Annotated in this window: 52 protein-coding genes, 3 tRNA genes and 1 pseudogene; 36 read left to right on the top strand and 20 right to left on the bottom strand. The window is 40.1% G+C overall.

Features of this window, described 5'->3' with window-relative positions:
• The first annotated feature begins 387 nt into the window (after positions 1 to 387).
• On the top strand, positions 388 to 705 hold the full coding sequence (locus AACV00_RS01635; protein ID WP_012368704.1) for a hypothetical protein: 318 nt from the start codon (positions 388 to 390) through the stop codon (positions 703 to 705).
• A 62-nt stretch (positions 706 to 767) separates the two neighbouring features.
• Here the strand turns inward: AACV00_RS01635 and hemY are convergent, their stop codons facing one another.
• The 4 genes from hemY to hemC are packed head-to-tail and all read right to left on the bottom strand — an operon-like array spanning position 768 to position 4,948.
• Complete coding sequence (hemY, locus tag AACV00_RS01630) at positions 768 to 1,997, bottom strand: protoheme IX biogenesis protein HemY (RefSeq protein WP_041701510.1); 1,230 nt, start codon at positions 1,995 to 1,997, stop codon at positions 768 to 770.
• 4 nt (positions 1,998 to 2,001) lie between these two features.
• Positions 2,002 to 3,252, bottom strand: coding sequence for a uroporphyrinogen-III C-methyltransferase (hemX, locus tag AACV00_RS01625; protein ID WP_004246333.1), 1,251 nt, complete (start codon positions 3,250 to 3,252; stop codon positions 2,002 to 2,004).
• Positions 3,253 to 3,272: 20 nt separating this feature from the next.
• Positions 3,273 to 4,010, bottom strand: coding sequence for a uroporphyrinogen-III synthase (hemD, locus tag AACV00_RS01620; RefSeq protein WP_104459341.1), 738 nt, complete (start codon positions 4,008 to 4,010; stop codon positions 3,273 to 3,275).
• Positions 4,007 to 4,948, bottom strand: coding sequence for a hydroxymethylbilane synthase (hemC, locus tag AACV00_RS01615; protein ID WP_161680027.1), 942 nt, complete (start codon positions 4,946 to 4,948; stop codon positions 4,007 to 4,009). Before hemC ends, hemD begins: the two co-directional genes overlap by 4 nt.
• Before the next feature lie 987 nt (positions 4,949 to 5,935).
• Here hemC and AACV00_RS01610 point away from each other — a divergent pair.
• The gene (locus tag AACV00_RS01610) at positions 5,936 to 8,533 is read left to right on the top strand and encodes a class I adenylate cyclase (protein ID WP_004246330.1); all 2,598 of its coding nucleotides are present in this window, start codon (positions 5,936 to 5,938) and stop codon (positions 8,531 to 8,533) included.
• A gap of 69 nt (positions 8,534 to 8,602) precedes the next feature.
• Here the strand turns inward: AACV00_RS01610 and cyaY are convergent, their stop codons facing one another.
• The gene (gene cyaY, locus AACV00_RS01605; protein ID WP_004249659.1) at positions 8,603 to 8,920 is read right to left on the bottom strand and encodes an iron donor protein CyaY; all 318 of its coding nucleotides are present in this window, start codon (positions 8,918 to 8,920) and stop codon (positions 8,603 to 8,605) included.
• Between the two features lie 80 nt (positions 8,921 to 9,000).
• On the opposite strand from cyaY, the gene lptM reads away from it, so the two are divergent.
• From lptM to AACV00_RS01570, 7 genes are all read left to right on the top strand, one after another.
• Positions 9,001 to 9,168, top strand: a complete 168-nt coding sequence (gene lptM, locus AACV00_RS01600) for an LPS translocon maturation chaperone LptM (protein ID WP_004246328.1) — start codon at positions 9,001 to 9,003, stop codon at positions 9,166 to 9,168.
• Positions 9,169 to 9,209: 41 nt separating this feature from the next.
• Complete coding sequence (gene dapF, locus AACV00_RS01595; RefSeq protein ID WP_004246327.1) at positions 9,210 to 10,034, top strand: diaminopimelate epimerase; 825 nt, start codon at positions 9,210 to 9,212, stop codon at positions 10,032 to 10,034.
• A gap of 24 nt (positions 10,035 to 10,058) precedes the next feature.
• Positions 10,059 to 10,769: a DUF484 domain-containing protein gene (locus tag AACV00_RS01590; protein ID WP_017628771.1), complete on the top strand. Its 711-nt coding sequence runs from the start codon at positions 10,059 to 10,061 to the stop codon at positions 10,767 to 10,769.
• On the top strand, positions 10,766 to 11,689 hold the full coding sequence (xerC, locus tag AACV00_RS01585) for a tyrosine recombinase XerC (protein ID WP_060555811.1): 924 nt from the start codon (positions 10,766 to 10,768) through the stop codon (positions 11,687 to 11,689). The genes AACV00_RS01590 and xerC overlap by 4 nt, the downstream gene beginning before the upstream one ends.
• The gene (yigB, locus tag AACV00_RS01580; RefSeq protein WP_049203124.1) at positions 11,689 to 12,405 is read left to right on the top strand and encodes a 5-amino-6-(5-phospho-D-ribitylamino)uracil phosphatase YigB; all 717 of its coding nucleotides are present in this window, start codon (positions 11,689 to 11,691) and stop codon (positions 12,403 to 12,405) included. The genes xerC and yigB overlap by 1 nt, the downstream gene beginning before the upstream one ends.
• 145 nt (positions 12,406 to 12,550) lie before the next feature.
• Positions 12,551 to 14,707, top strand: coding sequence for a DNA helicase II (uvrD, locus tag AACV00_RS01575; protein ID WP_004246323.1), 2,157 nt, complete (start codon positions 12,551 to 12,553; stop codon positions 14,705 to 14,707).
• A 155-nt stretch (positions 14,708 to 14,862) separates the two neighbouring features.
• Positions 14,863 to 15,267: a hypothetical protein gene (locus tag AACV00_RS01570; protein WP_161680029.1), complete on the top strand. Its 405-nt coding sequence runs from the start codon at positions 14,863 to 14,865 to the stop codon at positions 15,265 to 15,267.
• 10 nt (positions 15,268 to 15,277) lie between these two features.
• On the opposite strand, the gene rarD is transcribed toward AACV00_RS01570, so the two are convergent.
• Both rarD and AACV00_RS01560 read right to left on the bottom strand, forming a co-directional pair.
• The gene (gene rarD / locus AACV00_RS01565; protein WP_004249653.1) at positions 15,278 to 16,171 is read right to left on the bottom strand and encodes an EamA family transporter RarD; all 894 of its coding nucleotides are present in this window, start codon (positions 16,169 to 16,171) and stop codon (positions 15,278 to 15,280) included.
• A 134-nt stretch (positions 16,172 to 16,305) separates the two neighbouring features.
• Positions 16,306 to 16,773 (bottom strand): thioesterase family protein, encoded by a 468-nt coding sequence (locus AACV00_RS01560; protein ID WP_161680031.1) that lies wholly within the window; start codon positions 16,771 to 16,773, stop codon positions 16,306 to 16,308.
• 234 nt (positions 16,774 to 17,007) lie between these two features.
• Between AACV00_RS01560 and pldA the strand changes: the two genes are divergently transcribed.
• The 4 genes from pldA to yigL all read left to right on the top strand — a co-directional run bounded on the left by pldA (position 17,008) and on the right by yigL (position 21,662).
• On the top strand, positions 17,008 to 17,883 hold the full coding sequence (gene pldA, locus AACV00_RS01555; RefSeq protein ID WP_004246319.1) for a phospholipase A: 876 nt from the start codon (positions 17,008 to 17,010) through the stop codon (positions 17,881 to 17,883).
• A gap of 111 nt (positions 17,884 to 17,994) precedes the next feature.
• Complete coding sequence (recQ, locus tag AACV00_RS01550) at positions 17,995 to 19,824, top strand: ATP-dependent DNA helicase RecQ (protein WP_004246318.1); 1,830 nt, start codon at positions 17,995 to 17,997, stop codon at positions 19,822 to 19,824.
• 20 nt (positions 19,825 to 19,844) lie between these two features.
• Positions 19,845 to 20,849 carry a lysophospholipase L2 gene (gene pldB, locus AACV00_RS01545; RefSeq protein WP_004249650.1) on the top strand — a complete coding sequence of 335 codons (1,005 nt, stop codon included), beginning with the start codon at positions 19,845 to 19,847 and terminating at the stop codon, positions 20,847 to 20,849.
• A gap of 12 nt (positions 20,850 to 20,861) precedes the next feature.
• On the top strand, positions 20,862 to 21,662 hold the full coding sequence (gene yigL, locus AACV00_RS01540) for a sugar/pyridoxal phosphate phosphatase YigL (protein ID WP_004246316.1): 801 nt from the start codon (positions 20,862 to 20,864) through the stop codon (positions 21,660 to 21,662).
• Positions 21,663 to 21,730: 68 nt separating this feature from the next.
• Here the strand turns inward: yigL and AACV00_RS01535 are convergent, their stop codons facing one another.
• The 8 genes from AACV00_RS01535 to rsgA form a co-directional block, all read right to left on the bottom strand.
• Positions 21,731 to 22,750 (bottom strand): fimbrial protein, encoded by a 1,020-nt coding sequence (locus AACV00_RS01535; RefSeq protein ID WP_004249648.1) that lies wholly within the window; start codon positions 22,748 to 22,750, stop codon positions 21,731 to 21,733.
• Positions 22,751 to 22,759: 9 nt separating this feature from the next.
• The gene (locus AACV00_RS01530) at positions 22,760 to 25,285 is read right to left on the bottom strand and encodes a fimbria/pilus outer membrane usher protein (protein WP_074561889.1); all 2,526 of its coding nucleotides are present in this window, start codon (positions 25,283 to 25,285) and stop codon (positions 22,760 to 22,762) included.
• Positions 25,286 to 25,297: 12 nt separating this feature from the next.
• A complete protein-coding gene (locus AACV00_RS01525) occupies positions 25,298 to 25,957 on the bottom strand; it encodes a fimbrial biogenesis chaperone (RefSeq protein WP_004246313.1) in 660 nt (219 codons plus the stop codon).
• 64 nt (positions 25,958 to 26,021) lie between these two features.
• On the bottom strand, positions 26,022 to 26,543 hold the full coding sequence (locus AACV00_RS01520) for a fimbrial protein (protein WP_004246312.1): 522 nt from the start codon (positions 26,541 to 26,543) through the stop codon (positions 26,022 to 26,024).
• A 211-nt stretch (positions 26,544 to 26,754) separates the two neighbouring features.
• Positions 26,755 to 27,618, bottom strand: coding sequence for a LysR family transcriptional regulator (locus AACV00_RS01515; RefSeq protein ID WP_060555816.1), 864 nt, complete (start codon positions 27,616 to 27,618; stop codon positions 26,755 to 26,757).
• Positions 27,619 to 28,921: 1,303 nt separating this feature from the next.
• On the bottom strand, positions 28,922 to 32,257 hold the full coding sequence (gene mscM / locus AACV00_RS01510; protein ID WP_004249643.1) for a miniconductance mechanosensitive channel MscM: 3,336 nt from the start codon (positions 32,255 to 32,257) through the stop codon (positions 28,922 to 28,924).
• A gap of 22 nt (positions 32,258 to 32,279) precedes the next feature.
• The gene (asd, locus tag AACV00_RS01505) at positions 32,280 to 33,191 is read right to left on the bottom strand and encodes an archaetidylserine decarboxylase (protein ID WP_004246309.1); all 912 of its coding nucleotides are present in this window, start codon (positions 33,189 to 33,191) and stop codon (positions 32,280 to 32,282) included.
• A gap of 88 nt (positions 33,192 to 33,279) precedes the next feature.
• Positions 33,280 to 34,338, bottom strand: coding sequence for a small ribosomal subunit biogenesis GTPase RsgA (gene rsgA, locus AACV00_RS01500; RefSeq protein WP_004246308.1), 1,059 nt, complete (start codon positions 34,336 to 34,338; stop codon positions 33,280 to 33,282).
• Between the two features lie 115 nt (positions 34,339 to 34,453).
• Here rsgA and orn point away from each other — a divergent pair, with 115 nt between their 5' ends.
• The 4 genes from orn to AACV00_RS01480 all read left to right on the top strand — a co-directional run bounded on the left by orn (position 34,454) and on the right by AACV00_RS01480 (position 35,466).
• Entirely contained in the window at positions 34,454 to 34,999 is a 546-nt protein-coding gene (gene orn / locus AACV00_RS01495; protein ID WP_004253041.1) for an oligoribonuclease, read from the top strand.
• 167 nt (positions 35,000 to 35,166) lie between these two features.
• Positions 35,167 to 35,242: transfer RNA gene (locus tag AACV00_RS01490), tRNA-Gly, on the top strand.
• 32 nt (positions 35,243 to 35,274) lie between these two features.
• Positions 35,275 to 35,350 (top strand) — tRNA-Gly (locus tag AACV00_RS01485).
• 40 nt (positions 35,351 to 35,390) lie between these two features.
• Positions 35,391 to 35,466: transfer RNA gene (locus AACV00_RS01480), tRNA-Gly, on the top strand.
• Positions 35,467 to 35,598: 132 nt separating this feature from the next.
• On the opposite strand, the gene AACV00_RS01475 is transcribed toward AACV00_RS01480, so the two are convergent.
• The 3 genes from AACV00_RS01475 to queG form a co-directional block, all read right to left on the bottom strand.
• Complete coding sequence (locus AACV00_RS01475; protein WP_161680033.1) at positions 35,599 to 35,925, bottom strand: type II toxin-antitoxin system RelE/ParE family toxin; 327 nt, start codon at positions 35,923 to 35,925, stop codon at positions 35,599 to 35,601.
• A gap of 5 nt (positions 35,926 to 35,930) precedes the next feature.
• Positions 35,931 to 36,200 carry a type II toxin-antitoxin system Phd/YefM family antitoxin gene (locus tag AACV00_RS01470; RefSeq protein ID WP_020946610.1) on the bottom strand — a complete coding sequence of 90 codons (270 nt, stop codon included), beginning with the start codon at positions 36,198 to 36,200 and terminating at the stop codon, positions 35,931 to 35,933.
• Positions 36,201 to 37,146: 946 nt separating this feature from the next.
• Positions 37,147 to 38,301, bottom strand: a complete 1,155-nt coding sequence (gene queG / locus AACV00_RS01465) for a tRNA epoxyqueuosine(34) reductase QueG (protein WP_161680035.1) — start codon at positions 38,299 to 38,301, stop codon at positions 37,147 to 37,149.
• Between the two features lie 221 nt (positions 38,302 to 38,522).
• Between queG and tsaE the strand changes: the two genes are divergently transcribed.
• From tsaE to rplI, 16 genes are all read left to right on the top strand, one after another.
• Positions 38,523 to 38,990: a tRNA (adenosine(37)-N6)-threonylcarbamoyltransferase complex ATPase subunit type 1 TsaE gene (tsaE, locus tag AACV00_RS01460; protein WP_004249636.1), complete on the top strand. Its 468-nt coding sequence runs from the start codon at positions 38,523 to 38,525 to the stop codon at positions 38,988 to 38,990.
• 13 nt (positions 38,991 to 39,003) lie between these two features.
• On the top strand, positions 39,004 to 40,320 hold the full coding sequence (locus tag AACV00_RS01455; RefSeq protein ID WP_004253037.1) for an N-acetylmuramoyl-L-alanine amidase: 1,317 nt from the start codon (positions 39,004 to 39,006) through the stop codon (positions 40,318 to 40,320).
• Between the two features lie 21 nt (positions 40,321 to 40,341).
• Positions 40,342 to 42,351, top strand: a complete 2,010-nt coding sequence (gene mutL / locus AACV00_RS01450) for a DNA mismatch repair endonuclease MutL (RefSeq protein WP_004253034.1) — start codon at positions 40,342 to 40,344, stop codon at positions 42,349 to 42,351.
• A complete protein-coding gene (gene miaA / locus AACV00_RS01445; protein WP_004246293.1) occupies positions 42,320 to 43,261 on the top strand; it encodes a tRNA (adenosine(37)-N6)-dimethylallyltransferase MiaA in 942 nt (313 codons plus the stop codon). Before mutL ends, miaA begins: the two co-directional genes overlap by 32 nt.
• Positions 43,262 to 43,370: 109 nt before the next feature.
• Positions 43,371 to 43,661 carry an RNA chaperone Hfq gene (gene hfq / locus AACV00_RS01440; RefSeq protein ID WP_004246291.1) on the top strand — a complete coding sequence of 97 codons (291 nt, stop codon included), beginning with the start codon at positions 43,371 to 43,373 and terminating at the stop codon, positions 43,659 to 43,661.
• Between the two features lie 93 nt (positions 43,662 to 43,754).
• Complete coding sequence (gene hflX / locus AACV00_RS01435) at positions 43,755 to 45,038, top strand: ribosome rescue GTPase HflX (RefSeq protein ID WP_004246290.1); 1,284 nt, start codon at positions 43,755 to 43,757, stop codon at positions 45,036 to 45,038.
• Between the two features lie 92 nt (positions 45,039 to 45,130).
• Complete coding sequence (gene hflK / locus AACV00_RS01430; protein ID WP_004246289.1) at positions 45,131 to 46,405, top strand: FtsH protease activity modulator HflK; 1,275 nt, start codon at positions 45,131 to 45,133, stop codon at positions 46,403 to 46,405.
• Between the two features lie 2 nt (positions 46,406 to 46,407).
• Positions 46,408 to 47,412 (top strand): protease modulator HflC, encoded by a 1,005-nt coding sequence (gene hflC / locus AACV00_RS01425; RefSeq protein ID WP_004246288.1) that lies wholly within the window; start codon positions 46,408 to 46,410, stop codon positions 47,410 to 47,412.
• 451 nt (positions 47,413 to 47,863) lie between these two features.
• Positions 47,864 to 49,162: an adenylosuccinate synthase gene (locus tag AACV00_RS01420; protein WP_004249629.1), complete on the top strand. Its 1,299-nt coding sequence runs from the start codon at positions 47,864 to 47,866 to the stop codon at positions 49,160 to 49,162.
• A 425-nt stretch (positions 49,163 to 49,587) separates the two neighbouring features.
• A complete protein-coding gene (gene nsrR / locus AACV00_RS01415; protein ID WP_004249627.1) occupies positions 49,588 to 50,016 on the top strand; it encodes a nitric oxide-sensing transcriptional repressor NsrR in 429 nt (142 codons plus the stop codon).
• A gap of 38 nt (positions 50,017 to 50,054) precedes the next feature.
• Positions 50,055 to 52,544, top strand: a complete 2,490-nt coding sequence (rnr, locus tag AACV00_RS01410) for a ribonuclease R (protein ID WP_161680037.1) — start codon at positions 50,055 to 50,057, stop codon at positions 52,542 to 52,544.
• Between the two features lie 115 nt (positions 52,545 to 52,659).
• Positions 52,660 to 53,391: a 23S rRNA (guanosine(2251)-2'-O)-methyltransferase RlmB gene (gene rlmB, locus AACV00_RS01405; RefSeq protein ID WP_175437872.1), complete on the top strand. Its 732-nt coding sequence runs from the start codon at positions 52,660 to 52,662 to the stop codon at positions 53,389 to 53,391.
• Positions 53,392 to 53,551: 160 nt separating this feature from the next.
• Positions 53,552 to 53,947, top strand: coding sequence for a 30S ribosomal protein S6 (gene rpsF / locus AACV00_RS01400; RefSeq protein ID WP_004246283.1), 396 nt, complete (start codon positions 53,552 to 53,554; stop codon positions 53,945 to 53,947).
• Between the two features lie 8 nt (positions 53,948 to 53,955).
• A complete protein-coding gene (priB, locus tag AACV00_RS01395; protein WP_004246282.1) occupies positions 53,956 to 54,273 on the top strand; it encodes a primosomal replication protein N in 318 nt (105 codons plus the stop codon).
• Between the two features lie 4 nt (positions 54,274 to 54,277).
• On the top strand, positions 54,278 to 54,505 hold the full coding sequence (gene rpsR / locus AACV00_RS01390; protein WP_000135199.1) for a 30S ribosomal protein S18: 228 nt from the start codon (positions 54,278 to 54,280) through the stop codon (positions 54,503 to 54,505).
• A 43-nt stretch (positions 54,506 to 54,548) separates the two neighbouring features.
• Entirely contained in the window at positions 54,549 to 54,998 is a 450-nt protein-coding gene (gene rplI, locus AACV00_RS01385; RefSeq protein WP_004246281.1) for a 50S ribosomal protein L9, read from the top strand.
• A 98-nt stretch (positions 54,999 to 55,096) separates the two neighbouring features.
• Here the strand turns inward: rplI and AACV00_RS01380 are convergent, their stop codons facing one another.
• Positions 55,097 to 55,756 (bottom strand): LysM-like peptidoglycan-binding domain-containing protein, encoded by a 660-nt coding sequence (locus AACV00_RS01380; protein ID WP_161680039.1) that lies wholly within the window; start codon positions 55,754 to 55,756, stop codon positions 55,097 to 55,099.
• A gap of 370 nt (positions 55,757 to 56,126) precedes the next feature.
• Here AACV00_RS01380 and AACV00_RS01375 point away from each other — a divergent pair, with 370 nt between their 5' ends.
• The 3 genes from AACV00_RS01375 to zinT are packed head-to-tail and all read left to right on the top strand — an operon-like array spanning position 56,127 to position 57,163.
• A complete protein-coding gene (locus tag AACV00_RS01375) occupies positions 56,127 to 56,375 on the top strand; it encodes a type B 50S ribosomal protein L31 (protein ID WP_004246279.1) in 249 nt (82 codons plus the stop codon).
• A gap of 11 nt (positions 56,376 to 56,386) precedes the next feature.
• Positions 56,387 to 56,512, top strand: coding sequence for a type B 50S ribosomal protein L36 (gene ykgO, locus AACV00_RS01370; RefSeq protein WP_004246277.1), 126 nt, complete (start codon positions 56,387 to 56,389; stop codon positions 56,510 to 56,512).
• A 3-nt stretch (positions 56,513 to 56,515) separates the two neighbouring features.
• Positions 56,516 to 57,163, top strand: a complete 648-nt coding sequence (gene zinT, locus AACV00_RS01365; protein WP_004246276.1) for a metal-binding protein ZinT — start codon at positions 56,516 to 56,518, stop codon at positions 57,161 to 57,163.
• A gap of 125 nt (positions 57,164 to 57,288) precedes the next feature.
• On the opposite strand, the pseudogene tnpA reads toward zinT, so the two are convergent.
• A pseudogene (gene tnpA, locus AACV00_RS01360) lies at positions 57,289 to 57,671 on the bottom strand (IS200/IS605 family transposase); the annotation flags it as partial.

Raw genomic sequence — 57,671 nt, 5'->3', positions numbered from 1 at the left:
GCCTAAAAAATTCAATTAGTTAGTTTTATACTGTTTGAGAATTAATTTTTTATTGGCGGAAAATAAAAGTTGGCACGCTAAATGCATTACTTATCCTGTAGATGCTCATTCCACTCCTTATGACAGCATATGTCTTCATAAACCTAGGAATGATGCAGAGCCGATTATCGGTGCCTACGTCCACGTTATCGATGAAACACCATTCATCACCAACAGGACGAAACGTTGAGTGAGGCACCATCCGTCTGTAGACCTGATTGTATATTTTATGCACCTGTATTTTTTAATACGGGTGTTTTTTTGTCTGTTTTTTATCTCATCCCTTTTGAATTGATAACACTATCACGCTATTATCCAGCGCAAGGGTAAATAGGGGGTAGCATCACGATGATAAATAACCAAAAAGCGTATCTTGCGCAAGAAAGGCTCTTTTTGATAGATAAGTTTGGCCCATTATTGTTTTTTTTGATCCCGCTGATCATGCTGATTATCGGTGGAAAATCATGGGCGAAGTATGTCGCTTTTCTGTGTCAGGGGATCGCACTGATTTATATCGTGGTGTTTTACCAAGCAAGAAAATATTATTTGTCATTTCAACACGAAAATAACAAAGGGATACCTTATCGTTTTTATCGTATCGCTTGGGTCTATTTATTTTTAATTTTGTGTCTTGAAGTAGTACTACTGGTTCAACACGCTTTTTAAAAGTAATAAAAAACCCTCAATTTTGTGTTTGAGGGTTTTGGTCAATAAATGAAATGATGTATTTATTGCAGTGCTTTATTTGTTTTAGGCTCGTCAAAAATAACAGAGTCTTTTTTTAACGTCATTAATAGCGCATCTTTGCGTACTTTGGCTGACTCAACTGATTTATTCTGTTTATCTAGCACATCAGCCAACCACGCAAAATCATGAACATCTGGACGCTGTTTTAATGCATTGCGAAATGCTGTTTCTGCTTGTGACCATTGCCCTTGTTGCATGGCAATTTGACCGACGGTGCTATTGAGTAATGGTGTCGGACCATGTTGTTTAATTAGTGAGTTAAGCACTTTTAATATTGAGTCTGGATCGCTGTTTTTTAAGCGCGGTAATAATAAGATCAGGCGTTCATCATAGTGACGTTTGATCCCATCTAAAATGATCGTCTGCGCAGTTTGCGGATCGTTGCACTCAATAAGGTGTTCTGCTAATACAAATCGTAGTCCATTATCATGTTGGATCTTACGAGGCTGTGCCTTCCACCAATTTTTCAGCCCATCACAACCATTTTCGGACATCTTCTGTCCCATCAGCCCAATATAGGCTTGTTGACGTAATTGCTCTAATTCATCATCTGTATGTAGGGCTATTTTCTGCATTGAAGGGATGATATCAAGTAGTGCTTGCCAAGCTTCTGTACGTATATACGCAGTTTCTGCTAAGCGTAATACTTCCGGATGACGAGGCACTTGATTGAGTAATTCATCAACCCCAGTACGAGCAGCATGGTTTTCATTTTGTGCCAGTAAAATGCGTACTCGGGTAATATCAACGGGTAACTGATTGGTATCAGCAAGCTCAGAAGCACGCTCCAGATGTTGCTGTACTCTAAACTCATCACCCCGTTGTTGTGCTGCTTCTGCTGCTAGTAAATAGTTTACTACAGGTTGTTCCGCATAATCGGCATTGCGGCTCATCAGCTTTTCTACTTGTTTGAAATCACCTTCCGCAAGTTTCATTAATGCTAACCGTGTTTGTTTACGTGCTCGGCTGCGTTTGCGCAAAGAGAACCAACTATAGGCTTTAGAGCCTGTACCAATAAAACGACGATAACACCAGCCAAGCAAGAGCAATATCAGTTGCAGTAAGACAAACATGATCACAAGACTGGTAACGCTAGTTTCAATATCCCAATTATCGGTTTGTATAAAGACATAACCTTGATGACCCGCTAATACAGGGCCGAAGATTATCCCTGCAATCAATACCACAAATAGGAGTAAGATCTTGAACATAAATTTATTCTCCTTGTGGTGCTACGGTTGTTGATGTCGTTGTTCCTGATGTTGCACTATCTTGTGCTGCATCAACCGCATAAGGGGCTTGTGTAGCTTCGGCATCTTTGGCTTCAACCGCTTCTGGCTGTGATGTCTCGTTTTGGGTCAGCAAATTACGGATCTGCTTTTCTACTCGTTTTTCTAACAGAGAGAGGCTTTTTAATTCTGTTGGCATTGCAAGAGTAATAGGCTGCTTTTCAAGCTCATTAATACTGTCTAAGAAAGCCGTTGTATTCGGATCGGTGGTATCAAAATAGGCGCGTACCCAAGTAGATACCGCTTCTAATGATTGTTGATAAATCTCTGTTTGATGGCGAGGCACCGCTTGAGATGCAATTAATAAACGAGAGCGGATATTTTCTCGCAGATAAATATCTTGGTTTGGAGCTAATAGTGGAATAGCGGTACTGTCTCGACGACGGATAGTAATAAAGTCATCCATAAAGCTTTTCCAGCTTTTACTGAGGTTTTGCTTCCAGTCAGAAAGCGAGCCTGAAATGGCTTCATCATTTTTATCCATCGGTGAGCCATCACGCTCAAATCCAGATAAGCGTAGGTTATCAACCTGATTAGCTAACTGATTTAATTGTAAAATAGTACCATCATTATCAATTTTGCTCAGCGCGGCTAAGTTGCCAATATCTTCATTAATGGCGCGGCGGATGGCCAATAAGCTTGGGTCATTCATTTCTGCTAAGCTACTATCTGCACCTTTTAATAAACTTACCGCTGTGACGACATCTTGGTCATTCCATAATTTGCGGCCCGCCATTTTTACCATAAAATCAGCTTGCGCTAATAGCCAGCTCTTTACATCTGCACTTGAGATAGCAGCAAATTGCGTTTGTAAATTTTGGATTTGACGCTCAGTAACTTGGCGTTCATTTTGCAGTTTATCAATAGTGAGTTTTTGTGAGTTAAACTGACTGTCAATATTGTCAAAACGTTGTTGATAAGTATCTTGCAATTGTTGTAATTGTGCCAATTGTGATTTTAGCGATTGGTTTTCTGTACTTAGTTTAGTCGCTTGTTGAGTGGTGTAATAATAAAGACCACCACCGATTGCCAGAATAACGAGGATCGCAACGGCACTCCCTATCAAACCTGAACGCTTATTGTTTACAGGTTTTACTTCTTGATAGCGGATATCGTCATCAGCCTTTGATGTACCATTCTGCAAGTCATTTTCATTCGTATTTTTCTGTTCCGTCATATCGGCGTCTCATTTAAGTTCTATATTAATGCATGAAATAAAGCATCATTATTGGCACTTTCAGCAACGGTTATTTTTTTAAAGCCTAATGTGCTAGCTATTGTTGCTAATCGTTTACTGACCACCACTAAATGACTGTCTAACAGCCATGCTTTTTCAGATCCAGCGACTAGATAAAAGAGTTGTTGCAACATTTCGCCACTGGTGACCACAAAGGTATCCACTTGGGCATTTTTCCACTTTAGCGCAAACTCTTCAGATACATAATCAATAAATAGACGCTGATAACATTCACATTCATCAACAATTGCACCGCGTTGACGTAATGTTGTGGCAAGTAGTTCGCGACCACCATTGCCTCTTAGTAGTAGTACTCGCTTGTTTTCTATTTGTTGAAGTGAAGACAAGGCCAGTAGGTCTTCACTGGTTTCTCCAAGTTCTGGATAACGTATAGAATGTCCTGTTAATTGCTGAAACTCTTCTGCGGTGCTTTGACCTATTCCATAATAGAATAGCGTATCTGGCCATGATTGTTGTAATTGATTTAGTTGCCAGTTTGCGTACCACACCGCATTTTTAGAAAGTAAAAAAAGGTAATCACCCGTACTTAGCTTATTTAATTTGTTTTCTAATATGGAAAGCTCTTTACCCGCGGCTATTTCTATTAAAGGTGCATGAAAAGCATGCTTTCCCGCATCAATTAAGCGTTGTGTAAGTTGTTCTCCTGCTGGGCTAGGACGAGTGATTAAAATACTCATATCGCTGTATTACCTTGATATACAGCGGTTAAAATCTCTCTAGCTCCTTTATCTAGTAGCTCTTCGGCAAGAGAAATACCAGCTTGTTCTGCATCTTCAGGTGATACTAAGCGTTCGCCACGTAAAATAGTTTCACCATCAGGGGAGCCAACTAATGCTCGTAGCCAAATTTTGCTGTTTTGCCAAATTGCATAACTACCAATAGGTACTTGGCAACCCCCCTCAAGGCGAGTGTTCATCGCGCGTTCTGCTTTTACACAAGTTGCAGTATCTGCGTGGTTAAGGGCGGCTAATAAGGCTTGAGTATCATGATCATCTAAGCGACACTCAATGCCAACGGCACCTTGTCCTACCGCAGGAAGAGATTGTTCCGCAGACAAAGAAGAACGAATACGCTCAGTTAATTTAAGACGTTTTAAGCCCGCGACAGCAAGAATAATAGCATCATAGTCGCCATTATCGAGTTTACTTAAACGGGTTCCTACATTACCGCGTAAATCACGAATAATTAAATCGGGGCGCAGTGCTTTTAATTGGCATTGGCGGCGTAGGCTTGAGGTACCAACGACACTTCCGGCTGGCAGTTGTTCTAATGAATCATAATGATTAGAGACAAAGGCATCACGGGGATCTTCTCGCTCACAAATCGTCACCAACCCCAGACCTTCAGGAAAATCAATGGGGACATCTTTCATTGAATGTACGGCAATATCAGCACGAGAGCTGAGTAGTGCTAGTTCTAGCTCTTTGACAAATAACCCTTTACCACCCACTTTCGCTAATGGGGTATCTAAGATGATGTCGCCTTTCGTGACCATCGGTACTAATTCAACGACTAAGCTCGGATGAGCGATTTGTAGTTGTTCTTTAACATAAAGCGCTTGCCACATAGCAAGAGGGCTTTGGCGTGTAGCAATACGGATGGTACTTTTTGACATAATATTATTATCTCTTCCGAGCGAGTTAGCATAATTTCTGTTTATAAATAAGGCTTTGTTTTAACACTTTAAGGTTCATTTTTCCAGTTAAGGCGTGGTGTGGTAAGGAAACAATGAAACATAAAGAGGTTTTAAATCAATATTAGTGAGGTAAAAAATAAAAAAAGGGAATTACAAATAGTAAAAATCGTTATTTTTATCTTTTTACTGTTTTATATCTATATAAAAAGTGTGGTTATTTACAATATTTAAACATTAAATTAATTTATTTAACAATAGTGAGAGGAGAGAAAGGAGAGACTTACAGAATTTTCTGAACACATTGATAAAACAACCATTATTTTAAGGTGACCCTTTTCTATCTATTTTTTCTATAATATAAAACCACCCAAAAAATTAACAAAAATATTAATTAATAAAAAAGAAATAAAATAATTAAATAAATAATGAAAATTTAAATTTTATTTAAATAGACAATGATGAAGTTTGAATATGTCTTTAATTAATTTTATTGTTTATATTGTTATTATTTACTTATTTTTATAGATAATTCATAAAAAGAAGCAATACTATATATAGTTATTATATATCAATGGGTTATGTTTATTATTATTTTTTTACTCTTTTTTAGGTAAAGGTAAGTATTTTTTTCAACTTGTTATCACAAGGTAACTCGTCGATTTTAGCTGTTTTATGGCCGATCAACACTTTTTTCTATATGTTTTCTCTATAAGTAAAATAGACTATCTCTATGATATAAAAGTCATTATTTGCTCTGCTTTATACGATTAAGCGACTAAAAAAGCAATTTAGATCTTGGTGCTATATTTTGAGATCCTCTTTACGCCTTGCTTGCAAGGTGTTAAATTGATCACGTTTCCGAGATTTTGTTAGTAAAGTTTTATCTATTAATAATTGAATAATTAAAGCTCGGTAATTTATAAACTCAGATTCTACTATTTTCTTAGTATTGTTCAGGCGAAACTCTTGTATCTTTATATTGAAACACTGAAGCAACGGCTGGATGCGATTAATCAACTCAGGCTGGAACGTGCATTTGCATCGATGAGTGATGTGTTTAAACAGGTGTATGGTTTAATTCCTGTTTTACTGCATTACCACCACCCTCAGTTGCCAGGCTATATTCAAGGAAATGTCCCTCATGGTACATGTTTCTTTGAACCTGATGACGTGCAACGTCAATGGGTCAATAAGCTGACTAATGCATCATGTGATGAGCCAATGAATGGATACACCAGCGGAGAGTTACCTATTACGGGTATCTATTCGATGGGAAGTACTTCCTCGATTGGGCAAAGTCACTGCTCCGATATTGATATTTGGGTCTGTCACCAATCTTGGCTGGACCAAGATGAGCGTGCACGTTTACAACGTAAATGTTTACTGATCGAACAATGGGCGGGAGAATTAGGTATTGATGTTACTTTTTTCTTAATTGATGAGAACCGCTTCCGTCATCATGCAAGTGGTAGCTTAGGTGGGGAAGATTGCGGCTCAACTCAGCATATCCTGTTACTTGATGAGTTCTACCGTACCGCTGTTCGCCTTGCAGGTAAACGTTTGTTATGGACGATGGTACCAGTAGAAGAAGAGTACCATTACGATGAATATGTTAATTCACTCTATGCCCAAGGTGTATTAACGCCCAATGAATGGCTTGATTTAGGTGGATTAGGTGAGCTTTCTGCCGAAGAGTATTTTGGTGCAAGCCTGTGGCAACTCTATAAGAGTGTTGATTCACCTTATAAAGCCGTATTAAAAAGTATTTTATTGGAAGCCTATTCCGCGGATTACCCTAATGGCAAATTGTTGGCATTAGAAATGAAACAGCATCTTCATCGTGGTGAAATCGTAAATTACGGTTTAGATGCATATTGTATGATGCTTGAGCGCGTAACCCGCTATTTAGTTTCGATTAATGATTTAACCCGCCTTGATTTAATCCGTCGCTGTTTCTACCTGAAAGTTTGTGAAAAATTATCTAATGAAAAAAATGAGAATGAACCTGCAGGTTGGCGACGCCAAGTATTATCTCAGTTAGTCACGCAGTGGCAGTGGGATCACGAACGTTTAGCGATATTAGATAATCGTGATAGCTGGAAAATAGAGCGCGTTCGTAACGCACATAATGAATTATTAGATACGATGATGCAAAGCTATCGTAATCTTATTCGTTTTGCGCGCCGTAATAACTTAAGTGTCAGTGCTAGTCCACAAGATATTGGTGTATTAACACGTAAGCTTTATGCCGCTTTTGAAGCGCTACCGGGTAAAGTAACCCTGGTTAATCCACAGATTTCTCCTGATTTATCCGAGCCTCATTTAACCTTTATCTATGTGCCACCGGGACGCGCTAATCGTAGTGGTTGGTATCTTTATAATCGGGCTCCCGATTTTGCACATATTGTTGGTCATCAACCGTTAGAATATAACCGTTACTTAAATAAATTAGTGGCGTGGTCTTATTTTAATGGGTTACTTACTAAAGATTCACAGGTTTATATTCATCAAGGTGACTCCTCTTGTGATGAAATTAAACTTCATGAATTAGTGCGGGATATCTCGAGTCATTTTCCTATTCGTTTACCTGCCCCGACGCCTAAAGCACTGTATAGCCCTTGTGAAATTAGACATTTAGCCATTATTGTCAATTTAGAAGTCGACCCAACAGAGCGTTTTTCTGATCAAGTGGTGCATTTTGATTTTAGAAAGTTGGATGTATTTAGCTTTGGCGAGGAAGAGCAATGCTTAATTGGCAGTATCGATTTACTCTATCGTAACTCTTGGAATGAAGTGAGAACGCTGCATTTTAATGGTACGCAATCGATGTTGGAATCGTTAAAAACTATTTTAGGTAAAATGCACCAAGATGCGGCCCCACCTGCATCGGTTGAAGTTTTTTGTTATAGCCAGCATCTACGTGGTTTAATTCGCACCCGTGTTCAACAGTTAGTCTCAGAATGTATTGAATTGCGTTTATCAACCAATAGATTAGAGCCAGGGCGTTTTAAAGCATTACGTATTGCAGGGCAAACATGGGGATTGTTCTTTGAACGTCTTAATGTTTCTGTGCAAAAGTTGGAGAATGCCATTGAATTTTATGGGGCTATTTCATACAACAAATTGCATGGATTACCCGTTAAATTAGGTAAAGATGCCCGTTATCTGCCCGCGGTGATTGATGGTTTTGCTTGTGAAGGGATTATTCAGTTCTTCTTTGAAACAACAGAGGATAATAATGTCTTTAATATCTATATCTTAGATGAAGCTAATCGAGTGGAGATTTATTCTCACTGCGAAGGTAGTAAAGAAGAGCTAGTAAAAGATGTCAGCCGTTTTTACTCTTCATCTCATGATCGCTTTACTTATGGCTCAAGCTTTATCAACTTCAATTTGCCACAGTTTTATCAAATCGTGAAAGTAGATGGAGCAACGCAAGTACTGCCTTTTGCTGGGGGATCGTTTGGTAAGCTAAGTGATCTAGGTAAAACAGCGCCAAAAGAAGAGATGAGTACTAAGCCTATTCAAGGATTTAATGACTATCAGGCTGTACATCATCACTGATCATCGACACGGCAAAGCCGATAGAGAAGTGATGGGGACTTTTCCGCACCCATCACTTAGTTGTCTGTGTTAAAAAGAAAATGCTTCACCACTTTGTTCGCTGATTGCTTGAGCCAACATGGTTAAAAATTCCCCGCCACTACGATCGCAAACCCACTGTGTACCTTTCCAATCAAAATGATAACCGCCAGAACGCGTTGCTAACCATACTTGATGAAAGGCTTCCTGACGATTAATGATAATTTTACTATGATTTTCAAAGGTTAATGTCATTACGCCACCATTGATTTCACAATCAATATCCGCATCACCTTCATAATTATCAATGGTTTGTTCTATTTCTGACATCAATTCGTCAGCTAATTGGTGAAATTCACTATCGTTCATCTTCATTTTCCTATTTGCTTTTCGAGATCTAACTGCGATTATAGAGGATATTAACCAAATTAATGATAGGCAGATTTCGAATGAAAACGTATTTACGTTGCACCCTTGCTATAATAACACTGATTTCTCTTTCTGGTTGTGGCTTGAAAGGCCCTCTCTATTTCCCGCCTGAAGATACTCAGGCAAATATGACTCAGTCATCCCAGCCAACCCAGCAAGTTGAGACTTCCTCAACACAAAACAATTAGTCAATATTAGAAACGGGACACCCGTTTCAGGCAGGGTTAAGATGCAATTTTCAAAAATGCATGGGTTAGGCAATGACTTTATGGTTGTTGATGCTGTTACCCAAAATGTTTATTTTTCACCAGAATTAATTTGCCGGTTAGCCAATCGACATACTGGTGTTGGGTTTGATCAACTGTTAGTAGTTGAAGCACCTTATGATCCTGAATTGGACTTTCATTACCGCATTTTTAATGCTGATGGGAGTGAAGTCGCACAATGTGGCAATGGTGCTCGCTGTTTTGCTCGATTTGTGAGACTAAAAGGGCTTACAAATAAAAGAGAAATAAAAGTCAGTACCCAGTCTGGCAGAATGACCTTACATGTTATGGATAATGAAGATGTTTGTGTCAATATGGGAGAGCCAGAGTTTGAACCACAAAAAGTACCGTTTCGTGCTCAAAAAGTAGAAAAAACCTATATTATCAGAGCGATGGAACGAACAGTTCTATGTGGTGTGGTGTCAATGGGAAATCCGCACTGCGTGATCCAAGTGGAAGATATCAAAACTGCGGAAGTTGAGTCATTGGGCTCAGTATTGGAACAACACGAACGCTTTCCAGAGCGCGCCAATATTGGTTTTATGCAGGTAGTTGATAGAAATACATTGCATTTACGGGTATTTGAACGTGGTGCTGGAGAAACTCAAGCTTGTGGAAGCGGTGCCTGTGCCGCTGTCGCGGTGGGGATCTCCCAAGGTTTATTAGATAGAAAAGTGAAAGTTAATTTACCGGGTGGATCATTATCAATTGAATGGAAAGGTACAGGAAACCCACTTTATATGACAGGACCTGCTGTGCATATTTATGATGGAACAATCCAGCTATAATATTATTTTTGAGAGGTGCTTGGTATGACGGATAAGAATGAGCAGTTTTGTTACCCTGAGAAAAACGAACTCAACGATCAAACCATCATTGATTATCTCAAGGAGCATCCTGGTTTCTTTATCCGTAATGCCAGCTATATTGAGCAAATGCAAGTTCCTCACCCAGTAAGAGGGAGTATCTCATTAGTTGAGTGGATAATGTCACGTCAGCGAACACGTATTCATTATCTTGAAGAGGATATGCGTTTGTTGATTGAGCAAGCAGCAGAAAATGAATCTCTATTTAGCCAATTACTAAGGCTTATCTCTGAGTTATCCCGCTGTAATTCATTAAAGGAAATGCTGGAACAGTTAAATCTTTGGGCGAAGGAGTTAGGGCTTTACTCAGTACAACTGCGTCTTTTCACCGATCGTTGGCAATTACAACCTCCTTTAGATGCTCAAACACTCGCACTATCTCGTCAAACATTTGAGCATTTCCGTATTCAGCGTATGGGCGATAATAATCACTATTTGGGGCCATTAAATGGCCAAGAAATTATGTTATTAATGCCTAATGTTCGTCGTTCTGGCTCTGTGGCACTCTCATTATTAGGGCATTATGGCGATTTAGGGGTGATCATTTTTAATAGTCGAGATAGCCAACATTTTCAAGAAGGTATGGGAACGGCAATGTTGGATAAACTCGCACAGATATTACCTGAGTTATTAACTCGCTGGATCGCAAGACAATGAGCCAAATTATTGACGTCCCTGAAACACTCTCATTAGCCATTGATAGCTTCTTAAGTTATATCGAAGTTGAACGGCGATTAAGTCCGGTAACGGTAGAAAATTACCAGCGACAATTAGTGACCATTGCACAAATGATGGTTGCAATAAAAATCAACCAATGGTCGTTACTGGAAAGCCAACATGTGCGCATGTTATTGGCTAAAAGCCATCGCAGTGGATTACAACCTGCAAGTTTAGCATTGCGCTTTTCAGCATTGCGTAGCTTCCTTGATTGGCAAGTTTCTCAAGGAATGTTAGCAGTAAACCCCGCCAAAGGGGTTCGAACACCCAAATCAGGTCGTCACTTGCCTAAAAATATGGATGTTGATGAAGTCAGTCAATTGATGAATATCGACTTAAAAGATCCCCTCTCTGTAAGGGATAGAACGATGCTGGAAGTGATGTATGGCGCTGGATTACGTTTATCTGAACTGACTAACTTAAATATCAATGATATTGATCTCCAAGAAGGCGAAGTCCGAGTATTAGGTAAAGGAAGTAAAGAGCGTAAAGTTCCCTTGGGAAGAAAAGCCGTAGAGTGGTTACAGCATTGGTTTGCCATGCGGGAGCTGTATTCTCCTGAGGACACCGCGGTTTTTATCTCAACGAAAAGCGGTAAACGATTATCTGTTCGCAGTGTGCAAAAACGTTTTGAACTTTGGGGGGTGAAACAAGGACTCAGTAGCCATGTTAATCCTCATAAACTGCGCCACTCTTTTGCCACTCATTTACTTGAATCAAGTGGTGATTTGCGAGCAGTACAAGAGCTATTAGGCCACGCTAATTTATCAACCACACAAGTTTATACTCACTTAGATTTTCAGCATTTAGCGAAAGTCTATGATGCTGCTCATCCAAGAGCTAAGAGAGAAAAATCATAATGCACTTTTATCGCACTCTGATGCCGATTGCAGCGATGACTTTTGATTTAGACGATACGCTGTATGACAATGTTCCTGTGATGGATAAAACAGAAGAAGAGACCTTAGCGTTTATCCGTCAGTATGATGAGCGTTTTCACCATTTTACTGAACATGATGTAGATGCTTACAAACAGCCGCTATTAGAAAATAATCCTGATATTTTTCACGATATCACTCAGTGGCGTTGGTTAGCGGCTAAAAATATGTTGTTAGACTATGGCTATAGTGAAGCTAAAGCACAGCAAGGTGCTGATGAAATTATGGCTCATTTTGCTTATTGGCGTAGCCGTATTAATGTCCCTAATAATACCCATCAAGTGTTGACACAACTGGCGGAAAAAATCCCATTAATCGCTATTACTAATGGTAATGCTAATCCATTAAGCTGTGGGTTGGGGCAATACTTTACACATATTTTAAAGGCAGGGCCTGATGGGCGCTCTAAGCCTTATCCTGATATGTTTGATAAGGCAGCTTCGTTACTTAAACTCCCTCATCAGAATATTTTGCATGTAGGCGATCATCTAGTGACGGATGTAGAGGGCGCGGTTAAAAGTGGATTACAGGCGTGTTGGATTAATTTAGATAATCGCAGTTTGTTTACCGAAGGTGAAACGCGTGTTATGCCTCATATTGAGATCACTGAATTAGCTAAACTGGTTGAATTAATTTAATCATAGACGCGCTCTGTGCAGGTCTTTATCCACTTTTCAGTGGGCATAGTTTTGCATCGGGCGTAAAATCCTGTTAGTTTGTTGCTTAATAAACTAACTTCTGTATATATCCACAGTATTTCTCTTCACTCAATGATTGGTAATTATGGACGTCTCATATCTGCTCGAAGGCCTTAACGATAAACAGCGCGAAGCCGTTGCAGCACCGCGTGTAAATATGCTGGTACTTGCAGGTGCTGGTAGTGGTAAAACACGCGTATTAGTACATCGCATTGCTTGGTTATTATCTGTTGAACAAGCCTCTCCTTTTTCCATTATGGCGGTAACATTTACTAATAAAGCTGCAGCAGAAATGCGTCATCGTATTGAGGACTTGATTGGTACTAGTCAAGGGGGAATGTGGATAGGTACCTTCCATAGTCTCGCCCATCGTTTATTACGGGCGCATTATCTTGATGCTGGTTTACCTCAAGACTTCCAAATCATTGATAGTGATGATCAATACCGTTTAATTCGTCGTATCGTAAAATCCATGGCTCTTGATGATAAGCAATGGCCTCCTCGTCAAGGTATGTGGTATATCAATGGAAAGAAAGATGAGGGACTCCGCCCACAACATATTCAGACCTATGGTAACCCCGTGGAAACCACATGGTTAAAAGTCTATCAAGCTTATCAAGAAGCTTGTGATCGTGCAGGCTTAGTGGACTTTGCGGAGTTGTTATTGCGTGCCCATGAGTTGTGGCTGAATAAACCACAAATTCTAGAACACTATCAACACCGTTTTACCAATATCTTAGTGGATGAATTCCAAGATACTAACCGTATTCAATATGCTTGGATCAGGATGTTGGCAGGACAGACTGGTAAGGTGATGATCGTCGGTGATGATGATCAATCTATTTACGGTTGGCGTGGGGCTCAAGTTGAAAATATTCAAAACTTTTTAAATGAATTTCCCGGCGCTGAAACCATCCGCTTAGAGCAAAATTACCGCTCCACCAGTAATATTCTAAAAGCCGCTAATGCCTTAATTGCTAATAATAGCGATCGCTTAGGTAAAAACCTATGGACAGAAGGGGCTGAAGGCGAGCCGATTTCACTCTATTGTGCATTTAACGACCTAGATGAAGCGCGTTATGTAGTAGGGCGTATTAAGCGTTGGCATGAAGAGGGAGGCGCCCTTGCAGATTGTGCCATTCTTTATCGTAGTAATGCCCAATCGCGCATCATGGAAGAAGCGCTATTACAAGCGAATATGCCTTATCGTATTTATGGTGGACAGCGTTTCTTCGAGCGTCAAGAGATCAAAGATGCCCTCTCTTATATGCGTTTAACAGCGAATCGTCACGATGATGCCTCTTTTGAACGTGTTGTGAATACGCCAACGCGTGGAATTGGTGATAGAACCTTAGATGTGGTTCGCCAAGTAGCCAGAGATAACCAAATCACATTATGGGAAAGTGCATTACAGGTTATCGAGCATAAAATGCTAGCAGGCCGGGCTATTGCGGCAATTGCGCGCTTTTTAGAATTAATTGAGACGTTAGCAAATGAAACAGCGGATATGCCGTTGCATGTGCAAACAGACCGTATTATTCGCGATTCTGGCTTAAAAGCGATGTATGAGCAGGAAAAGGGTGAAAAAGCACAAGCGCGGATTGAAAACTTGGAAGAGCTGGTGACGGCGACTCGTCAATTTAGCTATCAAGATGAAGACGAAGATTTAATGCCATTGCAAGCTTTTCTCTCTCATGCGGCATTAGAATCAGGAGAAGGACAGGCTGATGCGTATCAAGATGCTGTTCAATTGATGACACTACACTCGGCGAAAGGGCTAGAGTTCTCACAAGTGTTTATTGTCGGGGTTGAAGAAGGCATGTTCCCAAGCCAGATGTCCTTGGATGAAGGTGGGCGCTTAGAAGAAGAGCGTCGGCTAGCTTATGTTGGCGTGACGCGTGCCATGAAAAAGTTAACACTTACTTACGCTGAAAACCGCCGTTTATATGGTAAAGAAGTGAGCCATCGACCTTCGCGCTTTATTGGCGAGTTACCAAAAGAGTGTGTTGAAGAAGTACGGTTACGGGCGACGGTTTCACGTCCCGTGAATCATCATCGTTTAGGTACACCGATTGTTAGTAATGATACAGGTTACTCCCTTGGTCAACGGGTTAAGCACCCTAAATTTGGTGAAGGTACTATTATTAATATCGAAGGTAGCGGTGAACACTGCCGATTACAAATAGCCTTTAATGGTGAAGGCATTAAGTGGTTGGTTGCTGCTTTTGCACGATTAGAGTGATTGGTTATTTATTGACACTGTTAATTTTTTAAAAGAGAGCAATATAAAAAAACACCCTTACTAATCTAGAAGATAGTTAAGGGTGTTTTTTTTAATGAACATATAATTAACAGAATTAATAATTCCGTTACAGATTATTTTAACGGAGTTAGCTGATGAAAATTACTTCTATATTATTTGATACTTATTATCCAATTAAGCCTGTGACAAAAATCGCTGAGGATTTCTCTGTTGATAAAATGCCTCCAGTGGAGCCTATTTATGAGCAGCGTTTTGATACTTACCATCCTAGTGCTCCTGCCAACCCGTTTGAAGAAGATCTCTATTGTCGATTATTACGACATCAACGTGATTTTGTGCCGCGCATGAATCTCTATTTAAGTGGGGTGATCGGTGCTATCCGTATTGCAACTAATTCTACATCAACATTCTTTAGACGCTCACAACGCCGTATAGAAGCGATAGCAATGGGTTGTAATACAAAAGAAGAGCACTCAAGCCCTGCCAGAAAGGGGTATCTTTCTGGCGCTTTCATTAGTATTGATAATTTAGCTCAATAGTAAGTATGTGCTAACTTCGTCTTAAACGTTGCTGAGTGTAGAGTGCATCTAAAGTAAATAAGATAAGGGCGACCCAAATAAACCCAAAGGTCACTAAACGCTCCGCATCGATTTGTTCTCCATACACCATAGTGGCGAGAATAAACATCAATGTGGGTCCTATATACTGGAAAAATCCTAGGGTAGATAGACGCAAATGTTGAGCTGCTTCGGTAAAGAGCAGTAAGGGTACGGTGGTGATAACCCCTGCAGCAATCAGTAATGTATTTAGCGACCAGCTATTTTCTAACATATTGCTGGTGGGTGAATGGGTAAAAAAGAGGATATAAACTAAAGCAACAGGAAACAGCCACAGTGTTTCTATTGTCATACCCGTTTGTGCATCTACCCCAAGTTTTTTACGTAATAGTCCATATAGGCCGAATGTGACTGCTAAACTAAGGCCGATAACAGGTACAGAGCCGAATTGCCATAATTGGATAAAGACGCCAGTAAAGGCTAAGCTTACGGCGAACCATTGCATACGGCGAAAGCGCTCGCCTAAAAAAATCATACCGAATAACACATTAACTAATGGATTAATAAAGTAACCAAGGCTGGCTTCTAACATAAATCCGTGGTTAACCGCCCATATATAGATAAGCCAGTTACTGGCAATAATCACCGCAGTAAGTGCTAACATTAGTACTTTTTTGGGCTGACGAACAAGTTGGCGTAAATAGGGCCAATGGCGAGTGATCGACATTAAAAGCAACATAAAGAAAAATGACCATAAAATACGGTGTGTTAAGATCTCTTCTGCGGGCACTTCTTGAATGCTTTTAAAATAGACAGGGGCAATACCCCAGATCAAATAGGCGCCTAGGGCACATAAAACGCCTTTTAAAGTGTTTTTCTGGCTCATGCTATCTCTGGTATTGATGGAAATGAAATATGTGACGGGGTTATCATACCCAATGACATTATCTAATGTGTCATTAGGCATGTTTTTTTACAAGTAATTAATATTAATCTACCCAAGATAATGGATAAGTCGCATCAGCCAACAATATAAGTTGCTGTGCCGCTAGCGATATGAACTTGTTTTTCATTGTGTAATTCAACCCTTGCCACAGAAACTTTATTACCACTACGTAGTATATGACTACTTGCGGTAAAACATTCCCCTCGCCCTGGGCGTAAATAATCAACACGTAGATCGATAGTGCCCATTTTGGCCAGTTTTTGTTCGAGTTGCTCTTGGGATATAGGGGCTAGACGTGTTAGGGCATTACCTACACAGACTAAACCTGCACTTACGTCTAAAACCGAGGCTATCATGCCACCATGTAAAATGCGTTGTGCGATATTGCCAAGCAGTTTGTCTTGGTAGCGAAATTGGATCTCAGCATAATCTTGTTCGAAGCGAATTAATTCTAAACCTATTAGTTGATTAAAAGGCATTTGATAGACAAAAACATGTCCAATCAACGCTTGTGCTTCTTCCAGTGTTAATATTTTCTCCATTTTAAAGTTCCTCGACATTTTATTATTAGGTTAATGTTTTGTTAATAATAGATGACAAAAAGGTAATTTCCCATTCATCCGATTAATAGAGTGGCGAGAAAATATATGAGATTTAATGGAAATAACGTGTAAAATATGGACGCCTAACGCGAATAAAGCTGATTTATAAGCGCTCACGACAAATATTAAGTGCTATCTTTTATATTGTTCACTAATAATACAGGATAATTAACTATGCGTTACATCCGTTCTTTACTCACGGTGATTTTAACCTACCCTGTATGGGGAGTGGCGGCGGAGATATCACCTGTATCATCTCCAACACCGTTGGTTCAGGGCAGTATTATTTCCGGTCTATTACAAGAGTATGATTCACCCTTTGTACTTTACCCTTATGAATCTAATTATATTATTTACACAAAAACCTCCGATATGAATAAAGAGGCGATTGCCAGTTATGATTGGGGTCATAAGGCTAAAAAAGATGAAGTTAAATTTCAGATAAGTCTTGCATTCCCGCTGTGGCGTGGCATTGCCGGGGAAAATTCTGTATTAGCAGCTTCCTATACGCAACGCTCTTGGTGGCAGCTAAGTAATAAAAAAGAGTCTGCGCCGTTTCGTGAAACCAACTATGAACCACAACTGTTTTTAGGTTGGGCGACGGATTATCAATTTGCCGGTTGGACATTAAGAGAAATTGAAACGGGATTTAACCATGAATCGAATGGCCGCGCAGAGCCTACTTCACGAAGTTGGAATCGTGTTTATGCACGTTTTATGGCGCAAAAAGGTAATTTCCAACTCGATCTGAAACCTTGGTACCGTTTTAATGAAAGTGCTAAAAATGATGATAATCCCGATATTAATCGCTATATGGGATATTACCGCTTAAAAGCGGGTTATCGTTTAGGCGAAAGTACGTTTACTTTAACAGGGCGTTATAACTGGAGTAGCGGATACGGTGCTGCCGAGCTAGGCTGGAGCTATCCTATTACCAAGCATGTACGCTTTTATACCCAACTATTTAGTGGGTATGGGGAGTCGATGATTGATTATAATTTCCGTCAAACTCGTATCGGTGTCGGCGTTATGCTCAATGATATGCTGTAATTTTCCTCATTCTAGGGTAGCATAACACGACAAGTGGTGATGGCACCTTTATACTGGTGCCTTTTCTTTTACTCCTCATTATCGTTCTTACCAGCTTTTCAGAGGAATGGCGTGTCCACAGCAGAAGTTCTTAATTCAATGCCATCAGCTCAGGTTATTTTGCGCGAAACCTTTGGTTACCAGCAATTTCGACCAGGCCAGCAAGAGATTATTGATACCATTATCACCGGGCGCGACTGTTTAGTCGTCATGCCGACGGGAGGGGGAAAATCGCTTTGCTATCAAATACCTGCGCTTTTGCTTGATGGCTTAACCGTAGTTGTTTCTCCGTTGATTTCCCTAATGAAAGATCAAGTTGATCAACTCTGCTTACATGGTATTGACGCGGCATTTCTTAACTCAACTCAAAGCCGAGATGAACAACTGCAAGTACAAATGCGTTGTCAACGGGGTGAAATAAAACTGTTATATATTGCACCTGAACGCCTAATGATGGAGAGTTTTCTTCACCATTTAGTGCAATGGCAGCCTGCTTTATTAGCGGTGGATGAAGCACACTGTATTTCTCAATGGGGTCATGATTTTCGCCCTGAATACCGAGGAATTGGCTTATTAAGACAGTATCTTCCTGATGTCCCTATTATTGCGTTAACGGCGACGGCTGATAATACAACACGTCATGACATTATTAATCAGCTCGCGTTACGCACTCCTTTAGTTCATATTAGCAGTTTTGACCGCCCAAATATTCGTTATACTTTAGTTGAAAAATATAAACCGCTCGATCAACTTTGGCTGTTTATTCGTGGGCAGAAAGGAAAATCAGGCATTATCTATTGTAATAGTCGCAGCAAAGTAGAAGAGACCGCTGAACGACTAGGCAAGCGAGGATTAAGTATCGCGGCTTATCATGCGGGTATGGATATTGCTACACGAGCGAAAGTGCAAGATGCTTTTCAACGCGATGATTTGCAGATTGTGGTCGCAACGGTCGCTTTCGGTATGGGAATTAATAAACCCAATGTACGTTTTGTGGTTCATTTTGATATTCCGCGTAATATTGAATCTTACTATCAAGAAACGGGACGCGCAGGACGCGATGGTTTACCTGCACAAGCGGTACTGTTTTATGATCCCGCGGATATGGCTTGGCTACGTCGTTGTTTAGATGAGAAGCCAGAAAGTGAACAAAAAGCGATTGAATCCCATAAATTAAATGCCATGGGGGCTTTTGCCGAAGCACAAACTTGTCGACGTTTAGTGTTACTTAATTACTTTGGTGAACACCGCCAACAAGCTTGTGGTAACTGCGATATTTGCCTTGATCCACCTAAACAATATGATGGGTTAGTGGATGCACAAAAAGCGTTATCTTGCATCTATCGTACCGGACAACGTTTTGGCATTGGTTATATTGTTGAAATTTTACGCGGTGCCAATAATCAACGCATTCGCGATAATGGTCATGATAAATTGCCAGTTTATGGTATTGGTAAAGCCCATAGCCATGAATATTGGATGAGTGTGATCCGCCAATTGATCCATTTAGGTATGGTTGCGCAAAATATCGTTCATCGTTCTGCATTACAATTGACTGAGATAGCTCGACCGATATTGCGTGGTGAGGTGTCATTACCCTTGGCAGTACCACGACTATTAAGCCCAACAAAAAGCCGTTATCAGCAAACAAAAAATAGTCATCGACAGTACGATAGGAAATTATTTGCGAAACTACGCAAATTACGTAAATCTATTGCTGATGAAGAAAATATTCCACCCTTTGTGGTATTTAATGATGTCACACTGATTGAAATGGCGGAACAATGCCCTGTCTGCCCTGATGAATTGTTGTTGATCAATGGGGTAGGACAACGAAAACTAGAACGATTTGGGCCAGCATTTATGACACTTATCCGTGATCATATTGAGGGGTTCGAATAGCGCCAACGAGGAGGAGCCGAATGACAACCACACTTTTTCAGCACATGTGGTTATCTCGTGAAAAGCAATTCTCTGCTTTTACGAATGGTATCTTATTGGACTTTTGGAACCAACGACAGGAAGGCGAATTTACCGGAGTCGATGGCGTGAGCATTCGCTATGTTCATTGGCGCTCTTCATCACACAAAAAAGCGTTGGTGATCTGCTCTGGTCGTAGTGAAAGTTATGTAAAATATCCTGAAGTGGCCTTCGATTTTTATCATCTTGGTTATGATATTTTTCTTCTCGATCATCGGGGGCAAGGATTATCAGGGCGCTTATTAGATGATCCGCAAAAAGGCCACGTAGAAAAATTCAGTGATTATGTCGATGATTTATCGACATTTATTGATACTATCGTTTTGCCTTATCACTATCAGCACTATTTTGCGTTAGCCCATTCGATGGGCGGCGCTATTTTAGCCAGCTACCTATTACGTAAACCAGATACTTTCCAAGCCGCCGCACTGTGTGCGCCGATGTTTGGGATTAATTTACCAATACCACGCTGGGTGGCTAATTTTTTAGTTAACCGTGCAGAACAAAGTGTTTCAGAAAGAAATAATTACGCGGTATCAACGGGCAAATGGTTTCCTTTGCCATTTATCTTGAATGTATTGACTCATAGCCATGAAAGGTATCGTCGATACTTACGTTACTATGCCGATTTCCCTCAATTACGTTTAGGTGGGCCGACCTATCATTGGATGAAAGAGAGCCTAGAAACGGGGGATTGGCTGATTGAACATGCAAAAGAGATTAACACCCCTTTGCTAGTACTTGAAGCTGAGCTAGATAAAGTGGTGGATAATCGGGGAGTAAGGGCTTTCTGTGATGGTTATAGTCAGTCCAGAACAAGAGAAGAAAAGCAAAAATTGCCACTTGTGATTGAAGGTGCGCACCATGAAATCTTGTTCGAAATAGATAAGCTACGCTCACAAGCATTAATTGAAATCTGTGAGTTTTATGATAAGCATTTATTTTAATCAGGAATGTGTATGTATTCGATAGTTGCTTCTGATCTTGATGGCACCTTGTTATCACCTAACCACTTATTAACTCCCTATACCAAAGAAACGTTACATCTGCTTATTGAAAAAGGGATCCATTTTGTGTTTGCCACAGGACGTCATCATATCGATGTGGCACAAATTCGTGATGGGCTTGGTATTGACGCGTATATGATCACTTCAAATGGGGCTCGAGTACACAATACGCAAGGCACTCTTATTTTCAGTCAAGATCTTGAACCTGAAATCGTTTATGACTTAGCCCTAATGGTGTTTGATCACCCAGATATTGCAACGAATATTTATAGCAGTGATGACTGGTATATCAATAAAGAAACGCCTGAATTAAAAGAATTTTTTAAAGAATCGGTATTTAATTACCGTCTATTTGAGAAAACAGGCTTCCCAACAACGCAGGTGTGCAAAGTCTTTTTTACCTCAGAAGATCATGAATTGTTAGTTGAGTTAGAAAAGAAAATTAATCAACGTTGGGGTAATAAAATTAACGCAAGTTTTTCGTTGCGTAATTGTCTAGAGATTATGGCGGGTGGGGTATCAAAAGGAGAGGCACTACAAAAAGTCGCTAAGCTGATGCAACATTCAGTCAAAGATGCCATTGCATTTGGTGATGGTATGAATGATAAAGAGATGCTACAGATGGCGGGTAAGGGCTGCATTATGCAAAATGCCCACCAGCTACTAAAAGATCTATTACCGGATATGGAAGTGATTGGCTCAAATGTTGATGATGCTGTTGCACACTATTTACGTAAGTTGTATCAGGTTTAATCACAACCAATGGGATAAATTAAAAGGCGGATAATACTTCCGCCTTTTAGTTTAAGAGCGCAATTTACTTAATGATATTGCAGGGTAAATTGCAGTGTTCCATCAGCTTTGCCTGCGGTGGTAGTCTCAGAAGTTTGTATATAACCCGCTTCTAAAGGAATAGAAAAATTACCACTGTTATTCTTTTCGCTCACCGTTATCAATTTTCCTAACTCAATAGGTTGGTTTTGGTATTTCACCTGAATGCCATAGCCTTTGGCTGTATTGCTATCATTGGCATTATTAAGGCTAATTGTGCCGGCGGTTTGGCTAGCATCAGGGGTGCCATCGAATTTTATCTTAATGGGTGAAACGGGATCACAATCTAAATCGATATTCACATCTTGTAGACTATCAGGGCTAACAGAGCCAACACCATTAAAGCTCGATTTTGCCACAGAGCCTAAAGGAACATTAATATTATTATTGATAACTTCACAGCCACTGGAAACAATATTAAGGGGATTAAGGTAAACCTTTGGTTCAGTACGGCCAGTATTGTCACTGGTGATAAATCCCCCATTGTGATACAAAATCAGCATAGCAACCCATGTGCTTGGAATGGTTTGTGATTTGATATTGTTACGCAGTTTATATAACGTCATTTTTAAAGAAGCGGTATAACTACTACGGTTTAAGTTACTTGTGCAAATAAGGCGATTACTGTAGTTGCCATCAACATTATATAGTCCATCGACATAAGCGGAACCGGTGCAACCGACAGTAATAGTCCCGTGTAGGGTATAACCGATACCACTAGTCCCTAATTCACGCACATAGGCACTGCCTACTTTAGGGCTGGAAGCTGAAATATAGCCGGGCAAGTAGATCCCCGCCTGTACTGGGCCTGTGATATTCCACCAAGTCCAGCCATACATAGTGCCTAAGTCAATCGTTGCCAGCTCTGTTAAAATAGGCGCGGTTCTTGAAACATAAATTGGATTGTTATAACTCACCGTTCTAGTGGTTGTATCGGCACGATATTCAGCAAAAGCGGTTGATGTATACAAAAGTGCAGACAGACAACCCAAAGTTATATATTTATTCATATTTATCACCTATCTGCAGTCCAGTTGTAAAAATTGAATTTTCTCGAGCGATAGATCGGCGTTTAATGTTGCTTGGCACTGTTCGGTAGCACTATTCCCCCATTTGGCTTGTAGTTGACTACTTGCAGGTACACCATTTAGGAAAACCTCACCATCATTAGCCACAATCCCACTGGAAATCACTTGTCCATCTTGGCTAATTTCAACTTGGCTACCGAATGGTAAAGGTTTACCGTTATAAGAGAGGTTCACTAATACTCTTGCACCCTTGCGAGCTTTAAAATCGGCTAAAACAATCGCGCCTTTCGTTGGGATCACTGTTGTTGAAGTGAGTTCCACATCGTTGTTTCCCTTTAAGGAAGCGGGATCAACCGTTACTCTATTGCGTTCATAACGGGAAACGTTAGGGATAACGGCATAACCTTGAGCATTGGTATATAAACTTTGCGCACTGCTAATTTTCAAATGATCAATATCTTCCGCTTTGATTAAAATAGCGGAGTCATAGATAGTGCGAGATGGGGTTATTCCATCTTGATGGATTAATAACGCGCCAGTTGCTCCCCAATTCACTGACTGGAAACGTTTATCATAGTTATAACCAGCACTGATTTCGCCGCCCGAAGCACTATAACTACCATTGATAGCACCGCTATATTCTTGGCGAGTATGGTTATAGTTTTGCGAAATATCATACTGAAGATTGTTATCTTCGAGACGAGTACCACTTAAACTTACAGAACTTATCGAATCACCTTGTTTACTGGTGTTATAACGATAACTTAACCAATTGTTATTGCTGGTCATATTGAACGGCAGGTTAAAGTTAATCGATAAAATTTGATCGGTTAATTCGCTTTCTTGCCGTTTATTATAGGCATAAGAAATACTATAACTGAGTGAGCGATAATTAGAGTTAAAGCTTAGGTTGATATTGCGATCGACTCTATCTTGATACCAATAGTATTGCTGATAACCATTTAAAGAGAGGTAACCAAGCTCTCCTAATGCTTGCGATACTGAGATCTGAAACTGTTTTTTCTTACGATAAAGCTGTGAAAAGCGTTCATTCGTGGTTGAAAAATCATAATAATCTTTAGTTGAGTAGCGATAAGACGCTAATGAAAATCCTGTTTTGGTATCCGGTAAATATTTTGAATACTGGATACGATAAGATTGCCCTTGTGCTTTATGGTTATCGATAAGCGTGGTATTTGCATGAGTTATATCGGCTGAAATCGCCCCTAAATACCCCATATTTACGCCGGCACCTATCGCATAAGCTTGATAATCTGCTGAAAGTAGCGTACCTCCATAAAGGGAAAAATTATAAGGTAAGCCGTAAATGGCAGAAGCTTGTAAAAAGGTCGGTTTTCGCTCTGCGCTATCAGCATTATATTTCCCCAAGTCGAGACTATATTTTAAGTTCCCAGCTCGTTGCATCATGGGGACTGCAGAGAAGGGTTGGGAAAATGTACGTTTGCTTCCATCAGCTTCTTCAACAGTCACTTGTAAATCACCACTATAAGAGGTGGGATAGAGATCTGATATTTCAAATTCACCGGGAGGAACAGAGGTTTGATAAATAACACTATTATTTTGGCGAATAGTCACCATTGCGTTGCTTTGTGCAATTCCTCTTACAACAGGAGCAAAGCCACGCTGACTTTGTGGCAACATGCTTTCATCTGAGGCTAATTTAATACCACGATAAGGAACACTTTCTAACACATCATTACTTGATGCGGTTTCACCTAGTGTTAATCGACTTTTTAAACGGCGGATATCGCGTTCAACGTAAGTTTGTAGACTGTTCCATTCTGCGGCGTTATCACTATTTTTGTTGTAAGTGCTGTGATTACGTACACGCCAAGCGCCTAGATTAATACCACTGCGTAATCCTAAAAAGATATTGTCACTGTCTTTTTGGTCTCGATACCAATATTTATTCTGACGATAGGTGTAATTAATAAAGGCTGCATTAATCCCATCATTCCATTCTGTGGGGGATATATAACCTTGCCCATAGTTATATAATGCAATTTGTGGGATCGAAAATGATAATCGCGCACGTGAAAAATCATATTTATATGTAGCATTAGGAATAACACGAGCAATATCCGTTATTTTACTACTATCAGGTTGTTGGCTAAACGCGTCTGTAACGGACCCTTTGACTCCCCAATTGAGTAAATCCTGTTTACTGATTTCAGGCGCCAGCACTTTTTTATCGTCATCAAAAATAAAACGAATTTGACGATTATCGATAAGTTTATCGTTAAGATAAATATCGACAGAATAGACACCAGGAAGTTGTCCTCCTGCATAGGACAGGTAATTCAGACTGTTAATATCTGCAACGTGATTTTCGATACCTAAATTAAGTGCTTCAGGATTAAAAATATCTTCAGCAAGAACAGTATAAGGGAATAAAACAGTCGTGATAGCAATAGCTAACACTCCACGACGATAAAGATTATCTGCCATGTTGATGGGTAATCGTTTTGTAGATACTGCTATCATAGAAAAAGTCATCGCCGTATACTCTTAATTTAATACTTTATCTACAGTCGCACCGTAATCATTGATAAATTGAACGGTAACTTTCTGCGGAATATGATTTTCTTTTAGCAAGACCACTTCTTGGTGAGGATTAACAAAATCATTAAATGGGTAGCGTTTATCACCCACTAAGATATGTTTAATTGTCAGGTGATACGGCGTATCGTTATTTATTACTAACCCTTTATTTTGTTTAGATAATTTCACCTTATCAAAATCAAGTGGTTCAATATCATGGGCACGGAGAAATAATTTAAATTGAGAGTTAATCACTAATTGGAGTTGATTCTCTGGACTTTTTTCCATCGGTGGAATGGATTTGATATTGAGCCAATAAACCACTTCTTGGTTTGATGCCAAAGGTGCTCCGGTATATGAAATTCGCGCCGTGCCTGAACTATCTGGCTCAATACGAAATAGTGGAGGTGTTGCAATAAAAGGTGTTTTTTCATCACCTTGATAAGCTGAAACCCAACTTTGAATTAAATAGGGTTTTTCCTTATCCGTATTCATAATTGGAATACTGATTTCACGTAGATTATCGTCATAGACAAAACGTGTTCCTCCCACACTTATTCCAGCAGCTTGGCTAGCCGTTATGAGGGAAAATAGTAAAAATAATATTAGGGAAATATTCTTTTTCATAAGTGGCCATAAGTTTGAGGAGAGGTGAGAGGGTAATGGTGATTACCCTCATATTTATCATTTATTATTTATATTGGATGCTATATACAGCAGAGCCATTGGCAGGGCCTGGTGTTGCCGCATCAGTTGCTTTATAACGAGCAACGTAGTCTAGGTTAATTTCCGTACCTGTGATCTGTACATCTTGTGAATCGTCATACAGTTTGATTTGGGAAACAGCATCTTTCTCAAATAACGCGATACCTACGTTAGTTGCGCCACCAGAAACTTGATCTATAGCTAAGATATCTCTGTCGCTTGCATCACGAGTACCGCCAAAACGTACGGCTACCGTGGTATCAACAGGGCAGTCGATTAATTTAATGGTAAAATCTTTCAGGCCAGCAACTTCCCCTTTGGTTGCTAAGCTTTTAGAAGAAACTTTGCCTAAGTCGACGGTTAAGTTTTTAGAAGAGCCATCAACAGTACATGCTTGATCGGTTATTTCTCCCGTAAAGTTAATTGTGCCTGATGCTAAAGCAGCAGGTGCTGAGAATATAGAAAGAGTCACTCCTAATGCACAGAGTGATTTATTTAATTTGCTCATGATCGGTCCTATATAAAAAGTAAGCGAACTTACTTTTTAATCTATTTATAAGTATATATGTGTATAAATTTATTTGCATAGACAGTATGCCGATAAAATATAACACTGCTAATTTTTTAAGTTAATAAACATTTACATGAGTTTTTTTGTTCTTACATCAAATTATTTAATATGTCGTAATTTAATTAAAATGATTTTTTATTAAAAGTTTTTAGATATTTGTTGAATAGCTAATTGTTGATAATAAACTTTGCAAGTTTTCATTAATAAATGAATTTTTATTCAAATATAAATAGAATTTATATTCCTTCTCTTTTTTATGCGTTATTAATTGTTTTATTGTTTTTTTATTCAATTCATCTTGAATAAAAATAAGGGGGAGACGTGCATAACCTAAACCATGCTGAATTAAGCTAATTGCTGTCTCTACAGAGCCAACTTGAATGACTTGGGCCTGATTATCAGTATCGGGTGAATCAGGAGAAAGAGAAATACAGCTATGCCTTTGTAATTCCTGCAATAATTCCTCATCTTGTAGTTTCTGTAATGGGCTATCTGGATGTGATACTAAGGTAGTTGTAATGCTTTCTAAAACAATAGGTTGCAGTGATTTAATATAATAAGGTGACACAATTAAATCATATTCTTTTTGCGCTAAAATTTCTGATTTGCTGAGAGAATTCCTATAAATATTAATATCATACTGTTTATTCTGCTTAATAAATTGTGAGATTTTATTTAAAAAAAGATCAGCGACATACATTGGGTCAATTAGTACGTTAATTCTTAACTTATTGTTAAATTTGATGTTTTTTGCCTTTTTTTCTAGAGATAATGCTTTTTCTGTCACTTCTCGAGAAAGTGTTAGCAATAGTTCTCCTTCAGTAGTTAATACTGCGCGTCTTTTTTCTAAAGAAAGTATTTCTATACCCAAGGTTTGTTCTAACTTATTGATAGTATAGCTAATTGATGATTGAGTCCTATGTAATACATCAGCGGCTTGAGCAAAGCCACCGTAATCAACAACAGCTTGTAAGGTGATCCATTGGTCTAATGTTGTGCGGGATTTTTCCATAATGGAGTCCTTCTTATTATTGTTTATTAATAATGCATTTTAAACGAAGCTAGCAATATATCTTAGCATTGTTAATAGGTAATAATACGCATTTTTTTTGTGAGTTAAAAAAATATTAACATTATAAGTTGTAATGCTACTTTTTAATTAGAGAAGAATATTTATAGTTATTTTTTATTGTTATCTTTGAATATAACACTTAAATTTTTATTTTTTTATATGTAATTTTTATAACTATTGTTTTTATTTTCATTAATAGTCCACTTAAGTTTTAGTATTTTTTTAATATAAATTGTTAATTGATGATTTATATTTCTTATTTGTGTTTTTTATTTTTCTTTTTTCATTTTATTTTTTTATTTTGTTTTTATTAAATATAAATATTAATTAATTTCTTAATTACTTATTTTTTAATAAATATGTTTATCTATTATATTTAAAAATAAAGATAAAAAAGAAATTGGCCAAGTTAGTGTTCACCTCGTGTGAAGAGAAAACAAACTTGCGTATATAATAAATTAATACACTTATCTTTTTTAGACTACTTGTTGGTGTTTCATATAGCAATTTGAATGATTTTTGCTACGTCACGCTGATGCAGCAAGGAAAAGGAGAGGATAATGATAGGTTAAAAAATAAACTAAAATTATTTGACTTAAGTTAAACAAAAATTAAATATGATAAAAATAAGTAAAATAAAATATCGAAAATAGTATTTTAATACTCATTTATTGAGTAAATTTAAGTATAAAAACGTATTTTTGTGATCTTTAGCAATAAAAAAAGATAGGCGTGTTTGCACAAATTTTTGAAGAATACAGAACAAATATGGCTTTTTATATTGCAAAAATTGATAAAAATTAAAATAAGAGAAAACAGTAAGCAACTAAGATGGTCGCTATTATTTCTTAATTCTTTACTTAGTAAGAAGGATCTTTGGTAATAAAAGAGATCTCTATAAGTAAATAGAAAACTAAGTAACATTTTATGATGTTCATATTCCAATATTGTATAATTATATATCGATAAAATAGTTTCATTGTGTTATTAATCATCAATTTTATTAAACAAAAAAGTGAAAAAAAAAAGTTATTAATAGTGATAGGTAAACGGAGTGTGCATACCTATTGTGGTGTGACATGCGTCATACCAACAGAATAGCTGTTTATAACTGGCTGTTTGTATTGAATGCTAGGCGCATAACAGTGGTAAGAAGAGTGGTAACAAGAAGCAAAAATGCCACTATTTTGGTTTTTTCATTTAAATTAGTGGCATTTTTATTCAAAGTAATAGATGTAATTGACTACAATCCGCCTACTTCTCTTGGTGTTGCACGCATTGAAGTACTAATGGTATTACCCACCATATCTACCCGTGCTTGGAACGGCGGGAATGGTAATGGAATGCCATGCTCTGCAAAGGCTAGCAGAATATTTTGATGGATCTCATGTCTGGCTGGCATTCTATGTCCCATTTCTGCGGCATAAACACGTAACTCGAAGATTTGGATCCCTTGTTGTAGGTCAACCAAGTAAACCTCAGGAGCGGGGTTGTCTAAAATCATGGTAGAGCGTTTAGAGGCTTCTAATAAAACATTGGTCACTTGTTCACTATTGCAATCAGCTGGCGCAGGGATGGTCATTACGATACGTGTAATAGAGTCTGATAATGACCAGTTAATAAATTGCTCTGTAATAAATGCTTTATTAGGCACAATGATCTCTTTTCTATCCCAATCGGTGAGCGTGGTGGCTCGCGTATTGATTTTAGAAATATTCCCAGTCAAGTTACGGATAGTAACGGTATCACCAATACGGATTGGCTTTTCAAACAAGATCATTAACCCTGAGATAATGTTGGCAAAAATTTCTTGTAAGCCAAAACCAAGACCTACCCCCATAGCGGCAATTAACCATTGTAGTTTTGACCACTCAATACCTAATAATGAGAAACCAACGATACTGCCTATTAGGGTGATGCTGTATTTCGTTAAAGTGGTAATGGCATAACCTGTACCAGGTGTTAGATCTAAGTGTTGTAAAATTGCCAGTTCAAGCAGTGCTGGCAGGTTTCTTACCAATTGTGCCGTGATAATAATCACTAATATAGCGACTAAGATAGACCCCATGGTAATGGGCTGGATAGTATTGACGCCATTAACGGAGGAAGTCACATCCCATAGTCGGATATTATCGACAAAAGAGAAGGCTGTATTGAGCTCTGACCAGAGTAAAATCATGGACACGAGTGCAATCATGGTCAGAATAGAACGTACTAGACCAATAGATTGTGCACTAATCGCATCAAGGTCAATGGCTTGATCTTCCAACTCTAAGTTAGCGGTACTCTCACCACTGCTGCCAACAATGGTATTCTCATCTTCCCCTTTGGCTCGTTGAGCTAAAATTTCTGCCCGTTTTTGTTTGGCTCGTTCAAAGGCAAGCTTACGACGTTGGATCAGCATCCATCGTTGAATAATATGATAAATAATCAGCAAGGCAAACCAAATCGCCACAGACATCTCTAAGCGACCCAGTAATACGATGGAGGTTGAGAGATAGCCTAAGATAGCCGCGAGGGCTGCAAGAACAGGGGCAACAAGTAAGAACCACCATAAAATGGTATTTATCACATTATCACCAGAGCCATGTTTATCTAAGTAAAGCGGCACATGTGCCTTTTTTAGGCTTGAGGTAATAAAACTTAAAGCAATGCACAATAATAAAAAGCAAAAACGCCCAACCGTTGGCGCAAATTCTCTGTCACTATAGTATTCAAAGGTGATAAGCGACATCATTAACGGCACAATGACGAAAATCGACAGTTGATAAAAGCGCATCGCTTTTTTCACACGACTCTCTTTCCATTTAAATTGCGCGATAAATAACCCATTAGGGCGAGCAAAGGTAGCACTTATCATAAATAGCCATAGCACAGGGGCTGCGGCAGTCACACCATAACCAATCGCTCCCGCCATGGGATAACGCCATTCGACACTTTGTAAACCATATCCTACGGCAGACCATAATAGCGGTAGTGGTAAGGCGATTAATATTGACCAAAATACGGTACGCACCGTTAATGAGAAATGATCTTGAGTGACTTTACCAATGCGATTACTGACTCTTTCAAGAAACGCATTGTAATGCTTACGGGTACGAAGACTAAAACCGACAATAGATAGGGTGACCAGTAGATAGATAAAGGTATCTTGGTTTTTGAGCATGTTAACCGCAGCATGCCCTAATTGTGAGAAAGTATCTAATGAAAGTAGGCGAGTAATATCTTTAATTAATAAAACCGGATAATTGAGTTTTATTGGGCTGATATCGGCCACCCAGAACATATAGCGGTTTGTCGCATCTTTTGTCTCTTTTAAGGCATCCGCAAGTTGTGTTGTGGCTACTTTGAGTTTGGTTAACTCTAAGATTTGGGAGTCATAACCGGATAAAAGAGAATTGAGTAACTCTTGGCGTGCTTGAATGAGAGAGTCAAAAATATATTGCTGAGCTTCTGGTAGCTTTGAGCCATCGGCAGTTTCAGGAGGCTGGATTTTGCCTAGGTTTTCTAGCATCTCTTCATAGCCTAATCGCTCAACACGTAACTGAACGATATCTCTATCCAGCTCTTGAGAGCGGGGCATTTCAGGTAAGCGAGCCAATTGTGTTCTTAATGCTTCACCTAATGCCGTAGAGCCACTTAACCATTGGGCTTGCTCTCGAATGGTTGTGAGTGTCTGTCTTACTTGTTGGGTTTGTTGTGTTGTTAGACGCTGTTTTTCGGTTAACTCACTCATTTCTTGCGTCTGTTTATTGAGGATCTGAGAAAGTTGACGGTTAGTCTCGATTTGCTTAGTCAGAAACTCGGGGAGTTCGCCCCCTTGCTCGGCGAGCATCTCTGTCTTTTCTAAAGCGAGATCTGCCACTTCTTGGCGCTTAATATTCAGTAAACTACGCAATTGTTGCAGTTGTACATCAAGTCGTTGATAACGTTTTTTAAATAGCTCCAAGCGCAGTCGAGTAATTTCTTGACGATTATTAGCAGAAAGTTGCGCCATTTCCAGCTCATTAACCATCGCTTTTCGTGCTGTGACTTCAGCTTGGGTTAATTTATTTTGTGCTTCTGCTAGTGGGGTGTTTGATGCCCCTATTGCCGCTAAACGCGCCGTTGCATCACTTAGTAAACGACGAGCTTCTGAAAGTTGCTGAGGGAGTAAATTGAGTGATTCGCTGATTTCACGGCTTTTATCTTGCTCTTGTTGTTGTAGCCGAGCTTGTTCCATCAGTTGGCTACTCACTTGAATGATTTTTTGCTCAAGCTCAGGAATAGTAATTTTTTCTGGAATTGTTGGAACTGAGTGACTCTCTTCGAGTAATTTAGCCCTTAGCTCTTGAGTGATCTGCGGATATTCATCAATAGTCTTTTGATAATTATCCGCATTAACTTGAGCTTTTTCACCATCATTTATCCAATTGATGGTGCCTTGTAGCGCCTGAACAGTTTCAATATCTTGAGGATTAGTACTGCCTTCAAGTTGTTTGATATCTTGACGTAATTTATCAACATCCGCAGCAAACACCGAAGTATTGAATGAGATAGTCAGAAAAAAGCTAAAAAGTAGACTGATTATCAGGCGCACAAGGTTTACTCCGAATTACGAATTATTCATTAATGGTATTATTATCGCAGGCCTTATGATCAGTGCCTGTGGCATTAATGATAGAGCCTAGTAGTTCTCCCATTAATGTTACAGAGCCGTTCATCAGATCTTTATTTAATTGAACACTATTTTCAGGGAAGAGGTTAATAACGGTCGAGCCTAATTTAAAGCGTCCCATCTCTTCACCTTTTTTCAGAAATATAGCGCCAACTTTATCCGCTTGAGGATAAGTCCAACGTTTAATAATACCTTCACGTGGTGGTGTTACCATGCCACACCAGACCGTTTCAATACTCCCTACAATGGTCGCTCCAACAAGAATTTGTATCATGGGACCAAATTGGGTGTCAAAAAGGCAAATAATACGTTCATTACGAGCAAATAAGTTAGGAACATTTGCCGCAGTTAAAGGATTAACAGAAAAGAGATCGCCGGGGACATAAATCATCTCTTTTAATAACCCATCGCAAGGCATATGAACACGGTGGTAATCCCGTGGTGAAAGATAGGTTGTAATAAATTGCCCATGGCGGAACTGGTCGGCCAAGGTAAAATTACCTGCTAGCAACGCTTCAAGGGTGTAAGAGTGCCCTTTGGCTTGTAAAATTTGATCGTCTTGGATCTGACCAAGCTGACTGACAGCGCCATCTGCGGGGAGAGCCAGTTGGTTATCTCCTTCAACAATAGGGCGAGCGCCATCTTTTAATGCACGAATAAAAAACTCATTAAATGTTGCATAAGCCTGAAATTGGCTCTCTTTCGCTTCATTCATATCAACTTTATATGCGCGAGCAAACATTTTGATAGCAAATTGAGTAACGCTACCCGCTTTTTTATTGGCAAACCAACCAGCTAGCTGTGTTAGCCATAATTTAGGCAATAGATACTGTAGTTTAATTTTTAGCTTGTCCAAAATGGCAACCTCTGGGATCGAACGATAAAAAATCGACAAAAGGGGTCTATTGTACCCACCCTTAATAGGGTTGTCAGTGAATCTATGCTTAAGAGTCTAAATTAATATTTTTACGCACTTTCACCTGACTCATACTTTCTAAAATACGATGATAGTTTTCAAATCGGGTTGGTGCGATTTCACCTTTATCTACGGCTTCGGTGATCAAGCAACCCGGATCGTCATTATGCTTACAATCACGGAATTTACAGCCTCCTAAGAAAGGTCGAAACTCAATAAAACCTTTGGTCACTTGCTCAGGTGTTAAATGCCACAAACCAAATTCACGTACCCCCGGTGAATCAATAACATCGCCTCCTAGAGGGAAATGGTAAAGGCGCGATGCGGTGGTGGTATGTTGTCCAAGCCCTGAGTTGTCAGAGACTTGATTGACCAGAATACTTTCTTCCATTGGTGGTAAGAGAGTATTGAGAAGGCTCGATTTACCCACACCTGACTGGCCAGCAAAAATAGAGATGCGGCCAATTAATGCTTGAGTTAATGCTTCTAATCCCTCTTTGGTATAGCTTGAGACTTCAAGCACTCGATAACCAATATCTTTATAAATTTGCATCCACTCACTTACCATCGCTCGGCTTTCTGCATCTAACATATCGACTTTATTCAATACAATAAGGGGTTCGATATTTAAGGTTTCACAAGCCACTAAGTAGCGGTCGATAATATTAAGTGAAAGCTCAGGTAAAATGGCTGAAACAATAATAATTTGATCGATATTAGCGGCAATAGGTTTAATACCATCATAATAATCTGGGCGAGTGAGTACAGAAGTACGCTCATGAACAGCTTCTACAATGCCATTGACGCGCACATTTTCTTGGGTTTGTAATGCAGGGCGCCACACCACTCTATCGCCTGTGACTAGGGATGAAATAGTACGGCGAATATTACAACGAGTAATAGAGCCATCTGCAGCTTCAATATCTGCATGTTGCCCAAAGCGACTGATAACGAGGCCTTCGGTCGCTTCGCCTAATTGTGTATCGTCTAATTCAACGTGATTTTTTTTCTCTTTGCTTTGCAAACGCTTTTTATGATTTTCTTGTACTCGGCGTTGCTGGCCTTTAGATAATTTACGTTTTGTCACCGATCCTCACTTGTGTTATTCGGTTAGATGTTCTTTTGTCGTGCTTATTGAGTAAACGCGCTATGATAAAGGTTAAAATATCATGTCTCACTCTAAGAAACAGCTAGGATATATTATGTCAAAAAGCGAGAACAATCTTATCTGGATAGATCTGGAAATGACCGGCCTTGATCCTGAACGCGATCGTATTATTGAAATTGCCACTATCGTCACCGATCCCCAACTTAATATTTTAGCTGAAGGTCCCGTTATTGCCGTACATCAATCGGATAAATTACTCGCCTCGATGGATGAATGGAATACTACAACACATACGGCAAGTGGTTTAGTTCAGCGGGTTAAAGAGAGTCAGTATGATGATGCGGCTGCACAACAAGCCACTATCGAATTCCTTGAAAAATGGGTGCCACAGGGTGCATCACCGATCTGTGGTAATAGTGTGGGGCAAGATAGACGTTTTCTATTTCGCTATATGCCTGAATTAGAAAAATATTTTCATTATCGTTATCTCGATGTCAGTACACTAAAAGAGTTAGCTCGTCGTTGGAAACCTGAAATCCTTGAAGGATTTAAGAAAAAAAATACTCATCAAGCGTTGGATGATATTCGAGAATCTATTGCTGAATTAGCCTATTATCGCCAAACCTTTATTAAAGAGTAGAAATTAGCGGATTGATGGCTGATATTGCATCATTGTGACGATTTTATCGTCATGCAATCAAAAAAACGCATTTTTTTACTGATAAGGGCTTGCGGTTAAGCATTTTTCTCGTATAATGCGCATCCCGTACCGATGAAGAATTTCGTTTGTACGGGTGTAAGAAAGACGCGGGAATAGCTCAGTTGGTAGAGCACAACCTTGCCAAGGTTGGGGTCGCGAGTTCGAGTCTCGTTTCCCGCTCCAATCTTTCTTCGATAGTTATCAGTATTAGCGACGCGGGAATAGCTCAGTTGGTAGAGCACAACCTTGCCAAGGTTGGGGTCGCGAGTTCGAGTCTCGTTTCCCGCTCCAAATCTTTCTTCGATAATTATCAGCACAAAACTTACCAAATGCGGGAATAGCTCAGTTGGTAGAGCACAACCTTGCCAAGGTTGGGGTCGCGAGTTCGAGCCTCGTTTCCCGCTCCAAATCTTCTTCCAAAGACTTCAATAAACTCAGTAAATTCTTATAAATCAAAGCGTTTGTCGTAATAGCATTAGCTAAGCTGTTTTTAGAAGTCGGCCTGTCTCTCTATGATAAGAATATACAGTAAGATATTTTTACCCTAAAAGTCGCCGAGTAAGCAGGGCTTGCATGTCTCGTCTGCCATCCGCAATAATAAAGATAACCACTTGTTTTGCTATTGTGTGATAGATGACACGATAAGGTTTAAAAAAGATTTGCTGATATTCACGAATACCTAAACTTTGTAATTCCTTTGGAATACTGCCTTTCATAGGAAAGTTAGCCAGTGTATTAGTGATCTTAAGCAGCTCATCTAATACATAATCTGCATTATCTATGCTGTCGTGGTCGGCAATATAGTTATAGATGTCCTCTAAGTCTGTTTCGGCATCTTTCGTCATTACCACTTTATAGGACGCCATTACGATTATTTCCTTTTACTTTTTAAACGCTGAACAACGCTTTTTATATCTTTTACTTCACCTGCTTCAACTTGTTGCTGACCTAACGCCAATATTTTAAGTAAGGCTAATGTTTCCTGTGTCTCTTCATAAGAGGTAATATCCTGAATAACCGCTTTTGCTTCGCCATTTTGAGTAATAATCATCGGTGCACCAGATTCAGTGAGTTTAGTCATCACTTCGGCGGCATTAGCTTTTAAATAACTAATTGGTTTGATTTGTTCTGAGTAACGCATATCTACCTCAATCAATAAGACTAAATTAAGTCTAAAAAAGTCTAATCTGAGTGTAAAGAGATAAAAGCTAAAATGCAATATAGAAAACCTTTAGCGAAAACCGCTTAATGAACAGTCCAACTCTATGAGGTCACTTCAACAGGGCGGGGAGCAGTCACGCATAAGCAACAATACAAAGCGTTATTTTGTTTAATAACACCCAAATAAAGCTATTGCATTCTAAAAGTCACAAGGACATAACTATGGACAGGAAATAGCAATACTTGTATAAAATATAACCAAAAAATCTTTATTTTCTCTCTCACTTTTTAAAAATGAGTCTACACTGTGGTAGGTGCAGATCAGCGATTGTAGCTAATACACTTAAAGCGAGTGACCCATTGCAGTGCAGAAAAAGGGAAATCGATAACAGCAAGAAAGATCAAGCTATTTTTTTGTGATCTATCTTTGATCTTTGCTTGCATTTCTATTTAGCCAGCACTAGAATGTGCGCCTTTCCTCGTTTAGGGGGGAGCTAAACCTCAGATCAATTTTTGTTGTTTAGGTTTTTATTCTGTTAAATATACTTTGAAGAGTATTTTTTATGAAGAAAAGTATTTTTATGACTTTTCTTTGGAAAAAAGAGCCCGAGTTCCACTTATCTTAATATTCTTATCGAAATAAATTATCCACAATAAGATGCTCATAATCCTTGCATCTAGCACTAATTTATTTTTTTACTGCACAGAGTTATCCACAGGCTGCTATCATTGAGTCATTAGCATATTATGCTAGTGAGTTAAATATTGCTTTTATCTATCCAATTGATAAGTAAGTTTATTTTTATTTTTTTTAATTTGTGCCACACTTCGCTTGAATTTTTTCTTCATATTGATAGACAAAGAGTTTTTATTTTATTCACAGGTGAAATTATCTCATCTTATGAGTATGCGTATCATGTTAAAAACTAAGCATCACGAGGTAGGCCCTTAGTTATTGCCCTTACTAGACGTTTTTGTTGTGAAGTCTGTATTTTTAGCGTTTTTTCTTCTCTTTTGGCTTTCTGTTGGGCGATAGCCCAGTGCAAATGTTCATCTAAAACCTCCCCTAAACCAAAGCGCTCTTGCAAGGCCAGTACAATTTTGTCCTGATAAGGGGCATTGCCTAACGCAACACTAATATTTCTTAGCCAACGTAAATAGCCAATTCGTCGGATCGGTGAACCTTCTGTAATACGCAGAAATTTTTCTTCACTCCATTGGAATAGATACAGCAATTCTGGTGTATGTAAGGCACGGCGCGGAGAAAAATCATCTTCCTCTGTGAGCGAAGAAAAACGATTCCATGGGCAAATTAATTGGCAATCATCACAACCATAGATACGATTGCCCATCAAAGGGCGAAATTCTTCAGGAATAGCGCCTTCAAGTTCAATCGTTAGGTAAGAAATACAGCGACGAGCATCAATGGTGTAAGGCTCTACGATGGCGCCTGTTGGGCAAGTGGTCATGCAAGCTACACATTTACCGCATTGCTCTTCAACGGGAGAATCAATAGGCAAAGGTAAATTAATTAATAATTCACCGAGAAAAAACCAAGAGCCGGCCTGATTATTGATAACAAGTGAGTGTTTACCAACCCACCCAAGGCCAGCTTTCACGGCCAATGGTCGTTCCATTATCGGCGCTGAATCAACAAAAGGGCGAAAATTAACAATACCTTGATATTCAAACTGTTGGCAATATTGCGTAATTTTTTCACCTAATTTTTTAAGGCGTTGTCTTAATACTTTGTGATAATCTCTACCCAATGCATAACGGCTAATATAGCCTTGCTCTGGATTATTAAGGGTACGAGCAAAAGCGGCATCTGTTGGCAAATAGTTCATTCTGACGCTGATCACACGCAATGTGCCCGGCACCAATTCATGGGGTCTTGCTCGAGTCATGCCATATTTAGCCATCCATGCCATTTCACCATGATACTGTTTATCTAACCAAGCTTGTAAACGAGGCTCTTCGAGCGATAAATCAGTATCGCAAATTCCTGTTTGTTGGAATCCTAGTTCAGTTCCCCAACGTTTTATATTTTGAGCAAGGTGATGAAGATCGAGTGATGACATGAGCAACCGAAATAATAGCTAATAGGTGAGTCCTAAGAGTGCGCAGTGTATCATAGTGCAACGATAGGAAAAATCCTCGTAAGAAATAGATTTATGGTATGGTTATTTGAAATTGATTCTGATAATAATTTACTTTAAGTGAATATAAAAATGGTCTGTTTGCATGTGCTCTAACATGCTATTAACTAAGTCGTTATTACCTAACAATAGATTGTATGAATATGAAAGAATGGGTTGTTACATTAGAAGATGAAGCTGCAACAGTAAAACTAGGGCATTCAGTCGCAATGGCGACAAATAACCAAGGGCTTATTATTTATTTATTTGGTGATCTAGGGGCCGGGAAAACCACCTTTAGCCGCGGATTTTTACAAGCTTTAGGTCATCAAGGTCATGTTAAAAGTCCAACATATACCTTGGTAGAGCCTTATATGCTGACACCACGCCCAGTCTATCATTTCGATCTTTATCGCTTAGCTTCAGCGGAAGAGTTAGAATTTATGGGGATACGTGACTATTTTGCACAAGATCCACTGTGTCTCATTGAATGGCCTTCTCAAGGGGAAGGGTTTATACCTAATGCGGATTTAGAGCTTCATTTAAGCTATGAAAATGAAGGTCGTAAAGCCCATTTTATTGCCCTTTCACAGAGAGGGAATGCTGTTTTATCCCGTATTCAGTCTGCATAAAGGAATATTGATTATGTCGAGTCTCATCACTATTGTGAGCCAATGTCAGCGTTATATTGCCACCTTTTTGTTGGTTGTTCTGTCACTTTTTGTGGTGCAAATAGCACAAGCCGCTACGGTAACAGAAGTGAAGGCCGAAAATGGGGATGTGGCTACAACACTTACATTTTCGTTTAGTGGTGGGAAACCAAGCTATAGATATTACTCACTGAAAAATCCAGATAGGTTAGTGATGGATTTTAAGCAAGGTAGCCAAATAACGGGTTTACCTGTGACATTAAATCGTCAGCAATTAGCACAGAAAATTCGCACGACACAATCAAAAGATAGCCAATATCAAAGTATGGTGGTAGAGCTTGCCAAACCAGTGGTGGTGACGGAGCGCTTATTAAATAGCAATGGTGAATATAAGTTAGTACTTACTATCAAACCTATTAATGCTCGACAAAATAACAATACATCAACGACGGTCAGTGTAGTGGCGTTATCAGCAAACAAAGCCACAAATACGGTGGCTAATCAACAGATGGCGCCTTTGGTGAGTACGCCTAAGCAACCCGTTGCACCTGTAGTACCGGTAAAGCCTCGCACAACCTCGAATAAGCCCGCGTCGAGTGATCGGCAAATAATTATTGCGATTGACGCAGGGCATGGGGGTCAAGATCCCGGCGCTATTGGGCAAAAAGGTAATCGTGAAAAAGATGTTACCTTAAGAGTGGCAAAAAAATTAGAAGCGATTTTGCGTAATGATCCTATGTTCAAACCCGTTTTAACCCGCAATGGCGACTATTTTATTTCTGTTGCTGGACGCTCTGAAGTGGCCCGTAAGCAAGGTGCCAATATGTTAGTGTCTATTCATGCCGATTCTGCACCTAATCGCAGTGCGCGCGGGGCATCTGTTTGGGTATTGTCAAATCGTCGCGCGAATAGTGAATTAGGTAAATGGCTTGAACAAAGCGAAAAACAATCAGAGCTTCTCGGTGGCGCCGGTGATGCACTCGCAGAAGGGGTTGATCCCTATTTAAGCCAAGCGGTATTAGATTTACAATTTGGTAATTCACAGCGTGTAGGCTATGACGTTGCGGTAGCGGTGTTATCTGAACTTAGAAAAGTAGGATCATTACATAAAAAAACACCAGAGCACGCCAGCTTAGGGGTTTTACGTTCACCTGATATTCCGTCTATTTTGGTCGAAACAGGTTTTATTAGTCATGCCGCTGAGGAACAATTGCTGATTTCAGATGCTTACCAAGAGAAATTAGCCGCTTCAATCTATGCCGGATTAAAAAATTACTTTCTCGCTCATCCCTTACAGAATGGGCCAAAATAAAGATAAACGTGGGATAAGGTAATGGCGATTAATTTATTACCTCCTCAGTTAGCAAATCAGATTGCAGCAGGGGAAGTCGTTGAAAGACCCGCTTCTGTTGTTAAAGAGTTACTTGAAAACAGCTTAGATGCGGGTGCGACAACAATTGATATCGATATCGATAAAGGTGGCGCTAAGCTAATTCGTATCCGCGATAATGGATGCGGCATTTCCCGTGATGATTTGAAGTTAGCACTTGCTCGCCATGCAACAAGCAAAATATCGACACTGGATGATCTTGAAGCCATTATGAGCATGGGGTTTCGTGGTGAAGCCTTAGCCAGTATCAGCTCTGTATCACGTTTAACCTTAACATCTCGTACCGCATCTCAGGAGGAGGCTTGGCAAGCCTACGCCGAAGGGCGTGATATGACAGTGGCAGTCAAGCCAGCAGCACATCCGGTGGGGAGCACAGTTGAAGTGCTCGATCTTTTTTATAACACTCCTGCAAGACGTAAATTTTTACGTACCGAAAAAACAGAGTTTGGTCATATAGATGAAGTAGTACGTCGTATAGCCTTATCCCGCTTTGATGTGTCAATTAATTTAACCCACAACGGTAAGCGTGTGCGTCAATATCGCGCTGCGAAAGAAACTCATCAGCATCATCGTCGTTTAAGTGCTATCTGTGGTAATCATTTTGTTGATCAAGCAATGCAACTGACGTGGGAGCATGGTGATCTGGCAATAAAAGGCTGGGTAGAGCATCCTTTAGCTCCAGTGCAAAGCAGTGAAATACAGTACTGTTATGTCAATGGGCGCATGATGCGCGATAGATTGATTAACCATGCTATTCGTCAAGCATATGAGGGTTATTTGCAAGGTGAACAGCAACCCTCTTATGTGCTTTATTTAACCGTCGACCCTCATCAAGTGGATGTCAATGTGCATCCTGCCAAACATGAAGTGCGTTTTCACGAATCGCGCTTAGTACACGATTTTATCTATCAAGCTGTCCTGAGTGTGTTAAGGCAGGTTACAGAAGATACGTTATCTTTAGATGAAGAGGATAATGGGGCTTTAACTGCCACAACATTTCCTGAAAATCGCCAAGTTGCGGGAGAAAATGTTTTTTCGCAGCCTTATCAAGCACCAGTAACCTCATCTACGCAAAAAAAGAGCACGGGAGCTTACCAAGGAAGTGCAGGAAAAGGGTTAACAGATACGCAAAAGAGTCCCCAAAAAACGCTAGATACACGTCAGTTTGGTGAGAGTTATCAACGTACGCAAGGCATGCTTTATCAAAAAATGATGCAAGAAAGTGCGAGCGATGTTGAAAATAAAGAAAAAATACCCCTATTTCCCCCTCGTCCCCCATTGAATTTGGTTGATGTTGGTCATACAACTAATAACAATGAAACAAATGTAATTTCAGTGGTGCCTCGTTCTGTTAATGCCAGCGCAGCGCAAACAGATTATACTTTTGGCCGGGTATTGGCGATTTATCAGCAGAAATATGCGTTAATTGAATCTTCGCAAGGTCTAGGGCTGTTAGCATTGGAAGAAGCTGATTTTCTGTTAAAATGTGCCCAGTTATTGCCAGAAAATGAAAATCTGAAACCCCAACCTTTGCTAGTGCCTTTAAAAGTCACACTCAGTAAAGATGAAATTAATACATTTAAGCAGTTTCAGGCGTTAATCAGTGATTTTGGGATTGTTATCGACATCTCTCATGGTAAAGCGACGATCCACGCGGTCTCGTTGCCGTTGCGACAGCAAAATTTACCTGTATTACTGACAAAGCTATTAGCTTATTTGGCAACAGAAAAATTATGCTCTAAACAACAAATTGGGCATTGGTTAGCAAAACAGTTAAGTCATGAGTCGGGTGTTTGGTCACAGGCTCAGGCAGTAGGATTATTGGCTGATATTGAACGATTATGTCCACAATATGTCAGACAGCCGTCCAAAAACTTATTACAATTAATAGAATTACAACCTGTGGTAGCGGCACTGAATAATGAGCGAAGTAAAAACGCAAATAAAACCTAAAGCAATCTTTCTGATGGGGCCAACAGCCTCTGGTAAAACCGCATTAGCCATTGCGCTAAGACAAAAACTGCCCGTTGATCTTATTAGTGTTGATTCTGCTCTTATTTATCGTGGTATGGATATTGGTACTGCGAAACCGGATGAGACAGAGCAGTCGCTTGCACCACATCGTTTAATTGATATTCTAGATCCCGCATTACCTTATTCTGCCGCAGACTTTCGTAAAGATGCGTTAAAAGCAATGGAAGAAATTACGGCTGCAGGACGAATTCCACTATTAGTGGGCGGGACTATGCTATATTTTAAAGCGTTATTAGAAGGCTTATCGCCTTTACCCAGTGCTAATCCAGAAATTCGTGCTGAAATCGAAAAAAAAGCAGCCGAACAAGGGTGGGAGGCAATTCATCAAGAGCTAGCATCCGTCGATCCCGTTGCGGCCAAACGGATCCATCCTAATGATCCTCAACGCCTTTCTCGTGCACTGGAAGTTTACCTGATTTCAGGTAAATCGATGACAGAATTAACTCAAATATCAGGCGAAGCATTGCCTTATGATGTTTATCAGTTTGCGATTGCTCCGAAAGATAGAAATGTACTTCATCAACGCATTGAAGCACGTTTTAAACAGATGTTAACGTGTGGCTTTGAAGATGAAGTAAAATCATTATACCAACGGGGCGATCTGCATGAAGATTTACCTTCTATACGTTGTGTCGGCTATCGCCAGATGTGGTCATATTTATCCGGCGAAATCGATTATGATGAGATGGTTTATCGAGGGATCTGCGCTACCCGGCAATTAGCGAAGCGACAAATCACTTGGTTAAGAGGTTGGCATGATGTTCATTGGTTAGATAGTGAAGATTTTGAACAGTCTCTTAACACTGTTTTGCAGGTAGTTAGTGCATAGATGGTAGGTTTGTGTAAAATTGATAGTTGCTAAAGTGCAATTTTTGAGTAGTTCATTTTTTCGAACCATTAGGTTCTAGTATAAAACAACAAAATAAGGAAAACATAGAATGGCTAAGGGGCAATCTTTGCAAGATCCTTTTCTGAACGCATTACGTCGTGAAAGGGTCCCTGTTTCAATCTATTTGGTAAACGGCATTAAATTACAGGGTCAGATCGAATCTTTTGACCAATTTGTTATTCTGCTGAAAAACACTGTTAGTCAGATGGTATACAAACATGCTATCTCTACCGTAGTACCTTCTCGTCCTGTTTCTCATCATAGCAATACAGGTACCAACCAAGCGGGTACAAACTACAGTGGCGGTAACGCGACTCAGCAGGATGATGTTGCAGAATAATTATCAAATATTATTCTTAATATAATAAAAACATAGGTAGGGAGACTTTACCTATGTTTTTCCTGTTTTTATAAAGTCCATGAGGTTTCGCCTTTGTTTGATCGTTATGAAGGTGGCGAATTAGCCGTTTTAGTGCACGTTTTCTTTTCGCAAGAAAAGGATATTGATGACTTGCAAGAGTTTGAATCTTTGGTGACATCTGCCGGTGTAAAACCAGTTCAAATTATTACAGGGAGCCGTAGAGCGCCTCACTCCAAATATTATGTGGGAGAAGGTAAAGCGGAAGAAATCGCAGAAGCAGTAAAAGCGAGTGGTGCAGATGTGGTGCTATTTAATCACGCACTCTCACCGGCACAAGAACGAAATCTGGAAAGACTTTGTGAATGTCGTGTGGTTGATCGCACGGGAGTTATCCTCGATATTTTTGCTCAACGAGCAAGAACTCACGAAGGAAAGCTACAGGTAGAACTCGCTCAGTTACGTCATTTATCAACCCGTTTAGTTCGAGGGTGGACACACTTAGAACGACAAAAAGGGGGGATTGGATTACGTGGCCCTGGCGAAACACAGCTTGAAACGGACCGACGTTTGCTCAGAGGCAAAATTAGTCAAATTCTAATGCGTCTAGGCAAAGTTGAACGTCAGCGTGAACAAGGACGACAAGCGCGAAGTAAAGCTGATATTCCAACGTTATCTCTGGTGGGTTACACCAATGCGGGTAAGTCGAGTTTATTCAATCGTATAACCTGTGCTGATGTGTATGCTGCTGATCAGTTGTTTGCGACACTGGATCCTACCTTAAGACGAATTCAGGTCGATGATGTTGGTACCGTGGTGTTAGCTGATACGGTTGGTTTTATCCGACATCTACCTCATGATCTGGTGGCGGCATTTAAGGCAACGCTACAAGAAACACGTGAAGCGACATTGCTTCTTCATGTTATTGATGCCGCTGATAGCCGTTTTGAAGAGAACATTCATGCAGTTGAAAATGTATTAGAAGAGATTGATGCTCACGAGATACCGACACTGTATGTGATGAATAAAATTGATCTTCTTGAGGACTTCACCCCAAGAATTGATCGAAATGAAGATAATTTACCTGTTAGGGTTTGGGTTTCTGCACAAACAGGTGAAGGTATTCCTCTGTTATATCAGGCGTTGACAGAGCGCCTTTCAGGTGAGATCGCACACGTTGAATTGCGTTTACCGCCAGAAGAAGCAGGGCGATTACGTAGCCGTTTTTATCAATTACAGGCTATTGAGCGTGAATGGATTGAAAAAGACGGTAAAGTTGGGCTAATCACCCGAATGCCTATGGTAGACTGGCATCGACTTTGCAAGCAGGAGCCTACTTTATTGGATTACGTGGTCTGATAATTGGCCATACTAAAGAACATTAACTGAGAGCTGGCGATGAAATCGGCTCTTAAGCCTGATAAATCTAATCATAATAATGGAGCTAGAACATGGCGTGGAATCAGCCCGGTAACAACGGACAAGACCGCGACCCGTGGGGGAACCGAAACGGCGGTAATAATAACGGCGACGGGAACTCTAACGGTAATCAAGGAGGTCGGGATCGTAAAGCATCAGATCTCGATGATTTGTTCCGGAAACTGAGTGCAAAACTTGGCGGTTTCGGTGGTAAAAAAGGAGGAAACTCCTCTTCTGGGCAAAATGGCGGTCCTCGTGGTAATGCTGGAAACGTATTAGTTTCTCTTGCATTAGGTGCTGTGGTTGTCGTTTGGGCTGCCAGTGGTTTTTATACCATTAAAGAAGCCGAACAAGGTGTTGTGACTCGTTTCGGTAAATTTTACCAAATCGTCGAGCCTGGTTTAAACTGGAAACCGACTTTCATTGATGAAGTTCAGCCTGTCAACGTAAAAACCATCCGTGATTTAACTACGGGTGGCATGATGTTGACATCAGATGAAAACATGGTTCAAGTTGAGATAAACGTTCAATATGTTGTCTCAGATCCAGAAGCATTTCTCTTTAATGTCACAACGCCAATGAATAGCCTAGGACAAGCGACAGACAGTGCCGTCCGTGGTGTAATTGGTCGTTCAGAAATGGAAAAGATCCTGACATCGAACCGTTCAGAAATTCGTGATCAAACTCGTCAAGAATTAGAAGAGACGATCCGCCCTTATAAAATGGGGATCTCCATTGTGGACGTCAACTTCCAAGTTGCTCGCCCACCAGAAGCGGTAAAAGCGGCATTCGATGACGTAATTGCGGCACGAGAAGAAGAGCAGAAAACCATTCGTCAGGCTGAGGCTTATAAAAACGAAGTGTTACCATTAGCGAAAGGTAACGCACAACGTATGATTGAAGAAGCAACCGCTTATAAAACGAGTGTGGTGATGAAAGCAGAAGGTGAGGTGGCGAGTTTCGCCAAAATCTTACCTGAATATCGCGCAGCACCGGAAATTACTCGTGAGCGTCTGTATATTGAAACAATGGAAAAAGTGTTGTCGAAAACACGTAAAGTCATTGCCAATGACAAAGGTAACAGTATGTTGGTTCTGCCTTTAGAGCAAATGTTACGCCAGCAACCAAAAGCGCCAACGTCATTTAATAGTGTCACAGAGGCACCTGCGCGTATTTCAACCCCTACGCCAAGTACCAACACAACACCTACTCAGAAACCAGCAACAACTTATGGTAACGGTGGATATGGTAGCAATAATAGTGGTGGTTATGGTCAGCCTTATGGCTCTAATCAAGGAGGACAATAATCATGCGTAAAGTTATCGCTGTTGTTGCAGTTATTATTTTAGCGTTGTTGTACTCCTCAGTATTTGTCGTGCAACAATATGAACGCGGTATTATTTTACGTTTCTCGAAAGTGGTACGTGATGGTGAAAATAAACCGGTCGTTTATGAACCGGGTATTCACTTTAAAATTCCATTTATTGAGAATGTGAAAAAACTGGATGCGCGTATCCAAACGATGAATATCCAGCAAGATCGCTTCTTATCAGGTGAGAACAAAGACTTGTTAGTTGACTCTTATCTGAAATGGCGTATCAGTGATTTTAGTACTTACTACCTAGCTACTGGTGGTGGTAATACGATGCAAGCAGAAACCTTATTGCGTCGTAAATTTAGTGACCGTTTACGCTCTGAAATTGGTCGTATGAGTGTAAACCAAATTATCACTGATTCACGTGGTCGTTTAACCATTGATGTACGTAATGCGTTGAATGAAGGTACACCTTCTCGCGATAAAAGTGATGCAGATGATGCTATTGCTATTGCTGCGAAGAAAGTGGCCGAAGAGACCAAAGGTAAAGCTCCTGCTATCAATATGAACAGTATGGCGGCATTAGGTATTGAAGTGATTGATGTTCGTATCAAACAAATCAACTTACCAATGGAAGTTTCTGAAGCCATTTATCAACGTATGCGTGCAGAGCGTGAAGCGGTTGCTCGTCGTCACCGTTCACAAGGTCAAGAAGAAGCGGTGAAAATCCGTGCTGCAGCAGATAAAACAGTGACAGAAACCTTAGCTGAATCGGAGCGTGAATCGTTACGTATTCGAGGTGAAGGGGATGCGCAAGCAACTAAACTATTTGCTGATGCATTCAGTCAAGATCCTGACTTCTATGCGTTTATCCGTAGCTTACGTGCTTATGAGAATAGCTTTAATAAAGACGGTAATGACGTCATGGTGTTAAGTCCAGATAGCGATTTCTTACGCTATATGAAAGCACCAACTAAAGCGAGAGCGATTGAAGAGTAATCGTCATCGTTCAAGAAAATAAATAATCATCCCCTAAGATAAAACTTAGGGGATTTTTTTAGCTTTTAATCAAGCAGATAGAATTAAAACAAATAAAGAAAATCGTTTTTTATTATTGAATGAAACGAAAAATCGCTCGCAACCATTTCCAAATTGTCTTTAGCTGAGATAGTATAAAGTGAAAATTGCATTTCAAGATAAACCTTCGGCAATCCCGAGGCGTCTTCTTAGCCATTTTCACTTTTATGTCACTCTGCTTCCTGTTTTTGCGATCAAAACTGTTGATAAAAATCACAAATATCTTGTGATGTGGTTTTTTCGGGCAAAAATATTGACAATGGCAAGATAATCTATTGCTTAAAAGCGGGGATGGCATAATTAGATAAAATCTACTGTAACTCTTGAATTGAGATGGTAGAATCCTTTTTTAAGCAACCGAGTGTATTTTGAAATGAGTAATAACGTTGTCGTATTAGGCACCCAATGGGGTGACGAAGGCAAAGGCAAGATCGTCGACTTGCTGACAGAACGTGCTAAGTATGTTGTTCGTTACCAAGGCGGACATAACGCAGGTCACACCCTAGTCATTGACGGTGAAAAAACCGTTCTCCACTTAATCCCATCAGGCATTCTTCGTGAAAATGTTGTCAGCATCATCGCAAACGGTGTCGTATTATCGCCAGAAGCACTGATGAAAGAAATGACACAGCTCGAAGAGCGTGGTATTCCTGTTCGTTCACGTCTACTGCTGTCAGAAGCTTGCCCATTAATTCTGCCTTATCACATTGCATTAGATAACGCCCGTGAAAAGGCGCGTGGTGAGAAAGCGATTGGTACTACGGGTCGTGGTATTGGTCCTGCTTATGAAGATAAAGTCGCACGCCGTGGTTTACGTGTTGGTGATCTATTTGATAAAAAAGCATTCGCTCAGAAGCTTAAAGAGATCATCGAATACCATAATTTCCAACTGGTTAATTATTACAAAGTTGAGCCTGTTGATTACCAAAAAACCTTAGACGATATCATGGCGATTGCTGATATCTTAACTGGGATGGTTGTTGACGTTTCTGACTTACTTTACAAAGCAACACAAAAAGGTGAGTTAGTGATGTTTGAAGGGGCGCAAGGTACTCTATTAGATATCGATCACGGTACTTATCCGTATGTCACCTCTTCAAATACGACCGCAGGTGGTGTTGCAACAGGTTCAGGCTTAGGTCCTCGTTATGTTGGTTATGTATTAGGTATCATTAAAGCCTATTCTACCCGTGTTGGTGCAGGTCCATTCCCTACAGAATTATTTGACGAAACCGGCGATTTCCTGCGTGAAAAAGGCCAAGAGTTCGGTGCAACAACAGGTCGTAGTCGCCGTACTGGTTGGTTAGATATTATTGCTATCCGCCGTGCTGTTCAAATCAACTCATTGTCAGGCTTCTGCATGACCAAACTTGATGTCTTAGATGGTCTGAAAGAAGTTAAAGTGTGTGTAGGTTATCGCTTACCAAATGGTGAAGTGATTGAAACTACACCATTAGCAGCAGATGATTGGGAAGGTATTGAGCCTATTTATGAATCTATGCCTGGCTGGAACGAAAGCACTTTCGGCGTTAAAGATAAAGCACAGTTACCACAAGCCGCGTTAAATTATATTAAACGCGTTGAAGAGTTAACTGGTGTGCCTGTTGATATCGTTTCTACAGGTCCAGATCGTTCAGAAACGATTATTCTCCGTCATCCATTTGATGCATAATTTATTGTATTAATTGGTTTGATGTGAAAATCGTCCCTGAAAATGACAGGGGCGATTTTTTCGTATCTGTAACAAAGCCGAACTGAGTCACTATGTTGATTAGCAATAAAACGAGAAACAGTTTCCCACTCGGTTGCGTTTTTGTTTTAGGGCTATGGTCAGAAGTGAAATAAGATAACGTTATTTTGTTGTCAACTAAGAGAAGCGATCTGTTGAAAAGCGACAGGATCGCTTTTTCTTTGCCTGTGATATCGCTATTATTTTAATGGTTGTGGTGAGTAAGCCTAAAAGCGCGGACTTTTGAGTATATCTTTGCTAAATGTCCAAAAATTAAACATAATATTGCTTAATAAAATGATATTCTCATTACTCATTATTTATCCTTTAACTTCTTTAACTGGGAGTTTTACTTTTCAGAGGTCATTGTGCAATTAACCAGTTTTACAGATTATGGATTGCGGGCGTTGATATATATGGCTTCATTGCCAGAAGGCAAAATGACGAGCATCACCGAAGTGACGCAGGTCTATGGTGTGTCACGTAATCATATGGTTAAGATTATTAATCAGCTAAGTCATATGGGATTTGTCGAAGCGATACGTGGAAAAAATGGTGGTATACGCTTAGGTAAACCTGCCGCTGATATTATTGTCGGCGAGGTCGTTCGTGCTTTAGAGCCGCTTTCACTGGTTAACTGTAGTGCTGAGTTTTGTCATATCACCCCAGCTTGTCGATTAAAACTTGTATTAAATCAAGCGATAGAACAGTTTTTGAAAGAGCTAGACCGTCATACACTGGCTGAATTGGTAGAAAACAACAGCCCCTTATATAAATTGTTATTAGAAGATGTTTGAGTCGACAATTTCATCATTCTGATAGCTTGGAGGTCATAATGTCCAAAGATCCTTTTCAGGATAGAGAAGCCGAAAAATACGCCTCTCCAATTGCTAGTCGTGAATTTATTTTAGAAGAAATGAAGAAACGCCCGGCCCCGATGAGCCGTGAAGATATCGCGCAGGCATTGAAAATTTCAGGTGAAGAAAATCTGGAAGCATTACGTCGTCGTTTACGGGCTATGGAACGAGATGGTCAGTTAGTTTTTACTCGACGTCAGTGTTATGCCTTACCTGAACGCCTCGATCTTTGGAAAGGTAAAGTTATCGGTCACCGTGACGGCTATGGTTTTTTACGTGCGGAAGGCCAAAAGGATGATCTCTATCTTTCACAAGATGAAATGAAAAAAACCATGCATGGTGATGTGATTTTAGCGCAACCCCTAGGCATGGATAGAAAAGGGCGTCGAGAAGGTCGCGTCGTTCGTGTTCTTGAACCCAGAAACAGCCAAATTGTTGGGCGCTATTTTATTGAGTCAGGTATGGGATTTGTGGTACCTGACGATAGCCGTTTAAGTTTTGATATTCTTATCCCTAAAGAAGATATCATGGGCGCACGTATGGGGAATGTGGTGGTGGTTGAAGTTACCACAAGACCAACACGGCGTACTCAAGCGGTAGGACGCATTGTTGAAATTTTAGGTGAAACTATGGGGACGGGAATTGCGGTAGAAATTGCACTACGCACCCATGAAATTCCTCATACTTGGCCACCTAAAGTAGAAAAAGAAATCGCTGATTTAAAAGAGGATGTGCCAGAGTCAGCGAAACAAGGTCGCGTTGATTTGCGTGATCTCCCTTTAATTACCATTGATGGTGAAGATGCGCGAGACTTTGATGATGCCGTTTATTGCCAGCGTAAAAAAGGCGGGGGCTGGCGTTTATGGGTAGCAATTGCAGATGTGAGCTATTATGTACGCCCTCAAACTGCATTAGACACAGAAGCGCGTAGCCGAGGCAATTCGGTCTATTTCCCATCTCAAGTTGTCCCTATGCTGCCAGAAGTACTGTCGAATGGATTATGTTCATTAAATCCACAAGTCGACCGTTTATGTATGGTTTGTGAAATGACCGTTTCTGAGCAGGGGCGCCTTTCATCTTATAAATTCTATGAAGCCGTAATGAGCTCTCATGCGCGAATGACTTACACCAAAGTATGGAAAATCATTCAAGGTGATGAAGAGTTACGTGAGCACTACCAACCGATCGTAAAAGATATTGAGCACCTTTATGAGCTATACCAAGCCCTCGATAAGGCGCGTGAACAGCGTGGTGCCATTGGTTTTGAATCGGAAGAAGCGAAATTTATTTTCAATGCAGAACGTCGTATCGATCGTATCGAACCGGTTGTACGTAATGATGCACATAAATTAATTGAAGAGTGCATGATTTTAGCCAATATTGCGGCGGCGCGTTTTGTTGAGAAAAATGAAGAGCCTGCGTTATATCGTGTGCATGATAAACCCAAAGAAGAGAGCGTAATGAATTTACGTTCGGTATTTAATGAACTGGGTTTAACGTTACCGGGAGGATTAACACCGGAGCCAGGCGATTATGCGCGAGTCATGAAAGAAGTCGAAGAGCGTCCAGATCACGAAATGCTACAAACCATGGTATTGCGCTCCATGAAACAGGCGATTTACGAGCCTGAAAATCGAGGTCACTTTGGTTTAGCATTAAAATCTTATGCTCACTTCACTTCACCCATCCGTCGTTATCCTGACTTAGCATTACATCGTGCTATTAAATACCAGATAGCGAAACAGCAAGGCCATGGCTCACAACGCTGGACACCAACGGGTGGCTATCATAGTGATATGGATACCATGCTTCAGTTAGGGGAACACTGCTCTTTAACTGAACGTCGGGCGGATGAAGCAACCCGTGATGTGGCTGATTGGCTGAAATGTGATTTCATGCTTGATCAAATTGGTCAGCAATTTACCGGTATTATTACCAGTGTCACTGGTTTCGGTTTCTTTGTGCGCTTAAACGATCTATTTATTGATGGTCTTGTTCATGTATCCACATTAAATAATGATTACTATCAATTTGATAATGTTGGACAGCGTTTAATTGGTGAGTCATCAGGTCAGGTGTATCGTCTGGGTGATGAAGTTGAAGTGAAAGTTGAAGCGGTCAGTATGGATGAACGTACTATTGACTTCTCATTGATTTCAACAACACGTAAAGCACGTAACCCCGGGAAAACAGCACGTGTTCGTGCGTTAAAAGGGGGAAAAGACAAGAAAAATGCGAGCAGTAGTAAGTCTCGTCGTCGTGATGCCAGCAAAGACAAAAACTTTGAACCTGATAGTGCCTTTAGAAAAGGTAAATCAAGTAAAGAAAAACAGAGTAAAGAGAAAGTCATTAAAGAGAAAATTGCGAAGGACAAGGCGAGTACTAAACGCAAAAAAGCCTCTGCACAAACCAAAAAGATAGAGGCGAAATTAAAAGCCAAACGTGCGGCGAAACGCACTAAAGCGTAGTTATACAACGAAGTCATTCACTGTTTGACTCCTATTAAAAAGGCGGATTTTCCGCCTTTTATCTGTTATTGTGCCTTTTATTTTTTAACGAGTAACAACCGCTATGAGCGAAGATATTATTTATGGTATTCACGCAGTAAAAGCACTGCTTGAGCGTGATCCGATACGTTTTAAAGAAGTTTATGTGTTAAAAGGACGCGAAGATCGTCGTTTAATGCCGGTGATCCATGCGCTGGAAGAACAAGGGATTTTAGTTCAAGTTGCTAATCGCCAATGGTTAGATAATCAAACTGAAGGTGCGGTTCACCAAGGGATAATTGCTAAGGTAAAACCTAGTCGTCAGTACCAAGAACAAGATTTACCGGACTTATTAGCTGAAGTAGGTACACCTTTTCTATTAGTGTTAGATGGTGTGACTGATCCACACAACTTAGGCGCATGCTTACGTAGTGCTGATGCGGCTGGTGTTCACGCAGTCATTGTACCAAAAGATCGCTCAGCTCAATTAAATGCCACGGCGAAAAAAGTCGCTTGTGGTGCTGCAGAAAGCGTACCTTTGATCCGTGTAACCAATCTGGCACGTACTTTACGCTTATTACAAGAAGAGAACATCTGGATTGTTGGCACCGCGGGGGAAGCGGATCATACATTATATCAAAGCAAACTCACAGGGCCTTTAGCTTTGGTTATGGGGGCTGAAGGTGAAGGAATGCGCCGTTTAACCCGCGAACATTGTGATGAGTTAATCAGTATTCCTATGGCAGGCTCAGTCTCTTCATTAAATGTCTCCGTGGCAACCGGAGTTTGTTTATTTGAAGCAATGCGTCAGCGTATTTCTGTAAAATAACACTGCGCGTATTTTATTCTCTTCCTCCCTTGAGTTTTATTGCGTGGGGGGGTATAGTTACGCGTCAATTTTTTCAGTCACACTTAAACAAGTTCCTTGCCTCCATGGGTGGTGACTGACCCTGACAGGAGGCTGATAAATCCGTAAGGAGCAATATCAAATGCGTCATTACGAAATCGTTTTTATGGTTCACCCAGACCAGAGCGAACAAGTTCCTGGTATGATCGAACGTTATAAAACCGCTATCACTAATGCTAATGGTCAGATCCACCGTCTCGAAGACTGGGGTCGTCGTCAACTGGCTTATCCAATCAACAAACTGCACAAAGCACACTACGTTCTGATGAACGTTGAAGCTCCGCAAGAAGTGATTGATGAACTGGAAACTACTTTCCGCTTCAATGATGCCGTGCTCCGCAACATGATCATGCGTACTAAACACGCAGTGACTGAAGCTTCACCAATGGTTAAAGCAAAAGACGAACGTCGTCGCGATGTTGCTGAAGATCTTGATGAAGAAGAAGTTGATGATGTAGCAGAGGATTCTGAAGAGTAATTAGTGTTGTGACGGCTAATCGATTAGTGCTAACAGGCACTGTGTGCAAAGCATTGATACGAAAAGTTAGCCCTGCTGGGATCCCGCATTGCCAATTTGTGATTGAACATCGTTCAACACAAGAAGAAGCGGGATTAAAAAGACAATCATGGTGCAGAATGCCCATTATTGCCAGTGGGAAAGCGTTACAAACTGATACTCACAGTATAACGGTCGGTAGCAAAGTTACCGTTTCAGGATTCATTAGTAGCCATCAGGCGAGAAATGGATTGTTTAAACTGGTATTGCATGCCGAACAGATTGAATTGATAGATTCTGGAGACTAGCCATATGGCACGTTATTTCCGTCGTCGTAAGTTCTGCCGTTTCACAGCGGAAGGCGTACAAGAGATTGATTATAAAGACATCGCTACGCTGAAAAACTATATCACTGAAAGTGGTAAAATTGTACCAAGCCGTATCACCGGTACTCGTGCAAAATACCAGCGTCAGCTGGCTCGTGCTATCAAGCGCGCGCGCTACCTGTCTTTATTACCTTATACTGATCGTCATCAGTAATAGGTATTATATAGTCCATTAATGACTTGTAGAGGATAAGGTAATGCAAATTATTCTGCTTGATAAAGTAGCGAATCTGGGTAGCCTGGGTGATCAGGTTAACGTAAAATCGGGCTATGCTCGTAACTATTTAATCCCACAGGGTAAAGCTGTTTCTGCGACTAAGAAAAACATCGAGTTTTTCGAAGCGCGTCGTGCTGAGTTAGAAGCTAAATTAGCTGAAACTTTAGCTGCAGCTGAAGCTCGTGCAGCGAAAATCACTGCGCTGGGTTCTGTCACTATCAGCTCTAAAGCGGGTGACGAAGGTAAACTGTTTGGTTCAATCGGTACACGTGACATCGCTGATGCAGTAACTGCAGCTGGCGTTGAAATTTGTAAGAGCGAAGTTCGCCTGCCAAACGGCGTTCTGCGTACAACTGGTGACCACGAAGTTCACTTCCAAGTTCACAGTGACGTATTCGCTGAACTGAATGTAATCATCGTTGCTGAATAATCATTAGATTAAACAGTTATGTTGATAGAAAAACGCCAGCTTAGCTGGCGTTTTTTATATAGGTTATTTGCTCTATTTCTCCACACCGCTTGTTGACACTATGGCGTACGATAATAACTACCATCACTTAGCCGAGTGAAGGTAATAACAGTACCGGTATTGTCAGTCACTTCAAGCATACTCACTTCACCTTGTGAACCTCGTTGTAAACGAATGGTTTGTCCGGCGCGTAACTGGCTTAACGGCTTTTGTGGGCCTTCTGATTTCGCCATAGTAAACGCATCATTGACAAGCAACTGATTATCTCTAAATAGTTGTGCAAGGGTTTGCCCCTCTTTAATGGTATAAGTTTGCCAATTTTCAGTCGCGGTTGACGGTGTTTGAGGCATTGTGTTTACTGGCGTATTGTCATTGGTATTATTGGCTTCACCTTCTTCTGGTAAGTCTTCTGTCTCTTGCTCAGCATTTAGACTATCTTGTGCTGGTGGTAGTGTATTAGGGACATTTTGTGTTTCATTTGAGACAGAAGGTGCTACAGGCACAGGAAGATTTTGTGTCGAAGATGAGGGTTGAGGTGGGGTGGTATTTTCACTTGTTGGCCAGAAAAAAACGACTAACAAAATAATGGCAATAACAACGATTGCTCGACGATGTAAGCCTGGGAATTTGCCCATATTCACCTCATGATTGAACTGTGAATCACTATCACTAATTGTAACCTCTTTTTTATTTCTTGTTGCCATACTAGCACGAACCATGATCCTTACCTGCTCCCTGAATTCTTTTCAGAATTATCTCTTTAATTTGATTACGTCCTTGAAGGTGTTACCAAAAGCACCCGATGCTTAATCACCTATAGTTGTGCGATTAAGCGAGACAGAAGAATACTGAGTGTTATCTATTCAACGGCATAATGTGGCGAATGTTTAGCATTTATTTGTTTAATAGACTTACTCTGCTTAATCAAATGTTCTATGTTGCCTCACCCTTTGCAATACGTAGAGATGGCACTATCACTAATAGGTATATAAAAAAAATGATCAAAAAAACTAGCCATTAAAATAAAAAGGCGCTACATTATCGCAACTCAATATTGTTATATTATAACATTACATAAAGAAGGCGAGTATGAAAGAAAATATTCATCCACAATATCGTACTGTCATTTTTCATGACACTAGCGTAGATGCTTATTTTAAAGTGGGATCAACCATTCAAACTGATAAAACTATTGAGTATGAGGGGCAACGCTATCCTTATGTCACTTTAGATGTCTCTTCTCAGTCTCATCCATTTTATACCGGTAAACAAAAAACACATTCTCAAGAAGGTAATGTGGCACGCTTTAATAAGCGTTTTGGCCGATTTGTTAATTAGGGAAGAAAAAAATGCAAGTATTAAGTTCATTAAAGAGTGCGAAGCTGCGCCACCCTGATTGTAAAGTGGTACGCCGTCGTGGACGTCTGTATGTAATTTGCAAATCAAATCCACGTTTTAAAGCCGTTCAGGGGTAACCTATGCAAAAACCAATCCTTTCTTGTCTTTTGATTATGGGTTTTTTAGGTAGTGCTATGTCTGTTTTGGCACATGGACATCATCATGAAAAAGTACGCACACAAGCACAAATAGATGCTGCGAATGGGATTTTTGAGGACAAGGACGTTCTCAATCGCTCATTAAGCGATTGGGATGGCGTATGGCAATCTGTTGAACCCTATCTGCGTAGTGGCGAATTAGATATCGTTTTGCAAAAGAAAGCGGAGACGAAGCAAGATAAAACAGTAGAACAATATCGAGCTTACTATACACAAGGCTATAAAACCGATGTTGATATGATTGGTATTGAGAATAATATCGTAGAGTTTCATCGTGGTGATAAAGTCGATAGCTGTGAATATCACTATGATGGTTATCGTATTCTACATTATCAATCGGGTAAAAAAGGTGTTCGCTATCTGTTTAGATGTGACGATGCCAACAGCCAAGCTCCACGGTTTATTCAGTTTAGCGATCATATTATTGCACCAGAAAAAGCACAGCATTTTCATCTATATATGGGAAACAGTTCACAAGATGAATTACTTAAAGAGCTAACTAATTGGCCAACCTATTACCCTTATTCAATGAAAGGGGAAGATATTGTTCATGAAATGCTTTACCACTAATTAAAGTGAATAAATAACCTATTGGGCTGACATCAATACCCTTGATATTTATCGAGGGTATTGTTTATCCAAAGCACCGTAAAACTCCGTCCTTCAGGTCGGGGATATAAGGCGCGGTTTTTTAACTAACGAGGTGTTTCCTGTTGCTCAATGTACTGGCGGATAATGGATATTGGTGCGCCACCACAACTCCCCGCGAAATAACTTGGCGACCAAAGAACCCCCTTGTAGTAATCACGTTGGGCAATATCAGGACGATCACGTCGAAGTAATCGACTCGATACCCCTTTAAGGCTGTTAACCAGATTAGATATCGCCAGTTTTGGCGGGTAATTAATCAGTCAATGAACGTGATCCCGTTCCCCATCCATTTCAACCAGTTCAACATCAAAATCAGCACAAACACTGGCAAAGTAGCCTCGCAATTTTTCAATTGCATCCTGAACAAATATTTTTCGCCTGTATTTTGTGACAAAGACCAAATGGACGTGCATCAGGAATACACAAT

This window comes from Proteus sp. G3927 (assembly GCF_963894685.1).
Classification (GTDB): Bacteria; Pseudomonadota; Gammaproteobacteria; order Enterobacterales; family Enterobacteriaceae; genus Proteus; species Proteus mirabilis.
Note: the sequence above shows the minus strand (reverse complement) of the source record. Positions and strands in the feature narration are given on the sequence as shown.

What these genes read in the sequence shown, in the direction of transcription:
- AACV00_RS01635 (WP_012368704.1), top strand. Translation starts at nt 388, where the DNA reads ATGATAAATAACCAAAAAGCGTATCTTGCGCAAGAAAGGCTCTTTTTG.
- hemY (WP_041701510.1), bottom strand. Translation starts at nt 1,997, where the DNA reads ATGTTCAAGATCTTACTCCTATTTGTGGTATTGATTGCAGGGATAATC.
- hemX (WP_004246333.1), bottom strand. Translation starts at nt 3,252, where the DNA reads ATGACGGAACAGAAAAATACGAATGAAAATGACTTGCAGAATGGTACA.
- hemD (WP_104459341.1), bottom strand. Translation starts at nt 4,010, where the DNA reads ATGAGTATTTTAATCACTCGTCCTAGCCCAGCAGGAGAACAACTTACA.
- hemC (WP_161680027.1), bottom strand. Translation starts at nt 4,948, where the DNA reads ATGTCAAAAAGTACCATCCGTATTGCTACACGCCAAAGCCCTCTTGCT.
- cyaY (WP_004249659.1), bottom strand. Translation starts at nt 8,920, where the DNA reads ATGAACGATAGTGAATTTCACCAATTAGCTGACGAATTGATGTCAGAA.
- lptM (WP_004246328.1), top strand. Translation starts at nt 9,001, where the DNA reads ATGAAAACGTATTTACGTTGCACCCTTGCTATAATAACACTGATTTCT.
- dapF (WP_004246327.1), top strand. Translation starts at nt 9,210, where the DNA reads ATGCAATTTTCAAAAATGCATGGGTTAGGCAATGACTTTATGGTTGTT.
- AACV00_RS01590 (WP_017628771.1), top strand. Translation starts at nt 10,059, where the DNA reads ATGACGGATAAGAATGAGCAGTTTTGTTACCCTGAGAAAAACGAACTC.
- xerC (WP_060555811.1), top strand. Translation starts at nt 10,766, where the DNA reads ATGAGCCAAATTATTGACGTCCCTGAAACACTCTCATTAGCCATTGAT.
- yigB (WP_049203124.1), top strand. Translation starts at nt 11,689, where the DNA reads ATGCACTTTTATCGCACTCTGATGCCGATTGCAGCGATGACTTTTGAT.
- uvrD (WP_004246323.1), top strand. Translation starts at nt 12,551, where the DNA reads ATGGACGTCTCATATCTGCTCGAAGGCCTTAACGATAAACAGCGCGAA.
- AACV00_RS01570 (WP_161680029.1), top strand. Translation starts at nt 14,863, where the DNA reads ATGAAAATTACTTCTATATTATTTGATACTTATTATCCAATTAAGCCT.
- rarD (WP_004249653.1), bottom strand. Translation starts at nt 16,171, where the DNA reads ATGAGCCAGAAAAACACTTTAAAAGGCGTTTTATGTGCCCTAGGCGCC.
- AACV00_RS01560 (WP_161680031.1), bottom strand. Translation starts at nt 16,773, where the DNA reads ATGGAGAAAATATTAACACTGGAAGAAGCACAAGCGTTGATTGGACAT.
- pldA (WP_004246319.1), top strand. Translation starts at nt 17,008, where the DNA reads ATGCGTTACATCCGTTCTTTACTCACGGTGATTTTAACCTACCCTGTA.
- pldB (WP_004249650.1), top strand. Translation starts at nt 19,845, where the DNA reads ATGACAACCACACTTTTTCAGCACATGTGGTTATCTCGTGAAAAGCAA.
- yigL (WP_004246316.1), top strand. Translation starts at nt 20,862, where the DNA reads ATGTATTCGATAGTTGCTTCTGATCTTGATGGCACCTTGTTATCACCT.
- AACV00_RS01535 (WP_004249648.1), bottom strand. Translation starts at nt 22,750, where the DNA reads ATGAATAAATATATAACTTTGGGTTGTCTGTCTGCACTTTTGTATACA.
- AACV00_RS01530 (WP_074561889.1), bottom strand. Translation starts at nt 25,285, where the DNA reads ATGACTTTTTCTATGATAGCAGTATCTACAAAACGATTACCCATCAAC.
- AACV00_RS01525 (WP_004246313.1), bottom strand. Translation starts at nt 25,957, where the DNA reads ATGAAAAAGAATATTTCCCTAATATTATTTTTACTATTTTCCCTCATA.
- AACV00_RS01520 (WP_004246312.1), bottom strand. Translation starts at nt 26,543, where the DNA reads ATGAGCAAATTAAATAAATCACTCTGTGCATTAGGAGTGACTCTTTCT.
- AACV00_RS01515 (WP_060555816.1), bottom strand. Translation starts at nt 27,618, where the DNA reads ATGGAAAAATCCCGCACAACATTAGACCAATGGATCACCTTACAAGCT.
- orn (WP_004253041.1), top strand. Translation starts at nt 34,454, where the DNA reads ATGTCAAAAAGCGAGAACAATCTTATCTGGATAGATCTGGAAATGACC.
- AACV00_RS01475 (WP_161680033.1), bottom strand. Translation starts at nt 35,925, where the DNA reads ATGGCGTCCTATAAAGTGGTAATGACGAAAGATGCCGAAACAGACTTA.
- AACV00_RS01470 (WP_020946610.1), bottom strand. Translation starts at nt 36,200, where the DNA reads ATGCGTTACTCAGAACAAATCAAACCAATTAGTTATTTAAAAGCTAAT.
- queG (WP_161680035.1), bottom strand. Translation starts at nt 38,301, where the DNA reads ATGTCATCACTCGATCTTCATCACCTTGCTCAAAATATAAAACGTTGG.
- tsaE (WP_004249636.1), top strand. Translation starts at nt 38,523, where the DNA reads ATGAAAGAATGGGTTGTTACATTAGAAGATGAAGCTGCAACAGTAAAA.
- AACV00_RS01455 (WP_004253037.1), top strand. Translation starts at nt 39,004, where the DNA reads ATGTCGAGTCTCATCACTATTGTGAGCCAATGTCAGCGTTATATTGCC.
- mutL (WP_004253034.1), top strand. Translation starts at nt 40,342, where the DNA reads ATGGCGATTAATTTATTACCTCCTCAGTTAGCAAATCAGATTGCAGCA.
- miaA (WP_004246293.1), top strand. Translation starts at nt 42,320, where the DNA reads ATGAGCGAAGTAAAAACGCAAATAAAACCTAAAGCAATCTTTCTGATG.
- hfq (WP_004246291.1), top strand. Translation starts at nt 43,371, where the DNA reads ATGGCTAAGGGGCAATCTTTGCAAGATCCTTTTCTGAACGCATTACGT.
- hflK (WP_004246289.1), top strand. Translation starts at nt 45,131, where the DNA reads ATGGCGTGGAATCAGCCCGGTAACAACGGACAAGACCGCGACCCGTGG.
- hflC (WP_004246288.1), top strand. Translation starts at nt 46,408, where the DNA reads ATGCGTAAAGTTATCGCTGTTGTTGCAGTTATTATTTTAGCGTTGTTG.
- AACV00_RS01420 (WP_004249629.1), top strand. Translation starts at nt 47,864, where the DNA reads ATGAGTAATAACGTTGTCGTATTAGGCACCCAATGGGGTGACGAAGGC.
- rnr (WP_161680037.1), top strand. Translation starts at nt 50,055, where the DNA reads ATGTCCAAAGATCCTTTTCAGGATAGAGAAGCCGAAAAATACGCCTCT.
- rpsF (WP_004246283.1), top strand. Translation starts at nt 53,552, where the DNA reads ATGCGTCATTACGAAATCGTTTTTATGGTTCACCCAGACCAGAGCGAA.
- rpsR (WP_000135199.1), top strand. Translation starts at nt 54,278, where the DNA reads ATGGCACGTTATTTCCGTCGTCGTAAGTTCTGCCGTTTCACAGCGGAA.
- rplI (WP_004246281.1), top strand. Translation starts at nt 54,549, where the DNA reads ATGCAAATTATTCTGCTTGATAAAGTAGCGAATCTGGGTAGCCTGGGT.
- AACV00_RS01380 (WP_161680039.1), bottom strand. Translation starts at nt 55,756, where the DNA reads ATGGTTCGTGCTAGTATGGCAACAAGAAATAAAAAAGAGGTTACAATT.
- AACV00_RS01375 (WP_004246279.1), top strand. Translation starts at nt 56,127, where the DNA reads ATGAAAGAAAATATTCATCCACAATATCGTACTGTCATTTTTCATGAC.
- ykgO (WP_004246277.1), top strand. Translation starts at nt 56,387, where the DNA reads ATGCAAGTATTAAGTTCATTAAAGAGTGCGAAGCTGCGCCACCCTGAT.
- zinT (WP_004246276.1), top strand. Translation starts at nt 56,516, where the DNA reads ATGCAAAAACCAATCCTTTCTTGTCTTTTGATTATGGGTTTTTTAGGT.